We start from the raw sequence: 57,671 nt of genomic DNA, 5'->3' as shown, positions 1-57,671 counted from the left end.
GGAACTTGACCGCGGTGAAGGTATTCCGTGGGAAGGTAACTACTCCACCTGGCTGGAACAAAAAGATGCACGTCTGGCGCAGGAAGCGTCTTCTGAAGCGGCCCGTCGTAAGTCTATTGAGAAAGAGCTGGAGTGGGTTCGTCAGGGCGCGAAAGGCCGTCAGTCTAAAGGCAAGGCACGTCTGGCACGCTTTGAAGAGCTGAACAACACCGAATACCAGAAACGTAACGAAACCAACGAACTGTTCATTCCACCGGGTCCGCGCCTGGGCGACAAAGTTGTCGACGTGAAAAACCTGAGCAAGTCTTACGGTGATCGCGTTCTGATCGACGACCTGTCCTTCTCCGTGCCGAAAGGCGCAATCGTCGGCATTATCGGCCCGAATGGTGCCGGTAAATCCACGCTGTTCCGTATGATGTCAGGTCAGGAAGAAGCGAACGGCGGCACCATCGAGCTGGGTGACACCGTGAAACTGGCCTCTGTGGATCAGTTCCGTGATTCCATGGATAACAGCAAAACCGTATGGGAAGAAGTGTCCGGTGGTCAGGACATCATGCGCATCGGCACCACTGAAATGCCAAGCCGCGCCTATGTGGGCCGCTTCAACTTCAAAGGTGTTGATCAGGGCAAACGCGTTGGCGAGTTGTCCGGTGGTGAACGTGGTCGTCTGCATCTGGCAAAACTGCTGCAGGTTGGCGGTAACATGTTGCTGCTCGATGAACCGACCAATGACCTCGACATCGAAACCCTGCGCGCGCTGGAAAACGCCTTGCTGGAGTTCCCTGGCTGCGCGATGGTCATTTCCCATGACCGCTGGTTCCTCGACCGTATCGCGACGCACATCCTCGATTATCAGGATGAAGGTAAAGTCGAATTCTTCGAAGGTAACTTCACCGAATACGAAGAATACAAAAAACGTACTTTAGGTGCTGAAGCGTTAGAACCGAAGCGCATCAAGTACAAAAAGATGATCAAGTAATCATCTTTCGCCTGAATATAAGGCCCGGAAACGGGCCTTTTTTATGCCTTCAATTCACTGAAATCTAGCCTGCCAGCGCCTCGCTGTAACTCTTCGCAAAGCCGTATTCTTCCAGCATAAACTCAATAAAACAGGCCAGTGCCGGAGAATTCAGTTTTCGTCCCGGATAGACCAGATACAGATCATTCCCTTCCGCTTCCCATTCCGGTAACACGCGCACCAGTGTGCCTTTCGCCACTTCGTCATGGCATAAAAATGCCGGTAACAGCGTGATACCTGCGCCTGCCAGCGCGCATTCCCGCGCATACAACAAATTGTCGGTGGTATGCGCCGCAGGCAGCAGCCAGCGGTGCCAGGTGTCGCCGCGATGTAGCACCCATTCCGACCACGCCCGGTGCGCGATACAGTGATGCGACGCCAGTTGCTGCGGCGAATCCAGCGACGGATGCTGCGCCAGATACGCCGGCGAAGCCAGCAGGTAACGCGGGCTGTGCCCCAGTTCGCGGCCAATCAGCGAGGAATCCTGTGGTTTACCCGTACGCAGCGCGATATCAAACCCTTCCTGCACCAGATCGACCAGCGCATCGGAAACGGAGACTTCCAGCGACACATCGGGATAACGCTTCTGAAACTCAACGTTCATGCGCGCCAGCAACGTCGCGCCGAGCCCCGCCGGACTGGTGATCCGCAGCCGTCCGCTCGGGTTATCGCGTAAACGGCGGATGGCCAGTTCTGCCCGTTCGCTGGCCTGCATCATCTCCTGACAGTGGATCAGGTAGCGTTCACCGGCGAACGTCAGATTAAGCTGCCGCGTCGTGCGGTTCAGCAATCGCAGGCCGACGGACTTCTCCAGCTGGCTGATGCGATGACTGACACTCGATTTGGGCAATCCTGCGCGGCTTGCGGCCTGTGTGAAGCTGCCACACTCCGCCACCAGCGCAAACAGTGCCATATCCTGCAACTGCTTAAACATGATTGTTCACCTCAGACGAACACTTTGTTAGTTATTGTCCATCTTATCAGCTTCCCGCCGGAGGACTAGACTGTCTGTATACCTAACGGAGAGAGAGAACATGACAATCAAAGCTATTGCCGTAAACCCGAAAGATCCGGCCCACTTTATCGCCGTTGAATTGCCACAACCCGTCGCAAAGGATTACGACCTGCTGGTGGAAGTGAAAGCCGTGTCGATCAATCCGGTCGATACCAAAGTGCATAAAGGCGTGCAAAAAAGCGGTCTGGACGCGCCAAAAGTGCTGGGCTGGGATGCCAGCGGCATCGTCAAATCCGTCGGCAGCGCAGTGAAAAACTTCAAAGCCGGTGATGAAGTCTGGTACGCCGGGGATATCACCCGCTCCGGCAGCAACGCGACAGAACAACTGATCGACTCACGTATTGTGTCCGTCAAACCGCAAAGCCTGAACTGGGCTGAAGCCGCTGCCATGCCGTTAACCACGCTGACCGCCTGGGAAGCACTGTTCGAGCACCTTAAAATTCAGGACGCGTCTGCCGATAAAACCCTGCTGATCATCGGCGGGGCCGGTGGCGTGGGTTCGCTTGCGATCCCGTTCGCGTCACTGCGCAGCAAAGTGAAAGTTATTGCCACCGCTTCGCGTCCGGAATCCGCACAATGGTGTCTGGATCGCGGTGCGGATCTGACCGTGAACTATAAAGATCTGAAAGGTGAACTGGCCAAACACGACATCAGACAGGTGGATTTCATTCTGTGCCTGAATGACACCGACGGTCACTGGGAAGCGATCTCTGATCTGATCGCACCGATGGGCCACATCTGTACCATCGTTGAAAATGAACATCCGCTGGATATGAATAAACTGAAGCTGAAAAGTGCCGCACTGCACTGGGAACTGATGTACACCCGCAGCATGTTTACCACGCCGGATATTGCCGAACAGGGCGAAATTCTTAAGCAGGTCGCGGCGCTGGTTGATGAAGGCAAAGTACAAACCACACTGAGTGAAACCCTTTCTGGCCTGACAGTGGAAAGCATCGAAGCCGCCCACGCCAAAGTGCTCGACGGCCATATGCAAGGTAAAGTCGTCGTCGCCTTCTAAGCACAATGCCGCTTTAAAAGAAAAGCCCCGTCACTTTCATGGCGGGGCTTTTTCATTCACGTATGTCCCCTATTCGCCATCGTCCACTTTTTGCCATTTGGCATCGGGGTCAAACGCCGTGATCGCTTTTGCCGCAGCGTCGGTATGCTCGCCTAAATCCTGCTGATATACCTCGCCCTGCTGATTGATCATAAAACTGGTTACGCCGGTATGGCCGTAAACCGCCGGCCAGGCGATCAGCGCAAAACCTTTGGTCATCTTGCCATTTTCGATGTAACTGTACGCTCCGCCGCTGGCGTTTGCGCCCTGCGCGGTGAGGATGCGGTAAAAGTAGCCGTGATAATCCGATCCCGGCTGATCATTGCCAAAGGCCGGACCTAACGGGCTGGGCGCTTCGCCCTGTTTCACCGGCCAGTACAGGCCGTCATGCTGGCCTTCCGTGCTGATAAAGCGCTGAGCATATTGCCCGGCAATCTGCTGATATTCGTGCTGCGCATCGGCGTAAGCGGAAACCGCCTGAATGGCGGAAAGCTCATTGCGGCCAATAGCACGGGTTTCGATTTCGGCGGCACCGGCGGCCATATCAAATGACCAGCCCTGCGCCGTGTGTTTCATCGGGATCGGCAACTGCCAGTTTTCCGGCCCGACATTCAGGTGTGCGGTGTCGCCGTGTTCTGCGATTTTATGGCTGATATGCCAGTCACGCAGAAAACGCGCCACCTCATCCGGATCCACCTCTTTTGGCGGCAGATACTCCTGCCAGTTATTCCCGAGAAGCTTTTGCATAGACGCATCATCGTGCGCTTCAATGGCTTTTACCAGTGCCTGCGCGGCAAGTTCCGGGGTGGTGAACGTCTGCTGTGCGAAACCGGTTAAAGGCAGCAACATCAGACCTGTGGAAATTAAAAAATTACGCAATCTCTTCATGACTTTTCCTCGTCAGTCTAGCGACGGTGCAAATGAGCTGGCTCTGTATTGGCAGGGCGTGACTGCTGGAAGTTCCGCATATGCTCGCGGCTCTGATTACCCCGCGATTGCTGCTGTTGCCACGACGGCCCGCGGCTGGAGTTACCGCTGAATGCCGTGCTGCGTGATGCATTAAGATTCTGCCGCTGATGCTGGTTGATTTGCTGTACTGGCTGGCGCTTAGCATTGTGTTGAGACAGTGGCTGGTGCTGCGGCACCTGACGACTGGCCGGATTATGCATACCGGCAGCCGGTGCTGAATGCGGCAGGTTTCGCTGCTGGGTATGCCCCTGTGTCTGCAGCGTATTCTGATGCTGATTCATCACCGATGCCGCCTGTTGACGGCGCTGATCCAGATTTTGATTCTGCACACCGCCGTTGTTACGCCCGACCGCGTTGTTGTCGAAACCACGATAGTTATTACGCTGCGCCGCCTTGCTCAGCACCTGGTTTTGTGTCGCACCGTTCAGGTTTGCGCCGTGATTTGGCAGCCCTGCGTTGTAGGTCGGATTGTGCTGCCAGCCCGTGGTATTCGCATTTCCAGCAGGGTTGATCCCATTATTGTTGCCCGAGATACGGTTGTAATTGTTGACGTTCACATTGACATAATTGTTCTGCGAACCACCGTGATGATCATAATCATCGTGATGATGATCATCATCGTCCCAGTCAATACTACCGAAAATGGCATAAGTCGCTGCCACACCGACACCAAACCCGATGCCAGACGCCACACCGTTAACAAACTGCTGTCCCGGAGGAGGTGGCAGATACACCGGCGGATAGGCTGGTGTCGGCCATGCGCCATACACCACATTCGGGTTGTAGCTCGGTACGTAAACAACCTGAGGATCCGCTGGCTCAATCACGATGGTTTGCTGCGCAGGCGCACTTTTCACCACAGTGGTTGAGCTGCTTTGTGCCGCCGGTTTAGGTTTGACTGTCACGGTCTGCTGCGGCGTGCTTTTCAGTGCCCCGCTGCTTTGTGCCACCTGACGGAATTTCTGCACGGTATTCATCACGTCGTCCGGTTGTGCCAGAAACGCGTTACCCAGATTCTGCACCCATGCCGGATCTTCTCCCATCAGCGCCAGCAATTGCGGGAAAGCCACCAGCGATTTCACACTCGGATCCCACGGCTCATTCGCCACCTGAGCGACAGCAGCGTCGCCCTGGTTTTGCGGATGGTCGCGTGACCATTGTACTGCCTGAATCACGTTAGTGGGATAAGTCGATGCCATGAGTACCTGTGAAAGCAGGCTGTCAGGATAAAGCGCAACAGGAGCCACCCACTGGTCGAGCTGAGCTTGTGTAAATGCCGCAGGTGCAACGGGTGCAGGAACCGGGGCTGCTGGCGGAGGAACGGCGGCTGATGCAGGCGGAGGCGCAGTCTGCGCCGTGGTTTCGGCCTGACTGCTGACCGGAAGCCAGCCTTGTATAAACATCACACTGGCCAGAGCAAATGCCCCTGCGCCGCACAATACTGCGATACCCCAGGGCTTGAATGATAAATTCATTCGGATCACCTTAGAAAGCCTCAGCGGGAATGAGAGGCAGATTGAATGAGTATAATCGGATAAATAAAACTCAACGGCCGCCACTGTATTTTTATTTCATGTCAGGGATTTACGCATAAAATGCGCAATAAAAAGCCTTAAAAAAAGCACACACACAATCCAATGAATAATAAGGATATTTAATTTTACAGTGTTACAAACTGAATTAATAAAATGACCAGAAAAGATAATCAGATCAATTAATTAATAATTGTGAGAGATAAATAATATATAAAATATTCATAGTGTGAATAATAAAAAAGCGCGTATTCCGGAGAACACACGCTTTCTTATTGCTGCTTGTTGATCAGCTCACAGGCGGCTCATTCAGCCGGCTGGTATCTGCTGCCAGCATATTCTGCACCAGCTCCACACATTCGAGAAAACGCTGGTCATAATCCGATGATTCAACGTGAACATAATCGACGTTGTTCTGTTTCAGCATGTCGATCAGCAGGTTCTGGAAAGACATCCGGTCAGACGTACTTCCCAGACTACGCAGGCCATCAGCGACCCACGGTGTATTGTTTTCAAGCAAGATAACCAGATCAAACCGGTATTCATCCATCAGCGCCTGCACGAACGGATGCTCACGCCCTTCATATTTTTTGCAGAAGGCCTGCGTGGTCAGAAAATCGGTATCAATAAACGCCACTTTATTGGCATATTTCACCGCGAAATCAATGTACTGCGCCTGACCGAGCGCGATTTTATCGTAATCTGAATATTGCAGCGCCATTTCGTCGCCACCAAGATGCGAGAAAACATAATCGCGGCCATATTCCCAGGCGCTGGTAGTGTTGAAGATATTGGCTAACTTGTTGACCAGCGTGGATTTTCCGCTGGATTCGCCACCTAAAATCGCCACGGTACGCACGAAGAACGGCTTCACTTCTGTCGGAATATAATCCCAGTAACGGAACGGATCCTGACGGATCTGGCGGCCACTGATATTCATAAAGGAGCGTTTCGGGTCAATCAGCACCGTTTCAATACCCAGATGTTCACGGTACTGCGGCGCATCAGCTTCTTCGCTGGAATAAATGGTATTGGGTTCAATGCCTTTCTGGCTCATGAACTCTTTAATGCCACGGCCCCAGACGTCCCAGCCGTGCGGATACGGCTCCATCCCCTCTTCGTTAAAGGCATGAATGCGGATGTTTTTCTGGTATTTGAAGGTCTGTAATAACCAGCGCAGGCGGTCGCTGACTGTAGGCTGCTGAGACATCGAACTGTTCTCAAACAGCTCGCGATCACGCGGCTCGTCATAGCCCATGATGATATGCAGTTCATCAACCTGACTGCAGGCGCGCTGGATCAGATAGATATGGCCGGTGTGCAGCGGATAAAACTTACCGAACACCACGCCGATATTCTTCTCGCGACGGGGAAACTCAAGATCCAGGAAGCGGTGCAACGCCTCGAGCTTTTGGGCGCTGGGACTTTTTATCTTTGCATTCAACAACTGGCTGAGATAACCCTTGGTCATCCCGCTGGCTTCGGCCACCTGTTGCAGCGTGCGTCCCTGTTGTTTTATCGCGGTTTTTAGATAGTCGAACTGTGACATGCCTTGTCCTCAGGTTTTTTTTACTAAACAAAAAATAGCACAAAGGCACTGAGCTGCGACAGCGGTTAACCGTTACAAATCGTCGAGGATCGCCAGCGCATCAGCCAGTTTTTTGACGCCAAACACCTGCATACCGGCGGGCACTTTTTTTGGCACGTTGGCGTGCGGCACAATGGCGCGTTTAAAACCGTGCTTCGCCGCTTCGGTGATCCGCTCCTGACCGCTCGGTACCGGGCGAATTTCCCCCGCCAGCCCGACTTCGCCGAACACCACTAAATCCTGCGGCAGCGGACGGTCACGCAGGCTGGACACCAGCGACATCAGCAGCGCCAGGTCAGCACTGGTTTCGGTGACTTTCACGCCGCCGACCACGTTAACAAACACATCCTGATCCGCCATCTGCAAGCCGCCATGACGGTGCAGCACGGCCAGTAATATCGCCAGACGATTTTGCTCCAGACCGACCGCCACACGACGCGGATTGCCCATCATCGACTGATCGACCAGCGCCTGAACCTCAACCAGCAACGGACGCGTCCCTTCCCACAACACCATCACGGAACTGCCGGAGGTGATTTCATCGCCACGGCTGAGGAAAATCGCCGACGGGTTGCTGACTTCACGCAATCCCTGCTCGGTCATGGCAAATACGCCCAGTTCGTTCACGGCACCAAAGCGGTTTTTGTGGCTGCGCAGCGTACGGAAACGCGAATCAGCATCGCCGTCGAGCAGCACGGAACAGTCGATACAGTGCTCGAGCACTTTCGGCCCCGCCAGTGAACCGTCTTTAGTGACATGGCCGACCATGACGATCGCCACGCCGCGCGTTTTAGCGAAACGGGTGAGGTAAGCCGCCGTTTCACGCACCTGCGCAACCGTCCCCGGCGACGACTGGATATCCGCCATGTGCATCACCTGAATGGAGTCGATCACCATCAGTTTCGGCTGTTCTTTATCCGCTATTTCGCAAATTTGCTCGATGCTGGTTTCCGACAACATATTCATGTTAGCCGTCGGCAGACCCAGACGGTGTGCACGCATCGCCACCTGCTGCAAAGATTCTTCCCCGGTGACGTACAGGGTTTTCATGTTTTCGCTGAGATGACACAGAATTTGCAGCAGCAGCGTACTTTTACCTGCGCCGGGGTTACCACCAATCAGAATCGCACTGCCCGGCACTACGCCGCCGCCTAATACACGGTCAAACTCTTTAAAACCGGTGCTGAAACGCGGAAGTTCATCAAGGCTGATATCAGAAAGTTTCTGTACGCGGCTGACGCCCGCATCACCGGCGTAACCGGTGAGACGTTCATTACGCGCTACGGTCGGAGAAGCGGCCAAACGGATTTCAGTAATGCTGTTCCAGGCCTGACAGGCACTACACTGCCCTTGCCAGCGCGGATAGTCTGCGCCACATTCATTACACACAAATGCACGTTTTGCTGCTTTTGCCACAACTTACCTCTTTGTATTGATTAAGACTGACTACCACTTAAAATGCAGAGAACGCCAAGAAGATCGGCATGACGGATGCATACTGCGGCCTGTTCGTAGACTTTCGGTTTGGCGTGATAAGCAATGCCCATGCCCGCTACCGCCATCATTTTCAGGTCATTCGCGCCGTCGCCGATGGCGACGGTTTGCTCATGGGAAATACCCAGTTTTTCCGCCAGTTTCAGCAGGGTATCTGCTTTATATTGCGCATCGACGATTGGCCCGATCACACGGCCGGTCAGTTTACCTTCACGGATTTCCAGCTCGTTCGCGGCCACGTCGACCAGATTCAGCTGATCACGCAGGTATTCGGCATAATACGTAAAACCACCGGAAGCAATCGCCACATGCCAGCCCGCTTCCTGCAGACGCTGAACCATGACGGTCAGGCCCGGCATCAGCGGCAGGGTTTCACGCACCTGCTGGAGAATGCTGGCATCCGCATCTTTCAGTGTCGCGACACGCTGACGCAGACTCGCGGCGAAATCCAGTTCGCCGCGCATGGCGCGCTCAGTGACTTCAGCCACCTGCTCACCGACGCCAGCCAGTTTGGCAATTTCATCGATGCATTCAATCTCAATCGCGGTAGAATCCATGTCCATAACCAGCAGGCCCGGCGCACGCAGATACGGCACTTTCCCCAGCTGAGCAACATCAAATTCAAAGGATTCGGCGAGAAGCTGTACATCAGCGGTGAGTGAACCGGCCAGACGCACAACTTGATAACCTTCAACTGCCCAGGCGCTCACAATCACCAAAGCGCGGCCCAACCGGCGCTGGAACAGCGTAATACTCTTCTTATCGAGTTTTCTTCCATAAAGGAGCCATCCGGTATGCCCCGCCCGGTAATCCAGCGGCATGACTTCGTCACCGCTCAGTGAAAGGGGAAGTCCCGGCCATTGGTGGATCTCCGCAGGAAGATCGCAATAGGTCAGACTGTTTGGCATGATGGCTCCTGTAGGGCGTTATGGCATTAAGAAAAACAAATATCACGATTTACCCAAAATCATTCAGTTGACTCAAGGCAGCAACTGAATGCACCTCCGGGAACTGACACGGGTCAGTGACCGGTATAAATGAAAGCAGCAGCTTGAAGGATGCCGGGTAAAAACTGGCATCAAGCTACCTTATCGTAGCGGCTTCTGGCAACATAAAGTCATCGAAATACGCAAGGAAACAGAATGGCCAAGGCCAAACTTAAATTTCGCCTGCACAGAGCAGCTATCGTATTGATAAGTCTGGCATTATTAGTCATCCTGATGCAAGGCGCATCCTATTTCAGTCTGGGACACCAACTGGCCCGTTCAACGCAGGTGGAACAGCTTGCTCAGACGCTCGCCAGACAGGTGGCGTTTTCCCTCGCGCCACTGATGGACAGCGACAATGATGGCGCTGATATCGCACAAATTTCCACTATTTTGAGTCAGCTTACCGATAGCAGTCGCATTCTTGACGCCAGTGTTTATGAGTCCGACGGTTCTCTGGTGGCGCATGCCGGTGAACAGGTGCCGGTTCGCGACCGTTTGTCGCTGGATGGCAAACGTGCGGGCAGCTACTTCAATCATCAGATTGTGGTGCCGATCGAAGATAAAAACGGTCCGAGCGGATTTTTACGCATTACGCTGGATACGCACGTGCTGGCGACAGAATCCAAACAGGTGGATAACACCACCAACCTGCTGCGTCTGATGATGCTCGCCGCGCTGGGCGTCGGTATTATTCTGGCCCGCACCCTGTTGCAAGGCCGCCGTTCGCGCTGGCAGCAATCTCCGTTCCTGCTGACCGCCAGCAAACCGGTGAAAGAAGATGATGAACAGGAAGAAGAGCCGGATGAATTCGGCCCGCCGCCGGTGCTGAACATTCCCGAGCCGGAATCTGAGGTCGCGCCGGCAAAACCTGCCACCGAAGCGCAAACGAAAGAAGCCGCACAAGCCGCTTACCGCAGCCTGAAACGCAGCAGACCGAAGTGATTCAGGCCAGCCGCTGAATAATTGATGTTAACCCTTCCACCTGCGCCAGCATTCCGCTGGCCAGTTGGCGAAATTCAGGACTGATTGCCATATCGTTTTCTACCTTCCGCCAGAACTCACTCGCCCAATCCTGTGCATTCAACCACTTTTCTTTAGACACTAAAGGGTCGGGCGTTAAGGGTAAGGTTTCACGCCGCATGGTACCGGCGTTGGTCGGTGCAAAAGCCATCGGCAGCATGTCATACACAGGCGATATCGAAAGAGCCTGCTTTAAAGGGTCAATGGCAGGATCGATAAATGACAGATTTCCCTGGTGCATATCGCTGTTGGCGATCAGTTTTCCGAAGGCATAAATCTGCTCAATTTTGTCGACTGTAGCGGCTGTAATGACCTTGCTTTGGCGTAACCGCTGCGCGGTCAAAAACCAGTTGCTGTTTCCTCCGCCAAACTCAGCAGAGACGGCCTCAAGGGAAACCAGCCCGCGACGCCCGCACTCACCTGTCCGGTCAAATCTTTCGACCTCAAGGAAAACCTCGCCCTTTCTGCCGGTAAAAATTTCGGCTGTTGCCGCCGGAATGCCGGCCTCCTGCAAAACGCTTAACGCATGAGCTTCAGAGCGCAGTAAATCGCCCCAGCGGGAGGCGTTTTCATTGACAGCCGGAGGCGAAAATTTAACTAGAACCTGAGAGGCGTCCCGGCCTGCATGTTCTGCATAGCAGCTGAATTTAGGCTGCTCGCCTCCCGCAGATGATCCGACTTCCTCCCCTGCCAGACTTCTCTGTGCCAGCCGTTCATACACCTGAATTTTGTCTTCACGGGGAACGGGAATATCTTCAGGTTTATGAAACCATCGCTGATAGGCCATTTCTCCAATGACAAAATTCCCGACCGTTTCATCCCCCGCTCTTGCGAGAGCCACCAGCGTCTGGGATTCGGTCCACCTTTTAATGTCATCCGGAAAATGCAGGGCAGCGTTAATATCACGTCCCCACGCCCGACCTAAAAAGCCCTGAGGCCGCATATCGGTGATAAACCACGGCAGACCGTCGTAAATCAGCGACTGGCCGCTGACAACTTCCACTGCACAACTTTCACCCGGCCAGATGGAATATAGCGTCCCGACCTTTTCGGCATTTCCTGCCTCATTAATTTGGTAAAGCGGGAAGCTCCATTGGCCTTCCAGCGGACGCGGCAGAATATAACGGGTCGAGCGGCTTTGCCCGATTTTGACGATCTCAGGAATTTTAGTCAGCCGCCTTGAGAGCGTTGACTGGGTGATGTGCAGTTGCTCCGTGATCTCTTTTGCCGTCAGACTGCCCTGACGCAGTAAATCTACAAGTTCAGACATGAGCGGCTCAGTGATGAATAGGAAAATGCATAGCTAATAGCATAGATAAAAAATGAAAATAAATCGATATATCCTGAAGATATAAATATGAATACGCAAAAAAATACGAAAAAACGCATAGCAAAACGGGCGCCATCCGGCGCCCGTTTTAGTGACTGCAATATTTGCAGAATTTATTCTTTGTCGCCCAGCAGAACGGATTCCAGCGCGATTTCGATCATGTCGTTGAAGGTTGTCTGACGTTCAGCGGCAGTGGTTTGCTCATGCGTACGGATATGGTCGGAAACGGTACAGATGGTCAGTGCTTTCGCACCGAATTCTGCAGCCACGCCGTAGATACCAGCGGCTTCCATTTCCACACCCAGAATGCCGTATTTTTCCATCACGTCGAACATTTGCGGGTCCGGCGTGTAGAACAGGTCAGCGGAGAAGATGTTACCCACGCGGGCATTGATGCCTTTGGCTTTCGCCGCGTCAGCCGCGTTACGCACCATGTCGTAATCGGCAATAGCCGCGTAATCGTGATCTTTAAAACGCATGCGGTTCACTTTGGAATCGGTACAGGCACCCATGCCGATCACGATGTCGCGCAGTTTGATGTCGGCACGCACAGCACCACAAGAGCCCACGCGGATGATTTTTTTCACGCCGAATTCAGTGATCAACTCTTTGGCATAAATTGAGCAGGAAGGAATGCCCATGCCGTGGCCCATCACGGAGATTTTGCGGCCTTTATAGGTGCCGGTGAAACCCAACATGCCACGCACGTCGTTCACCTGCTTAACATCCTGAAGGAACGTTTCCGCGATGTGCTTGGCGCGCAGCGGATCGCCCGGCATCAGCACGACGTCAGCGAAGTCGCCCATTTCAGCATTAATGTGTGGAGTTGCCATCTTCTTATTCCTTAATCAGCGAGGTGTCATATTCATTATAAAAAACGCGGCCAGTATAAGAGACTGGCCGCGTAAGAAAAGTATCAGAGCATGGATTTGCCGTAATCCATCGGTGACAGGTCGAAGTATTTAGCGACTGTCTGGCCGATGTCCGCGAAGGTTTCACGGTGACCTAATGAACCTGGTTTTACTTTCGGGCCATAGATTAAGACCGGAATGTGCTCACGGGTATGGTCGGTGCCGCGCCAGGTCGGGTCACAACCGTGGTCAGCGGTGAAGATGATGATGTCATCTTCTTTCACCAGTTCCAGCAATTCCGGCATACGGCGGTCAAACAGTTCCAGCGCGGCAGCGTAGCCTGGTACGTCACGGCGGTGGCCGTAAGAGGAGTCGAAATCAACAAAGTTGGTGAAGACGATGGTCTTGTCACCCGCTTCTTTCATCTCTTTGATCGTCGCGTCAAACAACGCATCCAGGCCGGTAGCTTTCACTTTTTTAGTGATACCAACCTGCGCGTAGATGTCAGCGATTTTACCGACAGACACCACATGGCCGTCTTTCTCATCCACCAGCTTTTTCAGGATGGTCGGAGCCGGTGGTTCAACCGCTAAATCATGACGGTTACCGGTACGTTCGAAGTGACCGGCTTTGTCACCGATGAACGGACGGGCAATCACGCGACCAATATTGTAGCCACCTTCAGTCAGCTCTTCACGGGCGATTTCACACAGTTCATACAAGCGATCCAGCCCGAAGGTTTCTTCGTGACAGGCAATCTGGAAGACGGAGTCGGCTGAGGTGTAGAAAATCGGCTTGCCGGTTTTCATGTGCTCTTCGCCCAAATCATCCAGTACCACGGTACCGGAAGAATGGCAGTTACCGAGATAACCCGGCAGATTAGCGCGCTCAACCAGTTTATCCAGCAGTTCCTGCGGGAAGCTGTTGGTCGTGTCACTGAAGTAGCCCCAGTCAAACAGAACCGGCACACCGGCGATTTCCCAGTGGCCTGATGGGGTGTCCTTACCGGAAGACAGTTCGCTGGCATAAGCATACGCCCCGGTAATTTCAGCATTACCGTCCATGCCGTCAGGAATTTTACCGGTAGATTCTTCCGCAGCTTTCGCCAGCCCCAGACGGGTCAGGTTAGGCAGATTCAGAGGGCCTTTGCGGCCTTTGTCCGCATCGCCACGCGCACAGGCAGCTGCGATATGGCCCAGCGTGTCAGAACCGGCATCGCCAAAGCGCTCGGCATCTTCACTGGCACCGATACCGAATGAGTCTAACACCATGATAAATGTACGTTTCATTTTGCTCTCCTGCGAATGGTTACGCATTGGGTCACGCGGAACTGCCGCGCACCTGATCAATCTTAAATGGGGGCGATTTGGCCTGAAATCAAGCGTTACCACCGATCCGGCGGTAAACCACCGACGTGCTTTCCGGCGCTTTGTCGCTCAGGACAATGGCCGCACGCACTTCCTGCGCCGCCTGCTGCCAGGCCGCTTCACTGTTCGCGTGGATCATCGCCAGTGGCTGACGGGTATCCACTTGCTGGCCAAGCTGCGCCATATGGGTCAGACCGACGCTGTAGTCGATAGCATCGCTGGCGCGGCGACGTCCGCCACCCAGTGAAACGACGGCCATGCCCAGCGCACGGGTGTCCATCGCGCTGACAATCCCGTTGCCTTCGGCGTAAACCGGTTTGCTCAGCGTGGCCTGTTGCAGATAACGATCGTAATTCTCGATGAAATCGGTTGGACCTTTCTGGGCGGCAATCATACGGCCAAAGACTTCTGCGGCTTTGCCGTTATCCAGCACGGCCTGCAACTGACTGCGGGCGTCGGCGTCATCTTTTGCCAGCCCGCCGGACAGCAGCATTTCAACACAGAGCGCCATTGTCACTTCCAGCAGACGCGGATTTCGGTATTCACCCGTCAGGAAGCGCACGGCTTCGCGCACTTCCACCGCATTCCCTGCGCTGGATGCCAGCACCTGATTCATGTCGGTCAGCAGCGCCGTGGTTTTACAACCTGCGCCATTGGCCACATCGACAATCGCCTGCGCCAGATCTTCGGATAGCTGGTAAGTCGGCATGAAGGCCCCGGAGCCGACTTTGACGTCCATCACTAACGCATCAAGGCCTTCGGCCAGTTTTTTGGCGAGAATCGAAGCGGTGATCAGCGGGATAGAATCGACAGTTGCGGTGATATCACGTGTCGCATAGAAACGCTTATCCGCCGGAGCCAGCGAGCTGGTCTGGCCGATAATTGCCACGCCGACATCCTGAATGATGCGGCGAAAACGGCTGTCATCCGGGAAAATATCGAAGCCCGGGATGGCTTCAAGTTTATCCAGCGTACCGCCGGTATGACCGAGGCCGCGGCCGGAAATCATCGGCACATAACCGCCGCATGCCGCCACCATCGGCCCCAGCATCAGGGACGTCACGTCACCCACACCGCCGGTCGAATGTTTATCAACGATCGGGCCGTTGAGGTTGAGCGATTTCCAGTCCAGGACGGTACCGGAGTCACGCATTGCCATGGTCAGCGACACACGCTCATTCATGGTCATATCATTGAAATAGATAGTCATTGCCAGCGCGGCAATCTGGCCTTCTGAAACCTGACTGTCGCGAATACCATTAATAAAGAAACGAATTTCTTCATCGCTTAAAGGCTGACCGTCACGTTTTTTACGAATAATTTCTTGTGCGAGAAACAAGGTATCCCCCTGCCTGAGCTGAACGCTAAATGTAGATGCGAATACCGGACGCTGTAAAACAGCGCCACGGTATTGGCATAACAACAGTGATTAGTAGCTGCTGGTGGCTTTCTGGCCAGCGTGACCGAGAGTGGTGAGCAGGCTTGCCAGCAGACTGGATGCGCCGAAACGGAAGTGACGTGCGTCAGCCCATTCGCGGCCCAGCAGGCGATCAGCCAGTGCCAGATATTGCGCAGCGTCTTCAGCGGTTTTCACGCCACCGGCCGGTTTAAAACCGACAGCTTTGCCCACGCCCATCTCAGCAATCACGCTCATCATCAACTCAGCGCTGTGCAGCGTGGCGTTTTCTGGCACTTTACCGGTAGAGGTTTTGATGAAGTCAGCGCCTGCGTTGATGGCGATTTCAGAGGCTTTGCGGATCAGCGCATCCTGCTTCAGCTCACCGGTTTCGATGATCACTTTCAGCAGCACATTGGCAGCCGCACAGGCTTCTTTGCACTGTTTCACCATCTCAAAACCAATCTGCTCGTTACCGGCGATCAGCGCGCGGTACGGGAAGACCACGTCAACCTCATCGGCACCGTAAGCAATTGCCGCGCGGGTTTCTGCCAGCGCAATCTCAAGATCGTCATTACCGTGCGGGAAGTTGGTGACGGTGGCAATACGGATGTCCGGCGTGCCTTGTTCGCGCAGGGTTTTACGGGCAACAGGAATAAAACGAGGATAAATACAGACAGCAGCGGTGTTACCTGCCGGGCTTTTCGCCTGGTGACAAAGCGCGATCACTTTTGCATCAGTGTCGTCTTCGTTCAGGGTGGTTAAATCCATCAGGTTCAGCGCACGTTGCGCTGCGGCGGTTAAATCGGTCATATAACTCTCCAACAATTTTCAATTCCAGCGACCGGCCGGGACTGAGCATACAGTCATGAATTCGTTCCGGCGTTTAACGTCGGCAAGAGAATTCTGCACGTTGGCGAGCGGACTTGGTTCCTTGAAGATAGCGTGCGTAAGCGGCGTGGAACGGCTTACGTGGCAACTGAGATCCTTCTCACCGCGCTTGGACTGGCTGACGCCAGTTCGTTGTGACTATTTGAACACGTCACATCAGGTTCCTGTGTGCATTATTTCACACAAAATGAAAACCGATTGCAACGTTGCTTGGCTAAATGAGACCTTGGTCACAATTCTTAGCCCTTATGCTCAGTATTCGACCCTTAATAAGAGTGTATACCCGAATCATGACAAACGGAGTTCGGGTGGCCACACCGCGATCACCAACCGGCGATCTTACGAGCAATGTTATAATAATAACATTTTAAAGAGAAATGAAATCGCAATACGCCAGAAACCCTTTCTGGAAAGGTTTCTATACGTCAGGGTAAATGTTATTTAAATCACAAAATTAAAATTTCGACGGTTTACCGGGAAGGGAGATTAAAGATGCGGCGGGTATTGTCGAGCAGTGCAAGAGCAATCTGTTCCGGCGTTTCACTGCGCAGGCTGCACAGAATGTCGAACACGATTGCCGCCCGTTCCGGGCGATTAGGCTGCCCCTGAAACCCCTGCAACGGCATATCCGGCGCATCGGTTTCCAGCAACAATGACGAAAGCGGTAATTCTGCCATCACATGACGGGTTTTCTGCGCGCGTTCATAGCTGATAGTGCCACCCACACCTATCGCAAAACCCAGTTTGATAAACGCCTGCGCCTGAGAAAGACTGCCTGCAAACCCGTGCACTACCCCGGTTGCCGGCAGTTTTGCCTGACGCAGCAGCGCCGCCAGCTGATCGTGGCTGCGACGGGAGTGCAGGATCACCGGCAACATCTCACGCTTTGCCAGCGCGAACTGCGCTTTCAGCAACCGCTGTTGTTGCTCAAACTTCGGCGCTTCCATGTATAAATCCAGGCCGATTTCCCCGACTGCCACCAGGCGTGGATCCCGCTGGCTGAGCAGTGAATCCAGTAAATCCAGACAACTGTCTTTATGTTCGGCGATATAAAGCGGATGCAAGCCCAGCGCGGCGTGCAATTGCGGGAATTTTTCGGCCAGTGTGAGAATGCCGCTGAAACGGTCAGACGTGACCGCCGGAACAATAATCTGCCCTACGCCAGCTTCTGCGGCGAGGCGCAGGCTTTCAGTTTCCGCACCGGTAAACGGCGGAAAATCGAAATGACAATGCGTATCGACGAAGGTGAAACTCACAGATTTTCGCCCTCACTGGACGGATAATTTTCAGATGACGCCGGACTTTCCGGTGGCGGCATGTCTGAGGATGCGTGCTGCGGTTGCGGCGCACTGACCACGTTGTCTTTAAAGGCTGCCGGACGCACCATACCGCCGTCGGCGACCATATCCGTCAACACGGCTGGATCCAGAATGATTTGCTCAACCGTACTGACCGAAGCAGCCAGCGGGATCACATTTTCCGGTTTATCCTGCGGCACGATAACCTGTTTTGACTGGCGGAATATCCGTGGTTCGATTTGCGGATGAGGGCGCTCGTTTTCACGCGGTAACAGCCAGTGTGCCGCAGCAGAAAGGAAGTACCGTCCGCAGCGACGGCCAAGATGGTAATCCTGATTAAGCGCAGGCAGACGACTGCCAAGCGCGTGGCTGGCCAGCGGTTTTGGCGGGAAGATTTCGAAAATACGCACATCGTCCGGCGGATTCTCAATAAATTGCTGAATGCGGTGATAACTTTCTTCGTGGTGCTGCATCATGCGCACCAGTTGTTGCAGGCTGCTTTCACTCAGCCATTGTTCCATGCGCTTCATCCATTGCGGCGTATAGAACATCGCCGAAGGCACGGTACGGATGACCACAATGGTATCCGCGCCACGGCGGTACGCTTCTTCAACCGGGATCGCGTCACTGATGCCTCCGTCCTGATAGCTGACACCATCCAGATCCACACCCATGCGGTAAAAGCCCGGAATAGCACTTGAGGCTTTGATCACGGGTAGCCAGTTTTCCCGCGTCGGCGAGAAATAATTGGCCGCATAATCATCACTGCGACAGGCGCACATCAGGAATTCCCGGCCGTCGATCAAAAGCTTTTCAGCACTGTCCATCGCCAGCGGCATGTTTTTAGCCGTTTCTTCAACCAGCCAGTCGAGATCGATAAGATGTCCGCCGCGCACAAAACGCAGCGGGTTGAAAAAGTCAGGGCTGGTGGTGTAGCGGGTGATCACCCTTCTGGCATAGCCGGGCTGCCCGCAGACGAAAGCAGAGAGATTTTGCGCACCCGCAGAGGTGCCCAGATATAAATCAAAGGGATTGAAACGCGCGCGCTGAAACTCATCCAGCACGCCTGCCGTAAAAATGCCTCTCTGCCCGCCGCCTTCGCACACCAGGGCAATCTTCCCCGGCATATAGGGTTTGTACGCCAGCGGTTCTATATTCCCCAGCGTGACAGGTATTCTGTATCCCAACGCATCGTCCTCACGCAAATGGCCCCACTCAGTTGGCCTTCATTTCAGAGCATACCTCGTCTTCCTGCTTTGCGTAGATTTCTTGCCAAAATCGGGCGACAAAATCGTTACGTCCTGTTAACGGCCAGATTGTACACATAAAAGAATCGCCCCCTTCAGTGAAGGGGGCGATGTCATTAATTAACACATTTTGGCATCACTGGAATGATGCGGTCAGAGTCGTTTACGACCGGTAAACAGGCTGACAAGAAACAGAATGATACCGACTACGAAGACGATTTTTGCAGCCCAGGCCGCTGTACCCGCCAAACCACCAAAACCGAGAGCCGCCGCGATCAACGCGATGATTAGAAAAATAATGCCCCAACGAAACATAAGCTTCTCCTTTACCCTATTTTCACTTTGCCATTTTAAAAGGTTGTGCCCCGCTTCGGGCCGGACTCATTGTGAAACATTTGCCTTATGACGCTTTATCAACCGGCAGCATGCCGGTAACAAAAAATGCTTACCTAATAAAGGTAGTCGAAAAATGAAAGTCTTAGCGTTTCCGACACAATATTTTTCCGACCGCAGGCAAATCTCGTCCAACACAAATCTTCAGCGGGCAACGTAAATGTAATTATGTGTTATTCAAAAAATGAAGCGCCCTGCCCGTGGGAAGGCGCTTCGTACAACAGACAGAGCACGTGATCGTTACGGTGCGACTTTCAGGTCATTTTTGACGCTTTTCACGCCATCAACGGTTTTCGCAACGCTTTCAGCACGGTCAGACTGTGCCTGATCTTTCACTGCGCCTGAGAGCTGTACCACGCCGTCGGTCGTTTCGACTTTCACGTTACGTGACGGGACAATGTCATCCGCCAGCAATTTGGCTTTTACAGAAGCCGTGGTCGCGCTGTCACCGGCATAGGCTTTAACGCTTTGATCTTTGCTGTCTTTGGTATGCAGTTTGTCGCTGACGGATTTAACACCTTCAACTTTGGTTGCCGCAGCAACAGCCTGCTCGGCTTCAGCCTGCGAACCGACAAAACCACTCAGCGTAACAACACCGGAATTCGTCGTGACGGAAATATCGCTACTTTTAATGGCTTTATCATCTACCAGAGCACTTTTCACTTTCGCGGTGATAGCGCTGTCGCCCATGTAGTTATCAACTTTCTTCATGGAACTATCGATTTTTGCACCTGCGCTATCTGTAGTCGTCGTTGCTGCCAGAGCGCTACCGCTCATCAGTGCGGTACCCAGAACTACGGCCATCATTGAATAGGCAAATTTAGAATTTTTCATCGATTTCTTCCTTTTGGTTTATGAGCCTTGTTGCGACTCTGCACGCCACATTCTTGGTGACGCCTTATAACAAATTGTATTGCTGCTGTTTTTACTTCCGTTGTAGCAGAGTACATCGTTTTATTCTGGCTTTTAATCACCATCCGACATAACTCTCTATTGAGTGACTTTAAAGTAGTGCTTTAAGCCACCCTGTCCTGAACACACATTTAATATAGTCAAGAATGTTCAGATTAGTAGGGAGATCGTCGAATATGGCCTCTAATGCAGACAAGTCCGAAGGTTTACGCCAAAATTTGCGCAAAATATCGGCATATTGATAACAAAGCGTAAGATCCGGAAGGGTATCAGATAAAAAAATGGCTCCCTTTACAGGAGCCATTGGAAAATTATTGCGTTAGAAATCAGTCTTCGGTGGTGAAATTACTGTTTATCCCACGCATCCTGCCAGTTAGTGCCGGTCGCAGGAGCATACGCCCAGGCCGCCTGACTACACCAACCGGAGTATGGGAAAGGCTTACATTGATAGATGCCACCGTCACTGCCTAATACCCGGGTTCCCGCGACGTATTTCTCACTACTTTGCGGATAAACATACTCATAATCCCCTGCCGCTGTTTTGGCTTTCACCAGAATCGTGGTCGTTGCGGTATCGGTTAAACCGGTGTTATCAGTGACGGTCACGTCGACAGTAAAGCGCGTATCAACTGTTACTTGTGGTGCATTGATCACTTCAGTGTTGGATGCTGCCCCCTGAGCCGGTGCGACTGGCAATCCAGCCGGATTAGTCCACTGATAATGTAAATCAGCAGCCTGCGTATCCGGATCTGTCACTTTTGCTGTCAGCGTCAGCGATTCACCTGAAGTCACGGTATACGTGGATTCAAGGGTAACGGACGGTGCAACAGGCTTAGATGCATCAATCACATTCACGCTGGTTTGCGCTGTGGTGCTGCCTTCGCCGTCACTCACGGTCAGCGAGAAGGTATACACCGCATTGGTCACCGGTTGCGCCACGCTGAATGTCGCTTTTGCCGCGTCGCTGTTTTGCAGCGTCACTGCTGGCCCGGAAACTTGCTTCCACTGATACGTCAGGGTGTCGCCTTCTTTATCGGTGCTGGCTGAACCGTCAAGCGTGATAACAGCGGTTCCATTAACCTGCTGAGCAATACCGGCATTAGCGACCGGCGGCGTATTGGTTTCTACCGGTGCCGGTGAACCGCTGGTGATTGGCGCAAAGATTTCGCTGTAAGCGTACATCGGAGCCTGTTCCGGCGTCATACCACTGTGTTCCGCAGAAACTTGCCCTGAAACACCCGGCTGATCACGCGCCACAGACCACGCACCGATCATACCCAGGCCATAATCTTTTGCCTGCTGATAAACCAGACGCGCATCGGAAAGATAGAACACTTCTCCCTGCACATCGTTATAGCCAATCATCGGCGTTGTCCCCAGCATGGCGTAAACCTGTGCGGCGCTCTTCTCAGGGTATAAACCTTTCACCTGAGTGAACAGATTATCGATGGCAGAAGTGGCACATTTACCGTGAATATTCTGACCTTCAGTGTTGGCTGACTGGCATTGTACGTTGCCGTAATCCATCGCCATCACGTTAATCCCGGTCAGCACGACGCCCTGATCTTTGGCATCCTGCAACACTTCCATCCCTTCATGGGTTAAACCGGTTGGCAGAACAGGCAGGGTATACCAGACACCGATGTGACGGCCTTCGGCAGCCCAGCGATCCTGTACTAATTTGACGGCGGCATTGCGGCGCTGAATAGATTCTTTATCAGCCAGCCAGTTTCCTTCGATATCGAAGTCAAGCACCTGCAGGTTCAGGTTTTCGACAATGTCATAATAATGCTGTTGCAGATCATTCACGTTATTACAGGCTGCGGCCAGAGGCGCATTGTTCGCGCCGCCGATCGACACCATGATATCGCCGCCTGCTTCACGTAATGCTTTGATTTTGCTGTATTGCGCGTAGTTGGTAACACTGTAAGCGGTGCCCCACGTCGGTACACAGGTGTTAGCATCTTTAGCGACCATAAAGGCCATGGTGAAGTGGTTAACGTTCTGGTTTTTCGCCAGACCGACAAGGTCAGGCTGCATATTTAAGGTGAAATCGACATAAGGCGCATAGAACTGAGCAGGCCACGGATTTTTCGGCGTACCCACGCGCTCTTTCGTGCCGCTCCAGTCCATATACACAGCCCACGGTGAAACATCGTCAGGTTTAACTTTCTGAACTATTACAGAAGACTGATAATTTTTGCCGTTATATTTCACTAATGAATTAGCAGGATATAAGGTATCGATATTCAACGTTGGCGCGTTATCAATTTGATCCTGAGAGTAGGTTTGAACCGGACCTAAAGGTTTCCACGGATGGCCATTATTTCCGTCCGGGTTCTGATTAGCCGTCAGCGACGGATCATTATTAATGGTGTAAAACAGAGCTTCATACATAACTCCGTCTTTCTGAACTTTATCGCCCTGATTATAGGTTGCACTGCTGCTCCAGACCGGCGTCGGTGCATACACTACCCACGGGTTATTTTCTGCTGGTGCGAAACTGTGAGCCGGCGTTGGTTTAGACGTTTTGTATGTCATGCCATTTGCCAGAACAATATCACCGGCTAAATAATCACGACTGCTGTCATAATCGACATAATTATTCTGCGTGCCGTCGCCGGCAATCTCACAAACGGTCGGGTTGCCATATTGGCTCATTTCAGTCGCAGATGCGTCGCGCACCTTACGCCAAGGGTTGGCACCTTGATCTTGTTCCGCTGTGCCCGGGCAGTTTGTCGCACCGACCCACCAGGCATTTGAGTAAACACTGCCGTCAAAGATGACTTCAAATGTGTCACCCCCTTCCTGTCCGTTCCAGGCTTCAAGGGCAAAAGCGCTGGCTGAAGCCATCGTCAAACCGGCAACACAGAGCATCTGTGTGATTTTATTCATTCTCATAACTACATTCCTTATATATATATCATTGCCATGGCGGGATATTCATAGAATACATATATGTTTCGCGAGAAAACCTATTGTAATTCCTGTGAAATTAAGACTTTTGTTACTATTTCATAAACAAAAAATATTAATTACCCCCAAAACATATTAAATAAATATGAGGTAATTTATTCACCACACATAATGGCATATCTATTAAGGAATGGACTCATCTAAACATAACTAATCGCACTAATAATTAAAATTAAGATTATTTAATAAGTCAGGTATATTTTTCATTAAAAGGCATACAAATATATAATAAATGCTCTGTCTTAACAAAATAAATTAATATATGTTTTATTAATACAAAATTAAGAAACAATAAAAAAGGCGACATCAAAGTCGCCTTTTCAGAAACAAGAATGAATTAATGTTCGCGTGTTTTACGGAATTTCACTTCAGGATAACGTTCTGAAGCCAGATTCAGGTTCACCATAGTGGGTGCGATATATGCTAAGTTATCGCCGCCATCCAGTGCGAGGTTGGTTTCGTTCTTGCGTTTAAATTCTTCGAATTTCTTCACGTCGCTACACTCCACCCAGCGGGCGGTCGAGACATTCACCGATTCGTAAATCGCTTCCACGTTGTATTCGCTTTTCAGACGCGCCACGACCACTTCAAACTGCAGCACGCCGACCGCTCCGACAATCAAATCGTTGTTGGCGATTGGGCGGAAGACCTGTACCGCGCCTTCTTCTGAAAGCTGTACCAGCCCTTTCAGCAACTGTTTCTGTTTCAGCGGGTCACGCAGGCGGATACGGCGGAACAGTTCAGGGGCAAAGTTAGGAATGCCAGTGAACTTCATGTTCTCACCCTGAGTAAAGGTGTCGCCAATCTGAATTGTGCCGTGGTTGTGCAGACCGATGATGTCGCCCGGATAGGCTTCTTCAACGTGTGAACGGTCACCGGCCATAAAGGTCAGGGCATCGGAAATCACGACGTCTTTACCCGTACGCACCTGACGCAGCTTCATGCCTTTTTCATATTTGCCGGATACCACACGCATAAACGCCACGCGGTCACGGTGTTTCGGGTCCATGTTGGCCTGAATTTTAAACACGAAACCTGTGAATTTCTCATCATCAGCTTTCACTTCGCGCAGGTCAGTTTTACGTGGCATCGGCGCAGGAGCCCAGTCCACCAGACCATCAAGCATATGGTCGACACCAAAGTTACCGAGCGCGGTACCGAAGAATACCGGCGTCAGCTCACCTTGCAGGAAAGCTTCGTGATCGAATTCATGTGATGCACCCTGCACCAGTTCCAGTTCGTCACGAAGTTGCGCAGCCAGATCTTCGCCGACGGCAACATCCAGCTCTGGATTGTTCAGGCCTTTGACCACGCGAACTTCCTGGATGGTGTGACCTTTACCGGTCTGATACAGATACACTTCGTCTTTATAAAGGTGGTAAACCCCTTTGAACAATTTACCGCAGCCGATCGGCCAGGTAATCGGAGAACAGGCGATCTTCAGCTCGCGCTCCACTTCGTCCATCACTTCCATCGGATCGCGGATATCGCGGTCGAGTTTGTTCATAAAAGTCAGGATCGGCGTATCGCGCAGACGGGTCACTTCCATCAGCTTACGGGTACGATCCTCGACACCTTTTGCGGCGTCGATAACCATCAGACAGCAGTCAACGGCAGTCAGGGTACGGTAGGTATCTTCGGAGAAGTCTTCGTGCCCCGGGGTGTCGAGCAGATTAACCAGACACTGTTTGTACGGGAACTGCATCACGGACGTGGTGATGGAAATACCACGTTGTTTTTCCATTTCCATCCAGTCGGATTTGGCGTGATGGCTGGAGCCACGGCCTTTTACAGTGCCGGCTGTTTGAATGGCCTGTCCGAATAACAGAACCTTTTCGGTAATGGTCGTTTTACCGGCATCGGGGTGAGAGATGATGGCAAATGTGCGGCGCTTAGCCACTTCAAGGGCGTATTCACTTGGAGACATGTTTTTCACGTTTCTGCGGTTGGTCCGCCCTGCATAGGATTCACATCACGTCAGAAGGTGACGTCAGGCAAAGCGGTAATAAAAGTTATAGCCGGCTATTTTCACTGATTTAGACGGGATGGGCAATCAATGGTTTTTTTGTGTGGTGTGACTAAGAGAGCGCTTTAGAAACGGAAGTCGGTTGAAAGTGCGGCCCAGTGTTCTTGCAGAACTATTTTATGTTCTTCAAGCATCGGTAACTCCGTAAGCAAATCTGGCCAGCATTTACGCGCAATTTCAATGGCTTCATCAAGATGCACTTCAACGGCAGACCATGGTACACCAATTCTTTCAGCCCAGCGCTTGAAGGTCTGCATATTAATCACACTCCATCGTTTTTCTTTTGCCATATTCAAAGCCACACCATCTTCCCTCTTAACGTAGGGTTTGGTAGAAACAATGTCATAGGCAGGTGAAAGGACAGCGTCCACTCGATTGGGGTAGATCACCGTCCAGTTTTTTAGATGGGCATCCCCATTCGCCACTAAAATGTTCGCCAACATCCGGCGCGCCATCTGCTGAATATCGATGATTCCTCCTGCACCGACTCTATAAAGAGCACGACCAATATCGTCGTAGCTATAGCCCTTATATTTATTCCGCGCATAAACCTGAAAAATCTGTGCAAAATCCTCAGTATGCACGCGCCCTTCGTCCGTGCGGTCAAAGCGACGAATCGCGTAAGCATAAGGCTCATCAGGTAAAGGGATATCAGGTAAATTGATCAAATTTCGGAGCTCGACAAGCTTAATCTCAGGGATATTGACACCGATTACCTGCGCTAATTTCATCGCACTAAATTCATTCTCAGGCACTGCACGATGTGCCGTTGACGGTGTTTTGATAATCCAACTGTCTCCCCCGACAGCCGTACTCACGTTGAAACGGCCATCTTGTCGTAATGCAGAGAACTTCATCTGAACACCTGCCAGAGAAAATTTGTCGGTGCTATGCAAAACATCAATTTGAACGGCTTCCAGTTTGTCGCCACGAGATGTCAGCGCCCAGCCAGGTATTTCGCCCCCCTTAAGTGGCACGGCGGTTATCCCACCGGGCAAGTTATTACCGGCATAGGCCAGTAATGGGAACTCATCGTCATGATGGACTTTCAACGTCAACGCCATCCATTCTCGCAATGCGCCTTCTGACAACAAATTTGAAAGAACCGGGGGAAGCTTGTGAAAACTGATAAGCGGCTTATTGAGATATTCTGCCCGCACTTTTTGCGTCAATGTAAAAACGGGACGCTGACTGATGGGTAGTTCAAGATACTCCGGGGCAAAAGATAGGATATTTCGGCTGCCCGCATAATGTGCTAAAACCCCTACACACTGCTCATCAAGATACAGTGCTAAAGCCTCGACTGACTCCACCAGCTTCTCCATGTTTACTCCTTTAAATCACTTAAGATGTCATCCCAATCATTGTTAAGACTCTCTGGCTCCGGCTCAGATGGGCGGTTACCGTTACTAATTGTCGAATCAAGCAGCTCTTTAATCTCTTGTACACGCTGACGCGGCACCAACATGAGTTCCAGCTCCATGCCTTCCAGGATCCTCAGTAACGTTGAAAGACGGGGATCCGCACCCGCTTCAATTTTCTGATACTGCTGCTGAGTCATACCCGTTCTCATACGCATATCTTGTTGGCTCAGCCCTAACTGCCGGCGCCTTTGTTTTAATAAGGTCGGCAATTCATTGAGAGTTCTCATTAGCTATCTCCTGACAGACTACTTACAACAAAATAGCTGTTTTCCGGGTTATTTAACAACACATTAATTGTAATAATTAAAATTTACACTTAATTTGCTGTAAATAATCCTAATTACAACTCTTTAACTGTAAATATAATGAATTACACCTTTTTAATTGTAATTTTGGCGGAATACAACTAATTGGATGTAAATAGTATAAATTACAGTAAATGAGATGTTGTTACGGTATCACCCCAGCGGCAGCGCCATCATGATGGCATCTTCGCGGCCTTGTGCGGCGGGATAGTAATTACGGCGAATGGAAAGTTCATTAAAACCGAGGCTTTCATAGAGCGCGATCGCTTTGGCGTTGGAGGCACGAACTTCAAGCCATAATGTAAAAACATCTTTCTGTTCAAGTTGTTGTATCACTTCTTCCAGCAACGTACGGCCTAAGCCCTGACGCTGAAAAGCCGGATCGATAGCGATATTAAACAGTGTGGCTTCGTCGAGAACAATTTGAGTGATCGCAAAACCAGCCATCACTTCGCCCTGCATGATTTTGAGATTCAGATAGCGTTCGCCCTGATTGCTGGCAAGCGTATTTTCAGTCCACGGAAAGGCATGGCTGGCTTGTTCGATGGCGAATGCGCGGGGAAGATCAGCGGGCGTCAGGATAGAAATGTTGTTCATTTTCACAGATCTGCTGCCAGAGCGCGCGTTTGGCGCCGGCGTCTTGATAGAGTGCGGCCAGGGCCGGACTGGAGAGCTGCGGGCCAGTGAGAGTCAGCGGTTCGCTTACCCCCAGTCGCCAGATATTGCAGCGGGTATCTTCAGGTAACATAGTGACCTGTTCAGGCGTCAGGCGGTAAACTTCTGATTCTTTTAGCGTCAGGCTGCGCAAAACATCGCTGACCAGCGGATCATCTTCTGCTGGCGGAACGGCGGCGACGATCAGCAATTTAGTTCCCGCGGGCAGACTGACTGCCACTTCGCCTTGTAATACAGCAGGCCGGCGCAGCGTCCACTGGGTAATGCCCAGCTGTTGTAATAATGTATCTCGTCTGGATGCCATGCCTGATCCCTGCCGGTTGAAGTGCGAAAAGCCCGGCTATGCTAGCAAACACATCGAACATGCGCCAATAAAGCTCGATTACTCAATCAGAGACGAAGAGTATATAATCCCGCGTTCATTCCTGAGGAGCCTCACCCTGATGTCTGCATTAACTCCGGCCAGTGAAGTCATACTGCGCCATAGCGAAGAATTTGAAGGCCGCCGCGTCCTGTTCGCCGGTGACTTACAAGACAGCCTGCCAGCTGAAATTGACGCCGAAGAAGTTCGCGTCCACACCAATATGTATCACCACTGGCAGATGCTCAGCAAAGCGCTGGGAGATAACGTTCAGTTTGGCTTAGTTGCTGATGCTGAATTCATCACGCCGTGTGATGTGCTCGTCTATTACTGGCCAAAGAGCAAACTGGAAGCGAAATTCCAGCTGTTCAACTTACTGTCACACTTACCGGTCGGCATTGATGTGTTTGTCATCGGTGAAAACCGCAGTGGCGTTCGCAGCGCGGAAACCACGCTGGAAGGCCTGTGCGAACTGAGTAAAGTCGACAGTGCACGTCGTTGCGGTTTGTACCATGGCCGTCTGGAAAAGCAGCCTGAGTTTGATGCTGACGGCTGGTGGGATCAGTACATGGTCGAAGAAGTGACCATAAAAACCCTGCCGGGTGTATTCAGCCGTGAAGGTCTGGACAGCGGAAGTCTGTTGCTGATCAACAGTTTCGAAGAGCCGGTTAAAGGTAAAGTGCTGGATGTTGCCTGTGGTGCCGGGGTACTGGCCTCGGTACTGGCCATGTACTCGCCGAAGATGAAAATCACGCTAAGTGATGTGAGTGCGGCCGCTATCGAAGCCAGCCGCGCCACACTGGCGGCAAACGATCTGCCGGGCGAAGTCATTGCCAGCAACGTCTATTCCGACATTGCCGGGCGTTTCGATATGATCATCTCCAACCCGCCATTCCATGAAGGTCTGCAAACCAGTCTGACAGCGGCGGAGCAATTGATCCGTGGTGCGGTAAGCCATCTGAACATCGGCGGCGAACTGCGCATTGTGGCGAACGCCTTCCTGCCTTATGCCGCCCTGCTTGATGACGCCTTTGGCAGCCACGAAGTGCTGGCACAAAACGGCCGCTTCAAAGTGTACCGGGCCGTACGTGGACGTCCGCCGCGCGATCTGAAAAAGAAAAAACGTTAATCAGTCAGACGTTGAGGAAACGCATCAGTTCCGCGTTGTAGCGATCACCCGCTGCCACGCGGAAAGGAAACACTGCTTCGATCGCCGCGATTTCGGCTTCACTCAGGGAGACATCAAGCGCGGCGATGTTTTCCTCAAGATAATGACGATGTTTGGTGCCAGGGATCGGCACTATGTTATCGCTTTGCGATAATACCCACGCCAGCGCCAGTTGCGAGGATTTCACCCCTTTCTCCTGCGCCAGTTCACTGATTTTCTCCGCCAGTTGCAGATTTTTCGCGAAGTTGTCCCCCTGAAAACGCGGGCTGTCGCGGCGGTAATCATCCAAATCCAGATCGTCCACTGAACGGATTTGTCCGGTCAGAAAACCCCGACCCAGCGGGCTGTAAGGCACAAAACCAATCCCCAGACGCTCACACGCCGGTAAAATATCGGCTTCCACATCACGTGACCAGAGCGAATATTCGGTTTGCAGCGCGGTGACCGGATGCACTTTATGCGCCCGTTCCAGAATGCTCACAGGCACTTCGCTCAGCCCGATATAACGGATCTTGCCTTCCCGCACCAGATCGGAGAGCGCGCCGATGGTTTCTTCGACCGGCACCGTCGGATCCGGACGGTGCTGATAATAGAGGTCGATAACGTCGGTCCCCAGACGCTTCAGGCTGCCTTCTACCGATTTGCGGACATAGTCCGGATGGCCGTTTGTACCCCGCACCTGCGGATGGGACGGATCACGCACAATACCGAATTTGGTGGCTAAAAAAACCTGATTGCGACGCCCTTTCAGGAAACGCCCCAGCAGTTCTTCATTGGTATGCGGGCCATACATGTCGGCGGTATCCAGCATCGTGACGCCCAGTTCCAGCGCACGCTCCAGCGTTGCCATCGATTCTTTATCATCCAGACCGGTGGTATAGAAGTCGCTCATGCCCATGCAACCCAGCCCCAGCGCTGACACCATCGGACCCTTTTTACCCAGCTGACGTTGTTTCATCGGATTTTCCTTATGACACAGAGAGGAGAAGTAACGGGATAAAGTTTGGTTGTTCTTTCAGGAAAGATAAATCAGCGAAAACGTGCAACACTGTTCATAAATCGCAAACAATCATTGAGAACAGTATGGATCAAATTCAGGCGATGAAAATCTTCATCCGCATTGCCGAACTGGAAAGTTTCAGCCGGGCTGCGGAAGACCTTAATGTGCCACGCGCCACGGTCAGTACGACCCTGAAACGTCTGGAACAGCGACTGGGTGTCCGCTTGTTTCTGCGCACGACACGGCAGGTCAAAATCACCGATGAAGGCAAAATCTATTATCAACGCTGCCTGCAATTGATCTCAGCGCTGGAAGAATCTGACGCCCTGTTTGCGCATCACAAAAACCAGCCAGCTGGCATTGTCCGCATCGACATGCCGCATTCTCTGGCGCGCGTGATGGTGATCCCCGCGCTGCCGACGTTTTACCAGCGCTATCCGCAGATAACCCTGAGTGTCAGTGCCAATGACAACGCCATCAATCTGCTCGATCAGGGGGTGGATTGCGTGGTGCGTGCATGGCCTTCGGAAGATGACAATCTGCAGTCGCGCCATCTGACAGACCTGAAACAAATCACCTGCGCATCGCCGGAATATTTAGCCAAATTTGGTACGCCGCTGACACCGGAAGATCTCACCGCACATCACGCCGTGGGCTATTTTTTTGCCCATCAGCGGGCAGATTCACATCTGGAATTCGTGACTGACGGAAAGATCGAAAAGCGACAACTCGCCAGCACGCTGACCGTCAGCGGCGCCGATGCATACGTCGCCGCCGCAAAAGCGGGTTTTGGGCTGATTCAGGCCTCGGAACTGGCCATGACGCAGGAACTGGCACAGGGCGAACTGGTGGAAGTACTGCATCAGCATCTTCCGCCGCCAATGCCGCTGTACATTATGTATCCGCCCGGCCGCTTCCTGGCCCCGAGGATCCGCGTGCTGCTGGACTGGCTTATCGCGCTGTTTTCCAGCCCTGCTGACCCGGTGTGTAAGAACCTCATTATGGGAAAAATCGTTGATTAAACCATCGATTAACCTGACGACGTTCTGAGACATTGAACCATTCACCACGAATATGCTGTTTTTTACATCAAACGTCCGAAATGGGGGAAATAACTATTGACGCCTGTGGGAAAATCTCTAGAATTCGCCCCCGTGGTTGTGTTACTTGCTGATGACATTCTGATGAATGCATCAACACAGTAATCAATTGGAACGCGATGGTGGCGGAATTGGTAGACGCGCTAGCTTCAGGTGTTAGTGTCCTTTGGATGTGAGGGTTCGAGTCCCTCCCTTCGCACCAATACAATCACAAGATTTATATTGCACGGCACGGTACGCGATGGTGGCGGAATTGGTAGACGCGCTAGCTTCAGGTGTTAGTGTCCTTTGGATGTGAGGGTTCGAGTCCCTCCCTTCGCACCACTCCGGTGATATAAATCGAATCCAGCAGTAAGCAGAAATCATCTGTGCGAAGGTGGCGGAATTGGTAGACGCGCTAGCTTCAGGTGTTAGTGTCCTTACGGACGTGAGGGTTCAAGTCCCTCTCTTCGCACCACGTGATTCTGTTCCTCAGTTTTTCCTTCCTGCAATACTTCTTTCAGTTTCAAAAAATAGAAAAGACCCGCAGCTTTACTGTGTTTCCTGTTTTTCATCTTAAAAAAATCCTTTTATTACAATAAACTAAAATTCAACGTTACCGCAGCCAGACTTCCTGCCAGCGCCATAAATGATGGCAGCAACATATAGTGTCGCAACGTACGGTGGAACAGCATGCCCAGCGTGATCAGCATTGCAACGACTATCAGCACACGTAACTGATCGAGCGACATATGCGTCAGGGCAAGCAGCGGCATCAGTGCGCAAGGCAACAATACGCCCCAACCGCTGGTAAGACGTTTGCCAAACATCCACACAACCGCCCAGATGCCACATGCAATGGCCATTGCTGGTATCATAACCTTGCTCCAAATGATGGTAATGAGAACTAATATCATATAGGATTTTTTCTCATTTACCACCTATTTACAGTCCCACCCTTCGTTTGGGTGACACCTGACCGCAAAAGTGTTAGTTTTGTGGCAGTTAAACCACATTAGTACAGCCTCAATTAAGACAGTCACTATAAAAACAACATTTATTGCGTTCTAATAATTACATATTAGAACTATTAGCCTTCCTGCATGGAATAATTACGCGGTATAGGGCGATAAGACACTTTATCTATTCAGAACAACACACGCTAAATAGAGTAAATTTGATGATATCTCATTCCTATGATGAGCTGCTTAAAAGCAAACATCGGCTGGCGATGTTGCTATTCTTTTTTTTAAATAGTGCAACTGCATTATTTTCTATGGCTTACCCGCCAGAGAATGCAGTCTCTACGCCATTTCCGTTGGTGCTGATTTTTGTGCTTTGTTTTTCAGGGCTGATATTTTCTTTTTTCAGTAAGAAAAATTACTCTGCCCATCTTAATATGTGTTCAGTCGCCGTCGGGCTGTTATGGGCCTGGCAAATAACCTTACGCTTTGAAGAAATCGGCCATCTGGATAAAAATTATCTTTTAGTCAGCTTGCTCAGTATATTCTTTATCAGTGCCATCGCTTTATCAGATAATTTTCTGGCTTTTTGCCTGCATGCAGTACCTTCTACTCTTTGCGTCATCTTCTTAGACGATTTCCAACATGTCGAGCGCATCTTATTTACCGTGTCATTGCCGCTGATTGGCCTGTGGCTGCATCATCTGATGCTCAAACGCAGCGATGAATTTACGCGCAGAATGGTGTCCAATCTCTACAGCGAACGGGAAAAATTCAGCGACCTGAGTATGCTCGATCCGCTGACCGGCCTTTACAACCGCCGGGGTTTGCAGAATAAGCTGGAAACGCTGTTCAATCAGGATTCAGGGCACTACGTTATGCTGCTCGATATCGACCATTTCAAAGCCTATAACGACAACTATGGCCACACGATGGGCGATCAGGCATTGGTGCGTGTCTCTGCCGCTATCCGCGATGCAGTGCGCTCGCGGGATGTGGTTGTCCGTTATGGCGGAGAAGAGTTCCTGGTACTGATGTCCAACGTTAAACAGGAACACGCGGTTCGCATGGCAGAGCGTATCCAGAATAAAGTCCTCGGGCTGAATATCCCGCATTTGTTTAATGTTGAGGTCTCCACCCACGTCACGGTAAGTGCCGGGCTGGCTGCGCTGGAGGACGGTGACTTTATTAAGGCTTTAGGTAAAGCCGATGCCTCACTCTATAACGCAAAAAACAGCGGCCGTAATAAAATATTTTATGCCTGGGAAGAGACCCAGGAGATACAGCAAGCCGTGGAAGAAAAAATAGCCTGACGATGATTTATATATAGTATTAATAACAACACACTTATTGTTATTAATTTTTGCGAACAATGTTCAGCGTTTTACCGGTTCGTCATAAAGAAAGCCGTCATTCATTTTCACTGCATAATCATTCAACTTTCAGCCAGATTAATGGTTCTGGCTGAAAGTAAAGAAACTTGTTTACTATAATGAATGTTACTACTCCCTGTTACTTTTCAACTTTTTAAATCTACTTAAATATGCCTGCACACGTCCGCTTTACCACGAAATAAGCACAGATAAAAATAATCCTAAAAGACATCTTGAGTCCATTTCCCACCCGTTATCGACCTCTTCTGCAACCACAATCCCTTTGTCTCTAAAAAGTCTCTAAAAATGTCCTAGTTTGTTGATTTAATGTAATTATTAATTCTCTTACTGGATTTGTGAACTGACTCATGTTCATCTTCCGGCGAGTGCCAGCGCTGATTTCTCTGTGGCACTGACCGGAAGGCTCCACTACCGGACACTTCTTACACTACCGCCACCCGCTGCTCATGTTTCTGAAGGATCAGTTAACAGCAGCGCTTTTGTTTATCTCATCACTCTACATAATAAAAGGTCCAGTGTATGAACAGTTCGATAGTGTTAGGGATTATCTGGCATCTGATAGGAGCAGCCAGCGCAGCTTGCTTCTATGCGCCATTCAAACAAGTTAAACATTGGTCATGGGAAACCATGTGGTCGCTTGGCGGCTTCTTTTCCTGGATCATTTTACCGTGGGCGGTCAGCTACGTGCTGTTGCCTGATTTCTGGGCCTATTATGGTTCATTCAGTTTTGCGACCCTGCTGCCCATTTTCCTGTTTGGCGCCATGTGGGGCATCGGTAACATCAACTACGGCCTGACCATGCGCTACCTCGGTATGTCGATGGGGATTGGCATCGCCATCGGCATTACCCTGATTATCGGGACGCTGATGACGCCTGTTTTACAGGGCAAAATTGGCATGCTGTTTGGCACAACAGGTGGCCAGCTTACCCTGCTCGGCGTATTTGTTGCGGTCATCGGTGTGGCAATTGTCAGCTATGCGGGTTTCCTGAAAGAAAAAGCATTGGGCATTAAAGCTGAAGAGTTCAATCTGCGAAAAGGGCTGATTCTGGCTATAATGTGCGGGATTTTCTCCGCAGGGATGTCTTTCGCCATGAGCGCTGCGGTGCCAATGCACGAAGCAGCACGCGAACTCGGGATTGATCCGTTGTACGTCGCCCTGCCAAGTTATGTGGTGATTATGGGCGGCGGTGCAGTCGTTAACCTCGGTTTCTGCTTTATCCGCCTGGCAACACGTAAAACAATCTCTTTGCGCGCCGATATGTCGGTAGCGAAATCCCTGCTGCTCACCAATGCGGTCTTTTCCATTATTGGCGGCGTGATGTGGTATCTGCAGTTCTTCTTCTACGCCTGGGGCCATGCCAGCATCCCTGCAGAATATGATTACATGAGCTGGATGCTGCATATGAGTTTCTACGTATTGTGCGGAGGCATCGTCGGTCTGGTGCTGAAAGAATGGCTCGGGGTAGGCAAAAAACCAGTACGCGTTCTTTGTATCGGTGCGCTGGTGATTATTCTGGCGGCGAATATTGTCGGTCTGGGTATGGCACTGTAAGCGTTACGTTTCTCAACGACAGCAGAACTTATTCTGCTGTCGTTGAGGATAAAAGGATTTTGCCGGTCTGCTGTGTAAAACGCTGCCGGTAGTCCCGCGGCGAAACACCACTTGCACGACTGAACACCACAGAAAAATAGTTACTGTCATCAAAGCCGCATTCAGCGGCCACGTCACTGATCGTCATGTTGCCGTAGCGCAGCAAACTCATCGCCCGGCAAAGCCTCAACTGACGTAAATAATGGGTCACGCTCATGCCGGTGTACTGCTTGAACAGCGAACGTAAAGCACGCGGATTGAGCTGATGTTGCAGACAAAACGTTTCAAGATGGAAGGGAGCGGAGATATTTGCCCGCAGAGCCATCAGCAATAGATCCAGCTGATGCGCATCCGGTAACGCGCCACTGTCCGGCCGCTGACGAAAACGCAGTAACAACAGTGCCAGTTGCATCAACAGGGCTTCACTCAGCTGGATCGAAAGCGGCTCCGATTTCATACACTCTTTAGCAAGCTCATCCACTTTATCGCGCAAAACCGCCATGCCAAGCGTACTTAAACGCCAGTAACGTTGTTCCTGGCTGACATTTTCACCCGGTAATAATTGCGACCAGTCGGCTGCCAGCCCGAAACGCTCACGGCAAAACAGCACATTATCCAGTGCCAGTTCATTGACTGACTCATAGCTATGCCGGTCCCGCGAATTAATATAAAACAAGTCACCACAGGTGATGGGATAAGGGATGTCGTTCCAGACATGCAGACCATTACCACGCCAGACAATGACCAGTTCATCAAAATCATGGTCATGACTCGGAAAGTCGGCCTGCGGGTGACGTTCAGCCACCACGACCGAATTCATTTTGGTCAGGAAGAAGTCATTTTTATTCAATTTCAATGACATAGATGCAATCTCAAACCCGTTTGACGACAAAATAAACGAGGCAGTTCTCAGGTAAGAATACCGGAAACCGCGAGAGGTGCCGTTTAACGCAACTGATCACGCATGAGTTTTGGCGACACCGAAAACTCCCGACGAAACTGTGTCGAGAAGTGGTTACTGTCACTGAAGCCGCAGGCATAGGCGATGTCGGTAATACTTTGATCGCTATGATGTAAACGACGGCGCGCCTCCAGCAACCTCAGTCGGTTGAGATACCGCTGTGGCGTCATGCCGGTGTAATGCTTCATCTGACGATGTAATGTTCTCAGCGCCAGCGAAAAACGTTCTGCAGCCTCGGTCCAGTTGACGTCCTCACTGTAATGCGACTGGAGCCATTGCAAAAGTTGATTGACCCTGTTTTCCGAGGTATCTCGCAATTGTGACTGGAAACAGTCCTGATAAAGCAGGATCAGCAGTTGTAAAAACAGACTTTCACGGGTCGCGATGTGTTCCATTTCAACACTGTCAGGCAACGCTGCAAGCTGGGTGATGCAGTTCAGTACCTGCTGAAGCACGCACGGACTGAGCTGCCAGTGGACCTGTGACTGATAGTGATGTTCCTGAGGAAGGAAGTGGCCGACGTCCTGAATGAACCGGAACGCCTTCGGCGAGCGGAACAGCACATTGGTCAGCCGCAGGTTATCCACATTTTCAAACAGATGATGATCGCTGGCGCGCACGAAACAGACCGTACCGGCCGTCAGTGTATAAGGGTTGTCATTGAAGATATGCACACCCGATCCGCTTTCCACCAGCATAATTTCGTGGAAATCATGGTAGTGCTCCGGGAATACATCTTGCGGAAGCCGCCGCTCAACCGTCACAGTCAGCTCAGGTGCCGCAAAATAATCATCACCTCTCAGTAACGTCATGTATCACCTCCGGTTCAAAATCCTTGTGCTTCGGGAACCAACCCTACCCTGCGCCCTGCGGTTTTGCCTTCAAACCACGGCAGTAAAAGCGCCATAAACGGTCATATTTCAAAGATTCAGCCTGTCGTGATGCAGATCTGCGGCAAAGATCACAATCGCGTATTCCGGTTTACTCCGGCGCGGCAAAACCCTGTTTCAGTCAGCTTTGAACCGTTATGTGATCTGCCTCGCATCTACCTTTTTAATGCTGCCATCCCGCCAAAACCGGTGGCAATCACCGGAAGGTGTCCCTCAGGCACCTCCCCTACACTGGCCACATATTCAATAAGGAATGGCCGCTATGAGAACACACCATCTTGCCGCTATTGACCTCGGCGCTTCCAGCGGCCGGGTGATGCTGGCGACGTTTACCCGTCAGGATCCCGATCCGGCAGCGACGCTGACACTGAAAGAAATCCACCGTTTTCCTAATAACCTGATCCGCGTTGATGGCCACGATACCTGGGACCTTGATGCGCTGGAGAAACACATACTTGAAGGGCTGAATCGCCTCGACGCGTCCGGCGTTCAGCTTGACGGTATCGGGATTGATACCTGGGGAGTGGATTATGTCCTGCTTGATGCACAGGGGCAGCGGGTCGGCTTGCCGGTTGCTTATCGTGACAACCGCACGGAAGGCGTGATGGCGCGGATGGAACAGCAGTTTGGCCGCGAGAATTTGTACCAGAAAACCGGCATTCAGTTCATGCCGTTTAACACACTTTACCAGTTGCGCGCGCTGAGCGAACAACAGCCTGAAATCGTCAGTAAAGCAGCCCACATGCTGATGATCCCGGATTATTTCCTTTACCGCCTCACCGGAAAACTGAACTGGGAATACACCAACGCCAGCACCACACAGATGCTCAATCTCGCCACCGGTGACTGGGATGAAGATTTGCTGAAACTTGCAGGTGTGCCGCGCCGCTGGTTGCAAAAACCTACACAGCCGGGTAACTCCCCGGGACTGTGGAAAAGCCCTCGCGGACGCAGCGTACCGGTATTCAGCGTCGCAACGCACGATACCGCCAGCGCGGTGGTTGCCGCCCCGCTGACCAGTTCACACAGCGCCTATCTCAGTTCCGGCACCTGGTCGCTGATGGGCATTGAAAGCCCGCACGCTTTTAACCATGCCCAGGCACTCCACGACAATATCACCAACGAAGGCGGTATCGACGGCAGCTATCGGGTGTTGCGCAATATCATGGGCTTATGGCTGTTCCAGCGGGTTTGCCGCGAACTGAACATCCAGGATTTACCGTCATTAATCACGCTGGCTAAAAACGTCACGCCGTTCACTTATCTGATTAACCCGAACGAAGATCGTTTTATCAATCCCCCCTCTATGGTGGATGCCATTCGCGATGCCTGTCGTCAGGCGGGTGATCCGGTGCCAGAGTCGCCAGCTGAACTGGCGCGTTGTATTTTCGACAGCCTTGCCATGTTGTATCGCAAAATCGCCTTGCAACTTGCTGATTTACAAGGGACACCGCTGGAAGATATCCACATCGTTGGCGGCGGCAGTCAGAACCAGTTCCTGAATCAGCTTTGTGCTGATGTCTGTCAGGTCAGCGTCAGCGCAGGCCCGGTGGAAGCTTCAACGCTTGGCAATATCGGCTGCCAGCTGATGGCGTTAAACGCCGTCAAAGATACCGCTGAATTTCGTCGCATTGTTGCCACGAATTTTGAGCAACACCACTACATTCCACGTATTCACGCGGATTTCGCTATTCACTGGCGCCGTTTTCAGGCGCTCTGTCACGTCAATGAGGAACTCGCAGTATGACTTCATCTATCGATCAAGCATGGACACTTGCCAAAGAACGCTTTGCACAGTTGGGTATTGATGCCGAAGCTGCAATCAAACAACTTGATACCCTGCCCGTTTCTATCCATTGCTGGCAGGGGGATGATGTCGCTGGCTTCGAAAACCCTGAGGGCAACCTGACCGGCGGTATTCAGGCGACCGGTAATTATCCCGGCAAAGCGCGCAACGCTCAGCAGCTTCGTGCTGACTTAGAACTGGCGATCTCCATGATCCCTGGCCCTAACCGGCTGAATCTGCATGCGATTTATCTGGAGTCCGATAAGCCCGTTGCCCGTAATGAGATTGAACCTAAGCACTTCACCGGCTGGGTTGACTGGGCGAAGAAAAACAAGCTGGGTCTGGACTTCAACCCGTCTTGTTTCTCACACCCGCTGAGCGCCGACGGCTTCACGCTGTCACACGCAAACCCGGAAATTCGCCAGTTCTGGATTGAACATTGTCAGGCCAGTCGCCGTGTCTCCGCCTCATTTGGCCGCGCACTGGGCACGCCGTCAGTGATGAATATCTGGGTGCCGGATGGCATGAAAGACATCACCGTCGATCGTCTGGCACCGCGCCAGCGCCTGATGAGCGCACTTGATGAAGTGATTTCTGAGAAGTTTGATATCACCGAACACATCGATGCCGTTGAAAGCAAACTGTTCGGCATCGGTTCTGAAAGCTACACCGTCGGCTCAAACGAATTCTATCTCGGTTACGCTGCCAGCCGCGGCACTGCGCTGTGCCTCGATGCCGGCCACTTCCACCCGACTGAAGTGATCTCCGACAAAATTTCTGCTGCGATGCTGTATGTGCCGCGCCTGCTGCTGCACGTCAGCCGTCCGGTACGCTGGGACAGTGACCACGTAGTTCTGCTGGACGACGAAACGCAGGCCATCGCCAGCGAAATCGTGCGCCATGACCTGTTCAACCGCGTTCATATCGGTCTGGATTTCTTCGATGCCTCGATCAACCGCATCGCTGCCTGGGTTATCGGCACCCGCAACATGAAAAAAGCCCTGCTGAAAGCCCTGCTCGAACCGACCGATTTACTGAAAAAACTGGAAGCCGAAGGCGATTACACCGCACGTCTGGCTTTGCTGGAAGAACAAAAATCCCTGCCATGGCAGGCCGTGTGGGACATGTATTGTCAGCGTCACGATGTACCGGTTGGCGGTCAGTGGCTGGATACCGTCCGTCATTACGAAACCAGCGTGCTGGCAAAACGTTAATTGCCGCCGAACGCAACAGAAACGCATTCACCTTATTCGCAGGAAAGAACCGATGAAAACATTATTTAGCTCGTGGTTTGTGCAAGGCATGGTCAAAGCGACCACCGATATGTGGCTGAAAGGCTGGGATGAACGTAACGGCGGCAACGTCAGCATGCGCCTGTTACCGGAAGACGTCGCACCTTATAAAAATGATTTTTACGACCAGCCGCGCCAGGTTGAACTGACTCAGCATGCGCCTGATCTGGCCAACGAATACTTCATCGTGACCGGTTCCGGTAAGTTTTTCCGTAACGTGCAATTAGCCCCGTCAGAAGCGCTGACCGTTATTCAGCTTGATGACAAAGGCGCCAGCTACAAAATCCTGTGGGGTCTGACCGCCGGCGGTCTGCCAACCTCTGAACTGGCCTCACATCTGCAATCTCACGCTGTGCGTAAACGTGTCACCAACGGTCAGGATCGCGTGATCATGCATTGCCATGCGACCAACCTGATCGCACTGACGTACGTGCTTGAGCTCGACAGCGCCAAGATCACCCGCAAGTTGTGGGAATGCAGCACCGAATGTCTGGTGGTCTTCCCCGACGGCGTGGGGATTGTGCCGTGGATGGTGCCGGGTACCGATGGTATCGGCGCAGCCACTTCCGACCGGATGCAACATCACAGCCTGGTGTTGTGGGCATTCCACGGTATCTTCGGTTGCGGCCCGACGCTGGATGACGCTTTTGGCCTGATCGACACCGCTGAAAAATCGGCGGAGATCCTGGTGAAAGTGATTTCTATGGGTGGAATGAAACAAACCATCCAGACCGATGAACTGATTGCGCTTGGCAAACGTTTTGACGTCACGCCTTTTGAGGCCGCACTGAAAGCCTGATCAGGCACTTTATGCTCCAGACTTCATAAATCCTGCACGGGGAACAGTGGATGTTTCCCGTAGCAGGAAATGGCAAAGACCGCGGAGCAGCGCACAACAGAACACCTATTTTACTTACTCTATAGAGGGAATTTTTATGAGTTTCATGTTGGCACTTCCTAAAATCAGCCTCCACGGTCAGGGCGCAATCGAAGATATGGTTGCGATGCTGGCGACTAAGCAACACGGCAAAGCGCTTATCGTTACCGATGGCCAGTTAATCGAACTGGGTCTGCTCGACAGTTTATTCTCCGCCCTTAAACAGGCCGGACTGCCTTACGCTATTTACGGCGGCGTGGTACCCAATCCAACCTCTGCTCACGTTGATGAAGGTTTCCGTTTGTATCAGGAAAACCAGTGCGATTACCTGATCGCTTTCGGCGGCGGCAGCCCGATTGATACCGCAAAAGGCATCAAAATTCTGACCGCCAATCCGGGGCCCGCCACAATGTATTCCGGTGTCGGCAAAGTTACCAAACCGGGTGTCTTCCTGGTGGCGATTAATACCACAGCGGGCACAGCCGCAGAACTCACCAGCAATGCGGTGATCATCGACAGCCAGCGTCAGGTGAAAGAAGTGATCATCGACGCCAATCTGATCCCGGATATTGCAGTGGATGACCCGGCGGTTATGCTCAAAATCCCGGCCAGTGTCACCGCTGCGACCGGCATGGATGCGCTAACCCACGCTATCGAAGCCTATGTTTCTGTCGGCGCACATCCTCTGACCGATCCGACCGCGCTCGCCGCGATTTCAACTATCACGCAATGGCTGCCAAAAGCAGTCGATCACGGCGATGATATTGAAGCCCGCGAGAAAATGGCGCAGGGACAATATCTGGCCGGTATGGCATTTAACAGCGCAGGCTTGGGGCTGGTTCACGCACTGGCGCATCAGCCGGGCGCGACACATAATCTGCCGCACGGCGTCTGTAATGCCATCTTGCTGCCGGTTGTCGAAGAGTTTAACCGCGCCAGTGCACCTCACCGCTTTGCCGATATCGCCCGCGCGATGGGCGTACATACGCAAGGTATCAGCGAAACACAGGCCAGTATTGCGGCCATTGACGCTATCCGAAAATTGTCCAACCGCGTGGGTATTCCTTCCGGTTTCAAAGAGCTGGGGATTAAGGAAACCGATATCGAAGGCTGGCTCGACAAAGCCCTCGCTGATCCGTGCGCACCGTGCAATCCGCGCACCGCAACTCGTGAAGAAGTGCGCGAGTTGTATCTGAAAGCAATGTAGTTTCTTTGCTCCCCCTGAAAGGGGAGAACACGGAAACAGCTCGGTCTGCTCCCTCCCCTGCGAAGGGGAGGGTTGGGGTGGGGTATTAAATAAAAGCGAATGTGTTGAAGTGTACTTTGACGAGGCGTTTATCTTTAAAACCCCCTCCCAGCCTCCCCCTTCGCAGGGGGAGGAGCTTTCCCTCTACCCCCCGATAATCTAACCGGAGAAAAACATGATCCGTAAATCCTTCGTGATGCAGGTTAATGCGAATGCACACGATGAATATCAGCGCCGTCATTCGCCAATCTGGCCGGAACTGGCGGAAACCCTAAAAGCCCACGGCGCGCATCACTACAGCATTTTTCTTGATGAAAAACGTAATCTGCTGTTTGGCTATGTGGAAATAGAATCAGAAGAAAGATGGAACGCGGTAGCAAAAACGGAAATCTGCCAGAAATGGTGGAAGCATATGGCAGACGTAATGCCTGCCAATGCCGATAACAGCCCGGTCAGTAACGATCTTAAACCGGTCTTTTACCTCGATTAACCCGCTGACCAGCGGGTTTTCCTTTTCCGGCAGACGGATTTTGCGCTTTTGAGGCGGTAAAACGCGTGGTGGCCGGTTTCGCTTTGCCTGAAACTGACGCCGCAAACTTCGGATCAAAACCGTCCGGCGGCACCAGACAATCAGGCCGGATGCCAATCAGACGGCGCATGCCCATCGCGGTCAGCGCCTCGCGGATCACCGGCCAGTTCACCGGATCGTGATAGCGCAGCAAGGCTTTATGCAACCGCCGCTGACGATCGCCTTTCGGCACCACGACGTCTTCACTTTTATAATCCACTTTACCGAGCGGATTCTTGCCGCTGTAATACATGGTGGTGGCGCTGGCGAGCGGCGACGGATAAAAGTTCTGCACCTGATCCAGCCGGAAGCGATTTTTCTTCAGCCACAGCGCCAGGTTGATCATGTCTTCGGTACGTGTCCCCGGATGTGCGGAGATAAAGTACGGGATCAGATATTGCTCTTTTCCGGCCTGTTTGGAATAGCTGTCGAAAAGCTCCTTGAAGCGGTAATAGCTACCCATTCCAGGCTTCATCATTTTGGACAGCGGTCCGGCTTCCGTATGTTCCGGCGCGATCTTCAGATATCCCCCCACGTGATGTTCGGCCAGCTCTTTGATATAACGCGGATCTTCTACCGCCAGATCGTAACGTACGCCCGAGGCGATCAGTATTTTCTTGATGCCCTTCAGGCTGCGCGTACGGCGGTAAAGGTTGATCGTCGGTTCATGGTTAGTGTCCATGTGCGTACAGATTTCCGGATACACACAGGACGCACGGCGGCAACTTTGTTCCGCTTTCGGCGACTGACAGCGCAGCATATACATGTTGGCGGTCGGGCCACCCAGATCGGAAATCACACCGGTGAATCCCGGTACATTGTCGCGGATCTCTTCTATTTCGCGGACGATCGACGCTTCCGAGCGGCTCTGAATGATCCGCCCTTCATGCTCGGTGATCGAACAAAACGCACAACCGCCGTAACAGCCACGCATAATATTGATCGAGAAACGGATCATGTCATATGCCGGAATTGTCGCTTTGCCGTAAGACGGGTGCGGTACGCGCTGGAACGGCAGGCCAAACACTTCGTCCATTTCTTCGGTCGACAGCGGGATCGCCGGTGGGTTGATCCACACATAGCGGTCACCGTGTTTTTGCATCAGGGCACGCGCACAGCCAGGATTGGTTTCGTGATGCAAAATGCGCGAGGTATGCGCGTAAAGCACTTTATCGGCCTTCACTTTTTCAAATGATGGCAACAGAACGTAGGTTTTCTCCCACGGTTTCGGCTTTGGCGCGCGCACCGTTACCGGTTGCGGGGCATCCGGCGCAGGCAACTCTCCTTCCGAGCACGGCAAATCCTCACCGTACGGATTCATGATCGGCTCAATCCGCCCCGGCTTATCGAGCCGCGTGGAATCCACACCGCTCCAGCCGATAAGCGCCGTTTTGCGCATGATAGCCGTGTTGCGCACATCGTGAATATCAGTGATAGATTCGCCCGCCGCCAGACGGTGCGCCACTTCCACCAGCGGCCTTTCGCCGTTGCCATAAATCAGCATGTCAGCTTTGGAATCCACCAGTACCGAGCGCCGCACGGTATCGGACCAGTAATCGTAATGTGCAATACGTCGCAGGCTGGCTTCGATACCGCCGAGCAAAACCGGTACATCGCTGTAGGCTTCTTTACAGCGCTGCGTGTAGACCAGCGTCGCGCGATCTGGACGTTTTCCACCCACGTTACCCGGCGTATAGGCATCGTCATGACGCAGCTTCCGGTCGGCGGTATAACGGTTGATCATCGAATCCATATTGCCGGCAGTCACGCCGTAAAACAGATTCGGCTTCCCGAGCCTCATGAAATCTTCTTTGCTGGTCCAGTCCGGCTGCGCGATGATCCCGACGCGGAATCCCTGCGCTTCCAGCATGCGGCCAATGATCGCCATGCCAAAACTCGGATGATCGACATAGGCATCGCCGGTCACCACGATCACATCACAACTGTCCCAGCCAAGCTGTTCCATTTCCTCCCGGGTCATCGGGAAAAACGGCGCAGTGCCGTAGCATTCGGCCCAGTAACGTGGGTAAGAAAACAGGGTGCGATCGGGTTGGATCAGACTGACTGGCATAGTAAGGTCTTCGTTCGGCGGCAAATAATTGGCCGCAAATTATACGGGGACGGAAACTGCGGCGGGTGAGCAAATCGCTTAAAATTGTTTTAGATCAAATTATGTTTTCTGACTGAGCGCCGTATTATATCCAGGTTGCTCCGGCGCGGAGGGTCTCAGCAGATCCAGTATTTCTTAAGAAGTCATTTCCTTTATACCGGCAATAAAGAGTGCTCAAATAGTCCATTGCTGAATCAGGTTTTAAAGGAAAAATAGCGTTATGGATAATAAACGTTTCCAGAAATTACTCTTACCCAAGCTTACCGAAGCCATGCTGTTTACGCGTTCACGACTGTCGCTGAAATCTGCCAATAAGTTTTATCCGGATAAAAGAATGATTGATGGTCTGATGATATCGGATCCTAAAAAATACCGGCTGCATTCACTGGGCGGCGACAGGGATCGGGGTGCCATGGTGCGGGGTCTGCGAAAGCTCAATCTTTCCTCCCAGCAGCTTTACCGGAAAGTTGAAGAAGATTATCGCAACGGGAAAGAAAATGCGGGCAACTGCGGCGAAAATGCCCGCGTCGCATTTTGTTATATCAGTGAAAACATTCAAAAATGGGAAAGGCTCGCCGGTACGCCATTAAAAGTGATCAGCATCTTCATTACGCGTCCGGTCGACCATTGCCTGGTATTAGTCGGCACCCAGCCTGTACATAACAACGGCAAAATCCTTGAGAACGCACTGATTTGCGATCCGTGGGCAAAGATCGTCTGCCCTCTGGCGCATTATTCTCTTGAGTGGAAAATGAAAATGAATAAATGGTCTAACCGTGGCCTGAAGGGGAAATATCCCGGCGGTGTTTACGACCATTTTGCTAACAGGGATTCCCGTGAAGCGATCCGTATCGGCAAGTTCGTTATTTATGAACAAAATCAGTACAAAATTTCACAGCGGATCCATGATAAAAAGCTTTATTCGCTGATTGATCCCAATGCGATTACCTGACGTTTTCATTGCCATAAAAAAGGCCTGCCGGTTTCCCGCAGGCCTTTCTTTTTTGCTGAGCTCAATCTTATTTTTTCGCCAGCGCCTCAAACACTTTTTCAACGGCCACTGCGCCGGGATCTTTCACCCCTTTCAGGCTGTTGCTGCTGAGATAAGAAGAGCGCCCCGCATTGGCTTTCTTCATGCTGGCCGTGTCTTTGGCCCCTTTGGCTGCCGCTTTAGCCGCCCCTTTCAGCGCATCTTTTTTGCCAAGGGCTTCCAGCGCCGGTTGCAGTGCGTCGATCATCGTGCGATCCCCGAGATCTGCCCCGCCGTAATGCTTCATGCGTTCGAGACCGGACAGCAACGCTTTCGGCAACTTCTCACCCTCACCGACTTTCTTACCGGCGGCGGTAAAGAAGATCGACATCAGCACGCCGCTGGATCCGCCCATGACGGTCGCCAGACGATCGCCGACAACGCCCAGAAGATCGGCCACATTATTCAGCGGTAATCTTTTGCCTTTGTTTTCTTTCTGGATATCGCGCGCGCCGGTGGCAAACGTCGAACCGGTATCGCCGTCACCGACTTTGGCATCGAGTTTATTCAGCTCATCTTCCAGATCAGAAAGTGTCTGAGTAATGGTTTCAACGATTTTGCCAACCTGCGCATTGGACGAGGCTTTTACCGTTTTCTTATTGCTGATTTTTTTGCCTTTTTTGGTCGCCAGTTTCTCAAGCTTCACCAGAGGCTGCCAGCCGGAGGCTTCCACTTCTGCCAGCAAGGCTTCCTCAATGCCGCCTTTAAGGGCAATCACCGAGAGCGAGAACCCTTTCATATCCAGCGCACTGACCAGCGATGCCGGGCCAATCAGATAACGGATCGAACTGCCGAGCGCAGAATGCACCAGTTCTTTGGTGATCTGATTCATTTCGAGCGGAGAGACGCCGCCGAGGTTATTGATCAGCACCGCCAGCTTGTCGCTTTTCTTCACATGTTCCGCAAGCTTGCCGACCAGCGTATCCACCACTTTTTTGCTGTTCTGGGTTTTCATGGTCGACACACCCGGTTCGCCGTGAATACCTAATCCCAGCTCAACGTGGCCCGATTCGATACGTTGCTCTTCTTCATCTTCACCGCCTCCCGGCAGGCTGCACCCCGCCGCCGCGACACCAATACTGGCGGTCGCATTAATCGCCTGCTGGGCGATTTTGGTGACATCTTTCAGGGATTTGCCCTGCTCAGCCGCGTAACCGGCAATTTTATGCACCAGCGCCGTACCGGCGATGCCGCGCGGCTGCTTATTTTCCGGCAGGGAAATGTCGTCGGAGACCATCACCAGCTCGACGTTATAGCCTAAGCCTTTTGCTTTCTCAGCGGCCAGACCAAAGTTCAGACGGTCGCCGGTGTAGTTTTTGACGATCAGCAGACAGCCCGCTTTGCCGGTAACCGCCACAATCGCGTTCAGCACGGCGTCCACGCTCGGAGAAGCAAACACTTCGCCACACACCGCCGCCGTGAGCATGCCTTTGCCGACAAACCCCACGTGCGCCGGTTCATGACCCGAGCCACCGCCTGAAATCAGCGCAACTTTTTTCTTATCCCAGTCACGCCGCACGACAACGCGGATTGCCGGATCGATGTCCAGTTTTGCCAGGTTTTTGTAGGGAGAGGTCAGGATCACCCCTTCAATAACATCGTTAATCAGAGTCTTGCGGTCATTCATAAAGAATTTAGACATACCGGACCTTTCCTTTTAACTGTTTTCCAGGTGAAAAAAAGAGCTTCTACGCAGTATAGATAACCCAAAACATAACACAGGGAAAAGTAACGAAGGGGGCGGGAAAGGCGGTTTCCCGCCTTTTAGGAAATGATGAGAAAAGAAATCAATTGCAGGCGAGAACCTTGATAGCCAAACCGCCTGTCGAGGTTTCACGGTATTTCGAGTTCATGTCCTTGCCGGTTTCGTACATGGTTTCGATGACTTTATCGAGGCACACACGCGGTTCGCTGGTGCGGCGTAATGCCATACGCGACGCATTGACGGCTTTCACGGCCGAAATGGCGTTACGCTCGATGCATGGCACCTGAACCTGTCCGGCCAGCGGATCACAAGTCAGCCCGAGGTGATGTTCCATCGCGATTTCTGCCGCCATAAACACCTGCGCGGTGCTGCCGCCCAGCAGTTCGGTCAGACCTGCCGCCGCCATAGAACAGGCCACGCCCACTTCGCCCTGACACCCCACTTCCGCACCGGAAATCGAAGCGTTCATTTTGAACAGAATACCGACCGCGCCGGAAGCCAGGAAGAAGCGGCTGTACGAATCAGGGCTGATCGGGCGGATAAACTGATCGTAATACGTCAGCACGGCAGGAATGATGCCACACGCGCCGTTGGTCGGCGCAGTGACCACACGTCCGCCTGCCGCATTTTCTTCGTTAACCGCCATCGCGTACATGTTGATCCAGTCAACAACACCCATCGGATCGACATTGTTCTTATCCTGCGTCACCAGAATGCGGCGCAGTGCGGCGGCACGGCGGTTGATTTTCATCGGTCCCGGCAGCAAGCCTTCGGTATGAATGCCACGCGTAATGCCTTCGCTCATCACATTCCAGATGGCCGCAAAGTGATCGCTGATTTCTGTGCGTGTGTGTCCCGCCAGTTCGTTTTGCAGCATCAGTGCCGACAACGACAGGCCGGTGTCCGTACAGTGTTTTTGCAAATCGCTGGCCGAACGGAACGGATACGGACGCACCACCGGATTTTCATCCTGCATCCCAAATTTGCTGGCTTCGACAATAAAGCCACCGCCGATAGAGTAATAAGTTTGGGTATAGAGCAGTTCATCGCCGCTGAACGCACTGATTGTCATGCCGTTTTCATGCAACGGCAGATTACCGGAATGGAAATTCATGCCTGAGCTGGCCGGGAAATCCACTTCTTTTGCGCCCTTGCCCAGCATCAGACGTCCGGTATTTTCTACCTCACGGATAAACGCCGGGATCGCATCGATATCCACATCATCCGGCATATTCCCCGCCAGCCCCATGATAATAGCCAGATCAGTGTGGTGACCTTTACCGGTTAATGATAATGATCCGTAAACATCAACCGCCACGCGGGTGGTTTGGGTTATATGGCCTGAAGAGATAAGTTCATCAGTGAATATTTTCCCGGCTTTCATCGGGCCAACAGTATGCGAACTGGAAGGACCAATACCAATTTTGAAAATATCGAAGACGCTGATCACGGTGGGTACTCCAAGTGAAATTATTTACGGGCGGAATAAACAGAAAAACGGGAGAGAAAGGAGCGGGATATTCCCGCTCACTTTATTTCAGAAGCTTTAATCATTAACCCATCAGGCTGAATACAATGGCTGACATCGCAATCAGACCCATTACAGCAACGAAGACATTACTGATATGGCCGCTGTATTTTTTCATCGCCGGAACTTTACGGATGGCATACATTGGCATCAGGAATAACAGCATCGCAATAATCGGACCGCCCAGCGTTTCGATCATACCCAGAATACTTGGATTCAGGGTTGCCACTAACCAGGTGGTTAATAACATGAAGATACCGGTATAACGGTTCAGCGTTGGCAGGGCAATTTTCTTGCCTTTACTGCGCAAAGATTTAATCACCATGCCGTTAAAACCTTCGCGTGCGCCCAGATAATGGCCGAGGAAAGATTTAGTAATGGCAATAAAGGCAATAAATGGCGCGATATATTCAATGACCGGGTTAGAGAAGTGGTTCGCTAAATAAGACAGAATAGACACGTTTTGCGATTTGGCTTCCATCAGGTCGGCCGGAGACAGGCTCAGGACGCAGCTGAAGACAAAGAACATCACCGTGATCACCATCATGATGTGGCTAAATGCCAGAATGCGCGAACATTTTTTCTCAGCGCCATCACCGTATTCTTTGCGTTTTGCCACTGCAAACGAGGAGATAATAGGCGAGTGGTTGAACGAGAACACCATCACCGGGATCACCAGCCACAGCGTCATCAGCATACCGTGACCTACGCCGTTACCGGAAAGCGAGGCGTTTGTAAACACTGACATATTCCAGTTAGGAATAAGGTAAAGCGCCAGCGCCATCAGCACCGTCACAAACGGGAATACCAGAATACTCATCGCTTTCACGATCATATCCTGACCAAAATGCACCAGTGTCATTAATCCGAGGATCAGGATCAGTGACAGCAACGCACGCGGTGGCGCATTCATATGCATCTGGTGAGTAATAAAACTCTCAACCGTATTAGTGATCGCCACGCTGTAAACCAGCAAAATAGGATAAATGGCGAAGAAATACAGCAGTGTAATTAATTTACCGGCCGTAATACCAAAATGTTCTTCCACGACTTCCGTAATATCTTCACCGGCATTTTTACCCGATAAAACAAAACGGGTTAATCCGCGGTGAGCGAAGAAAGTCATTGGGAAGGCGAGAATTGCCATAATAATTAACGGAATTAATCCGCCAATACCGGCATTAATAGGAAGAAAAAGAACACCCGCACCAATTGCCGTTCCATATAAACCTAACATCCACATGGTGTCAGTTTTACGCCAGGAACTTATTGATTTTTCAGACAGCGTCCCGATTGTTGTATTATCCATGATTCCTCAGCACCTAATTATAAAAATAATTCCGTTTTCCCCAGGAATGGTTGATGTTTTTTTACTGCACCCGTCATCGAAAAAACCACCCTGACGGTTAAAACATACCATTAATGCGGGCATGATACCTATCAGCAGCATAAAAATCTGACTAACGGTGTGGCTTTGAGATCATGGTCACGAATATAGCTAAAATGCCGTCTATTATTCCTTTAAATTCCAATCTATTAACATTTCCTGCAATTTAAATTCATCAAACGGTGATTACGGTAACATTTATTTTTTGTCATATTTTGTTATGACCGTGACTATTATTTTAATAACGGTTGAAATAACACCAATGTGTATTATTTATCGACGCCGCCCCTCTTATCGCTGCTCAAAAATCAACCACGCTCATTAACCTAAACATTCATTAGATTCTCTTCAGTATTCGCTGTTTTCCTGGTTTCTGTAAAAAAATCTACACAAGATGCATGTTGTTTCAGGGTGAAAAACTTTTTATTGACGCTTTCAGAAATCATGCCGATAAAGTTATTCTTATTCCGGTGAAACAATTTCAACCGGAAGAAACACAGAGTGACGCTATGGAAAAAGCCCGATCACCTTTTTACCTGTTAGTGAAGATACGTGTCGGCCATTTTTTTAAGGCTGCGTATGGCTTCGCCCTGCTGATGGTGCTTCTGATCGCTCCGTTAAAACCGGTTATCGCAGAAACCAGCGAGACGTCACCCGACGCCGCCGTCGCCCAGACCGTTAACGGTATCCTCAGTTATTCGCGCTGGCCCGACAAAACGACCTCGTCTTCTTTAACACTTTGCATCATTCAGCCAGTTAAATACGCGGCGCTACTCACGCCCGATGGCAGCGCTTTTGCTGGCAGACCGCTCAAAGTGATGACGTTGCCTTTTGACAGCCCGCTGCTGACCGCGCAGTGCGATGCCATTTATTCCGGCAGAACAACGGCTGAGCAGCAAAACGATTTGCATCAGCGCCTGGAAGGCCATGCCATTTTAACGATCAGCGAAGAAGACGAGACCTGCGGATTACTGAACGCTTTTTGTCTGGTAATCACGCCCCTTCACACCGGATTCAAACTGAATCTGGACACGCTGTCCCGCAGCGGTGTGCGGGTTAATCCCGCCGTATTACAACTTGCCAGGGAAAAGGAGTAACCATGGAAAATAAAATTCCTGTTCCTGACACAGAACAGCCGCGCCAGCGCCCGACGCTAAGCGCCGCACTGAACAGAATCCATGTGATTGTGATTTTGACCGCGATTGGCCTTGCCGGTTTTTTACTGATCTTGCTGGCCCTGATCGCCCTGCGTTCGCATGCCGAAAATAATCTGCAACTGACCGCACGCGCTATCAGCTACACCACCGAAGCGGCGCTGGTGTTTAATGATCCTGCCGCCGCGCACGAGTCGCTGGAGTTCATCGCTAAACGCGGCGATTTCACGCAGGCTAAAATTCTGACCCCCGCCGGTGCAACGTTCACGGAATGGCAGCGGCCGGTGAACAGCAACTGGGACAAGCTCGGGCAGTTCGTCGGCCACCTGGCTTTCCCGGAGCCTGTCACGATGCCGGTGAACCATTCCGGTTCGCTCATCGGTACGGTCTGGCTCGCCGGTAATGGCGGAACCCTGGCGGGTTTCCTGCTGGAAACGGTGCTTAGCCTGATCGGCTGTCTGGTACTGACGGCCCTGGTGGCGCTGTATTTTTCCCGCCGGATGCAAAAAGGTATTGTCGATGCTCTCGGCCACATTACGCGCGTCACTCATGACGTCAGCGCTAACCGTTCGTTCAGCCTGCGTGTCCCTTCTGCGCCGATTGCCGAGCTGCACACGCTGAGCCAGGACTTCAACAGCCTGCTGACGGAGCTGGAAGCCTGGGAAAACCATATGCGCAACGAGAACGTCTCACTGACCCAAAAAGCATTGCATGACGGATTGACCGGCCTGCATAATCGCGCGTTTTTCATTGATACGCTTAATCAATGCTTTAACCCGATGCGCCCGGCGCTGTCACTGGCGTTGCTGTTTATTGATGTCGATAACTTTAAAGAGATCAATGACTCACTCGGTCATGCTGCCGGAGACCGCGTGCTGATGGTGATTGGTGAACGGCTGGCGAAAACACTGCGAAAAGGCGATGTGCTGGCGCGTCTGGGCGGTGATGAATTTGCCATCTTGCTTGAACCGATGGTTTCCACCGCAGAGGCCGTGGCATTTGCCGAACGCATTGTTGAAATCATGAAAACCCCTGTCATCCTGCTCAATAACAAGACGCTGGATGTTTCTCTCAGTATCGGTATCGCGCTGTCGCCTTCTCAGGCCACTAACGCGAAAGAGTTACTGGATAAGGCCGATGAGGCCATGTACCGCTCGAAAAAAATTTCCGGCAGTTGCTGGCATGTTTCTTCAGGCATGCCGCTTCCTGTCGTGATGAAAGACTAAAAGGAATTAATGACAATGAATACCTGCAACACTTTCAAGACCTGGTTTCAGTTCGCCGCAATGGGGATGTGCATTCTGCTGCTGGCCGCCTGTCAGACCAAACCGGCGGGATTAACGCCGGAACAGATCGCCGTACTGCAAAAAAACGGCTTCTCACAGACAGCCGAAGGCTGGGAACTCGGGCTGGATGCCAAAGTGCTGTTTGGCAATAATCAGGCGACGCTTTCGGCAGAAAGTAAGCAGTCGGTGGAAAAACTGGCCAGTGAACTGCTGCATGTCGGGCTGAATAAAGTCAATCTCGACGGCCATACCGACAACTACGGCGACGCCGGTTACAACAACGATCTGTCTCTGCGCCGCGCCAACACCGTTGCCGCCGCCTTTGCCGATGCCGGCATGCCACGCGCCAATATCCATACCCGCGGATTAGGGCAGAGCCAGCCGGTCGCCAGCAATAAAACCCAGGCCGGACGCGCCCAGAACCGTCGCGTGTCTGTGATTATTGTGGTGTAACTTACAACAACCCCACCATATGCAGCGCCGCCTTGCAGTTATCCGTTCTGCGCCAGGCGAGCGCGATCTGCGTCGTTAATGTCTGCCCTGCCAGGGGCAGACAGCGCACATTGGTTTCATCAATCTTACTTAGCGACGCCGGCACCAGCGCGTAACCAAATCCTGTCGCCACCATACTCAGCGCCGAGGTAATTTGCGGACACTGCTGCCCGTAGCGCGGCGAAAATCCCGCCTCTTTACACGCCTGTGTCACGGCATCATAAAGCCCCGGCGATAAATCGCGGGGAAAGGTGATCAGCGTGTCGTGGCGCAGCGCTGCCAGCCGGACTTCTTTCCCCTGACTGAGCGGATGCTTCTTCGGCAACGCCACCATCATTTCCTCAATATCCAGCACCTTATAACTGAACTCCTTGCTGCGCTCGCAAGGCAGACGGATAAACGCCGCATCCAGCGCGCCCTCGCTCATCGCGGTCATCAGCCCTGCCATATCTTTTTCCTGCGGCTCCAGCACCATGCCCGGATACTTGTCACGGAAGCGATGCAGCAGCTCAAACACCTGCGGATTGAAGGCCGTTGAGGTGGCAAAACCGATGCGCAGCGTACCGTTCAGGCCGCGTGCCACCGCACGGGTACGTTCAAAGGCGGCATCGGTCAGTTTGATGATGGTTTGTGCGTCGTCGTACAGCACTTTTCCGGCTTCGGTCAGCTCGACGCCACGGGTCAGACGCTTGAGTAAAGGGGTTCCGATTTCATGTTCGAGCCGCTGGATTTGCTGACTCAGGGGAGGCTGGGATATTCCCAGGAGTTCGGCAGCACGGGTGAAGTGGCCCGCCTCGGCTACCGCGACAAAATAACGCAGATGACGAAGTTCCATATCAAAAACGTCTCAAAGTAAACACCTCCTTATATTGGAACTCAGGACGGAATGGGGTCAACCTTTTAGTTAGCAAAGTTAATTATTCGACGGAGACCCCCTGCATGAAAAGCCATTCTGAGTCCTGTTCCTGCGTCGCCGATATTGCCCGCACGGCGACAGCGTTTAAACATCAGCATCCTGACCGCGTGCTTTATCAGTCGTCACTGATGAGCGCCTTGCTGAGCGGCGTCTATGAAGGCGACACCACGATGGCAGACCTGCTGAAACACGGCGATTTTGGCCTCGGCACCTTTAACCATCTCGACGGCGAACTGATCGCATTCAACAGTAATATCTTCCAGTTGCGTGGCGACGGCAGCGCCCGGCGCGCCCTTCCTGAACAAAAAACGCCCTTCGCCGTCATGACATTCTTTAACCCGACTAATGAATACGTGATTGACCGCCCGCACAGCCGTGAACAAATCCACGCCGTAATTGATAACGCCGTCGCCAGCCAGAACACCTTCTGCGCATTGCGCATTGATGGTGAGTTCAGCCGCGTCGAGACTCGCACCGTACCGGAACAGCACCGCCCTTATAAACCGATGCTCGAAGCCATCGAAGCGCAGCCAACATTTCATATTGAAAACAGCCAGGGCGTGCTGATTGGCTTTCTGACACCTGCGTATATGCAGGGCATCAACGTGGCGGGCTATCACGAACATTTCATCAATCAGACACGCAGCAGCGGCGGCCATGTGCTGGATTACCAGGTTGAGCGCGGCGTGCTGACTTTCGGCACGGTCGAAAAGCTGTTGATCGACTTTCCGCAGGACAGTGATTTCCTGCACGCCAACTTATGCCCTGACGATTTAAATGATGCGATTCAGTCCGTTGAAAGTTAACAGTCCGCAGACAAAAGGAATAAAGCCATGAAAAATTCAGACAGCCAAAGCGAATGGAAATGCGGTGCGGATCTGGTCGTCGCGCAGCTTGAAGCACAGGGTGTCAAACACGTGTTCGGCATTCCCGGCGCAAAAATCGATCGTGTTTTCGATTCGCTGGTCGATTCCCGCATCAAAACCATTCCGGTGCGTCACGAAGCCAACGCCGCCTTTATGGCCGGTGCCGTCGGCCGCCTGACCGGGAAAGCGGGCGTCGCGCTGGTCACCTCCGGCCCCGGTTGTTCGAACCTGATCACCGGCGTTGCCACCGCGACCTCCGAAGGCGATCCGCTGGTGGCTTTAGGGGGCGCGGTGAAACGCGCCGACCACGTTAAACAGGTGCACCAGACCATGGACACCGTCGCGATGTTCCGCCCGGTCACCAAGTATTCCGCCGAAGTCACCTCGTCTTCCGCACTGGCCGAAGTGCTGGCGAATGGTTTTCGCGCCGCCGAGTTCGGGCGTCCGGGTGCAGCATTTATCAGCCTGCCGATGGATATCGTCAATGAACCGGCCAGCGGCAAACTCCTGACCTCGCAACCGCCCGTACTGGGCAGCGCGCCGCACGACGCGATATTGCAGGTCGCACAATTACTGAAACAGGCCAAAAATCCGGTCCTGCTGCTCGGCCTGATGGCCAGCCAGCCGCGCAATGCCGAGGCGATCCGTCGTCTGCTGCATAAAAGCGATCTGCCGGTCACCAGCACCTATCAGGCGGCAGGCGTTATCGATCAGGCTTCGTTCCATCGCTTCGCCGGTCGCGTCGGTCTGTTCAACAATCAGGCCGGTGACCGCCTGCTGCGTAACGCAGATCTGGTCATCACCATCGGTTACAGCCCGGTCGAGTATGAACCGGTGCAATGGAGCAACGGCAGCGCCGAACTGGTACATATCGACGTGATGCCCGCCGAAACCGACAGCGATTATCTGCCGGACGTCGAACTCGTGGGCGATATCGCCGACACACTGGATCTGCTGACAGAACAGATCCCGCAGCGCATCGATCTCAGTGCTTCTGCTATTGCTATCCTCGACGATCGCCGACAGCAGCGCGAACTGCTGGCCCAGAAAGGCCGCAGCCTGAATCAGTTTGCCATCCACCCGCTGCGTCTGGTGCGCGCGATGCAGGACATCGTTAACAGCGACGTCACCCTGTGCGTTGATATGGGCAGTTTTCACATCTGGATCGCCCGTTACCTTTACAGCTTCCGTGCGCGTCAGGTGCTGATTTCCAACGGCCAACAAACCATGGGTGTCGCGCTGCCGTGGGCGATTGGCGCTGCGCTGGTCGATCCCAGCCGCAAAGTGGTTTCCGTATCCGGCGACGGCGGCTTTATGCAATCAAGCATGGAACTGGAAACCGCCGTACGCCTCGGCGTCAACCTGCTGCACATCATCTGGGTCGATGAGGCCTACAACATGGTGGCAATCCAGGAAGAGAAAAAATACCAGCGCACCTCCGGCATCCAGTTCGGCCCGATTGATTTCAAAGCCTACGCCGACGCCTTCGGCGCCAAAGGTTTTGCCGTCACCTCCGCCGAAACGCTGGAAAGCACCCTGCGCGCCGCCATGGACGTACAAGGCCCCGCCGTCGTCGCCGTCCCGGTGGATTACAGCGATAACGCGCTGCTGATGGGGCAACTGGAGATGGGGAGGATTTTTTAGAGGGTGGGGTTTTTACTAGATAAGGCGCAGAAATGCGCCTCTATTTTTGCAGCATTTTTAACGCTTTTTCCCGCGCCTCGACAGTTTGCAAGCGGACAATATGTGTTGAACCGCAAACCAAACACTCTGTGCAATATTGAGGCTTAAGAAATTTGAAAATCTGCAAAAACTTTCTAAATGCACTGATGCGAGTCTTCGGTTGCCAACTAACTTTGACGAGTTTATTGCACTCCTCACAGATAGAAAGGTGTACAAAATCATGCGGCACTTTACTGTTAAGCAAAACAATAAAATGGCGAAGCTGCTTTTCAATATAAACGGATTTATTGGCTTTCGTCAGCTCTGGGTGGCTGTAGTACTCACCTTCATTCTCAAGCAAGTAAAGCTTATCTAAGAGATCTGTCCAAATACTGAATATTCCGTAATCGTAGTTAGTACAAGAATAGATTTCGGCAAGCAAATTAATCGCTTCATTCTGAGTTAAATGCCCTTCAAGAGCCATATGGCAAAGCTCAAGTGCATATGACCTGCTCCCCGTTGATTAATACACCACGATGTTAGTAATGTCTTCATAAGCCACATGAGGACATCCCCATGAAG

Annotated in this window: 49 protein-coding genes and 3 tRNA genes (1 of these 52 running past the window's edge); 21 read left to right on the top strand and 31 right to left on the bottom strand. The window is 52.1% G+C overall.

Features of this window, described 5'->3' with window-relative positions; translation table 11 throughout:
- A protein-coding gene (ettA, locus tag DXU84_RS19230; RefSeq protein WP_015690481.1) for an energy-dependent translational throttle protein EttA crosses the window boundary here: on the top strand, positions 1 to 979 show its 3' portion. It extends 689 nt beyond the left edge of the window; the window shows 979 of its 1,668 coding nt (coding positions 690-1,668); the start codon falls outside the window, past its left edge; it ends in the stop codon at positions 977 to 979.
- A 64-nt stretch (positions 980 to 1,043) separates the two neighbouring features.
- Here ettA and DXU84_RS19225 read toward each other — a convergent pair whose 3' ends face one another.
- Positions 1,044 to 1,952, bottom strand: coding sequence for a LysR family transcriptional regulator (locus DXU84_RS19225; RefSeq protein ID WP_013577089.1), 909 nt, complete (start codon positions 1,950 to 1,952; stop codon positions 1,044 to 1,046).
- 100 nt (positions 1,953 to 2,052) lie between these two features.
- Here DXU84_RS19225 and DXU84_RS19220 point away from each other — a divergent pair, with 100 nt between their 5' ends.
- Complete coding sequence (locus DXU84_RS19220; RefSeq protein ID WP_037033476.1) at positions 2,053 to 3,054, top strand: zinc-binding alcohol dehydrogenase family protein; 1,002 nt, start codon at positions 2,053 to 2,055, stop codon at positions 3,052 to 3,054.
- Between the two features lie 69 nt (positions 3,055 to 3,123).
- On the opposite strand, the gene DXU84_RS19215 is transcribed toward DXU84_RS19220, so the two are convergent.
- From DXU84_RS19215 to serB, 5 genes are all read right to left on the bottom strand, one after another.
- Positions 3,124 to 3,981, bottom strand: coding sequence for a DUF2950 domain-containing protein (locus tag DXU84_RS19215; RefSeq protein ID WP_112151008.1), 858 nt, complete (start codon positions 3,979 to 3,981; stop codon positions 3,124 to 3,126).
- A 17-nt stretch (positions 3,982 to 3,998) separates the two neighbouring features.
- Positions 3,999 to 5,537, bottom strand: a complete 1,539-nt coding sequence (locus DXU84_RS19210; protein WP_112197256.1) for a DUF3300 domain-containing protein — start codon at positions 5,535 to 5,537, stop codon at positions 3,999 to 4,001.
- A 346-nt stretch (positions 5,538 to 5,883) separates the two neighbouring features.
- Positions 5,884 to 7,143, bottom strand: a complete 1,260-nt coding sequence (gene nadR, locus DXU84_RS19205) for a multifunctional transcriptional regulator/nicotinamide-nucleotide adenylyltransferase/ribosylnicotinamide kinase NadR (RefSeq protein ID WP_013577093.1) — start codon at positions 7,141 to 7,143, stop codon at positions 5,884 to 5,886.
- A 72-nt stretch (positions 7,144 to 7,215) separates the two neighbouring features.
- Positions 7,216 to 8,598 (bottom strand): DNA repair protein RadA, encoded by a 1,383-nt coding sequence (gene radA, locus DXU84_RS19200; protein ID WP_013577094.1) that lies wholly within the window; start codon positions 8,596 to 8,598, stop codon positions 7,216 to 7,218.
- Positions 8,599 to 8,618: 20 nt separating this feature from the next.
- Positions 8,619 to 9,584, bottom strand: coding sequence for a phosphoserine phosphatase (serB, locus tag DXU84_RS19195; RefSeq protein ID WP_013577095.1), 966 nt, complete (start codon positions 9,582 to 9,584; stop codon positions 8,619 to 8,621).
- 234 nt (positions 9,585 to 9,818) lie between these two features.
- On the opposite strand from serB, the gene DXU84_RS19190 reads away from it, so the two are divergent.
- Positions 9,819 to 10,607 (top strand): YtjB family periplasmic protein, encoded by a 789-nt coding sequence (locus DXU84_RS19190; protein ID WP_013577096.1) that lies wholly within the window; start codon positions 9,819 to 9,821, stop codon positions 10,605 to 10,607.
- Between the two features lies 1 nt (position 10,608).
- Here DXU84_RS19190 and yjjJ read toward each other — a convergent pair whose 3' ends face one another.
- The 15 genes from yjjJ to DXU84_RS19115 form a co-directional block, all read right to left on the bottom strand.
- On the bottom strand, positions 10,609 to 11,955 hold the full coding sequence (yjjJ, locus tag DXU84_RS19185; protein WP_153376525.1) for a type II toxin-antitoxin system HipA family toxin YjjJ: 1,347 nt from the start codon (positions 11,953 to 11,955) through the stop codon (positions 10,609 to 10,611).
- Between the two features lie 173 nt (positions 11,956 to 12,128).
- Complete coding sequence (gene deoD / locus DXU84_RS19180; RefSeq protein WP_013577098.1) at positions 12,129 to 12,848, bottom strand: purine-nucleoside phosphorylase; 720 nt, start codon at positions 12,846 to 12,848, stop codon at positions 12,129 to 12,131.
- Between the two features lie 83 nt (positions 12,849 to 12,931).
- Complete coding sequence (gene deoB, locus DXU84_RS19175) at positions 12,932 to 14,155, bottom strand: phosphopentomutase (protein ID WP_013577099.1); 1,224 nt, start codon at positions 14,153 to 14,155, stop codon at positions 12,932 to 12,934.
- An 88-nt stretch (positions 14,156 to 14,243) separates the two neighbouring features.
- Positions 14,244 to 15,572: a thymidine phosphorylase gene (gene deoA, locus DXU84_RS19170; RefSeq protein ID WP_037033487.1), complete on the bottom strand. Its 1,329-nt coding sequence runs from the start codon at positions 15,570 to 15,572 to the stop codon at positions 14,244 to 14,246.
- Between the two features lie 90 nt (positions 15,573 to 15,662).
- Positions 15,663 to 16,442: a deoxyribose-phosphate aldolase gene (gene deoC / locus DXU84_RS19165; protein WP_013577101.1), complete on the bottom strand. Its 780-nt coding sequence runs from the start codon at positions 16,440 to 16,442 to the stop codon at positions 15,663 to 15,665.
- Between the two features lie 548 nt (positions 16,443 to 16,990).
- Positions 16,991 to 17,776, bottom strand: coding sequence for a metal-dependent hydrolase (locus tag DXU84_RS19160; protein ID WP_013577103.1), 786 nt, complete (start codon positions 17,774 to 17,776; stop codon positions 16,991 to 16,993).
- Entirely contained in the window at positions 17,773 to 18,945 is a 1,173-nt protein-coding gene (locus DXU84_RS19155; protein ID WP_228389032.1) for a patatin family protein, read from the bottom strand. The genes DXU84_RS19160 and DXU84_RS19155 overlap by 4 nt, the downstream gene beginning before the upstream one ends.
- Before the next feature lie 273 nt (positions 18,946 to 19,218).
- Positions 19,219 to 19,380: a DUF1328 domain-containing protein gene (locus tag DXU84_RS19150; RefSeq protein WP_013577105.1), complete on the bottom strand. Its 162-nt coding sequence runs from the start codon at positions 19,378 to 19,380 to the stop codon at positions 19,219 to 19,221.
- A gap of 318 nt (positions 19,381 to 19,698) precedes the next feature.
- Complete coding sequence (gene osmY / locus DXU84_RS19145; RefSeq protein ID WP_013577106.1) at positions 19,699 to 20,292, bottom strand: molecular chaperone OsmY; 594 nt, start codon at positions 20,290 to 20,292, stop codon at positions 19,699 to 19,701.
- Between the two features lie 423 nt (positions 20,293 to 20,715).
- Positions 20,716 to 23,271: a glycosyl hydrolase family 18 protein gene (locus tag DXU84_RS19140; RefSeq protein ID WP_153376523.1), complete on the bottom strand. Its 2,556-nt coding sequence runs from the start codon at positions 23,269 to 23,271 to the stop codon at positions 20,716 to 20,718.
- Positions 23,272 to 23,683: 412 nt separating this feature from the next.
- Positions 23,684 to 25,273 carry a peptide chain release factor 3 gene (gene prfC / locus DXU84_RS19135; RefSeq protein ID WP_013577108.1) on the bottom strand — a complete coding sequence of 530 codons (1,590 nt, stop codon included), beginning with the start codon at positions 25,271 to 25,273 and terminating at the stop codon, positions 23,684 to 23,686.
- Between the two features lie 164 nt (positions 25,274 to 25,437).
- Positions 25,438 to 26,697, bottom strand: a complete 1,260-nt coding sequence (locus tag DXU84_RS19130) for a type II toxin-antitoxin system HipA family toxin (RefSeq protein ID WP_015690488.1) — start codon at positions 26,695 to 26,697, stop codon at positions 25,438 to 25,440.
- 2 nt (positions 26,698 to 26,699) lie between these two features.
- Entirely contained in the window at positions 26,700 to 27,023 is a 324-nt protein-coding gene (locus DXU84_RS19125) for a helix-turn-helix domain-containing protein (RefSeq protein ID WP_013577110.1), read from the bottom strand.
- Positions 27,024 to 27,254: 231 nt separating this feature from the next.
- Positions 27,255 to 27,698 (bottom strand): ribosomal protein S18-alanine N-acetyltransferase, encoded by a 444-nt coding sequence (rimI, locus tag DXU84_RS19120; protein WP_013577111.1) that lies wholly within the window; start codon positions 27,696 to 27,698, stop codon positions 27,255 to 27,257.
- Positions 27,667 to 28,080 (bottom strand): DNA polymerase III subunit psi, encoded by a 414-nt coding sequence (locus tag DXU84_RS19115; RefSeq protein ID WP_112197260.1) that lies wholly within the window; start codon positions 28,078 to 28,080, stop codon positions 27,667 to 27,669. Before DXU84_RS19115 ends, rimI begins: the two co-directional genes overlap by 32 nt.
- Before the next feature lie 139 nt (positions 28,081 to 28,219).
- Between DXU84_RS19115 and rsmC the strand changes: the two genes are divergently transcribed.
- On the top strand, positions 28,220 to 29,266 hold the full coding sequence (gene rsmC / locus DXU84_RS19110) for a 16S rRNA (guanine(1207)-N(2))-methyltransferase RsmC (protein ID WP_037033500.1): 1,047 nt from the start codon (positions 28,220 to 28,222) through the stop codon (positions 29,264 to 29,266).
- Positions 29,267 to 29,270: 4 nt separating this feature from the next.
- On the opposite strand, the gene DXU84_RS19105 is transcribed toward rsmC, so the two are convergent.
- The gene (locus DXU84_RS19105; protein ID WP_153376522.1) at positions 29,271 to 30,263 is read right to left on the bottom strand and encodes an aldo/keto reductase; all 993 of its coding nucleotides are present in this window, start codon (positions 30,261 to 30,263) and stop codon (positions 29,271 to 29,273) included.
- Between the two features lie 125 nt (positions 30,264 to 30,388).
- Between DXU84_RS19105 and DXU84_RS19100 the strand changes: the two genes are divergently transcribed.
- From DXU84_RS19100 to DXU84_RS19085, 4 genes are all read left to right on the top strand, one after another.
- Positions 30,389 to 31,327, top strand: a complete 939-nt coding sequence (locus tag DXU84_RS19100) for a LysR family transcriptional regulator (RefSeq protein ID WP_112151017.1) — start codon at positions 30,389 to 30,391, stop codon at positions 31,325 to 31,327.
- 194 nt (positions 31,328 to 31,521) lie between these two features.
- Positions 31,522 to 31,607 (top strand) — tRNA-Leu (locus DXU84_RS19095).
- Positions 31,608 to 31,643: 36 nt separating this feature from the next.
- A tRNA-Leu gene (locus DXU84_RS19090) sits at positions 31,644 to 31,729 on the top strand.
- A gap of 46 nt (positions 31,730 to 31,775) precedes the next feature.
- A tRNA-Leu gene (locus DXU84_RS19085) sits at positions 31,776 to 31,862 on the top strand.
- A 115-nt stretch (positions 31,863 to 31,977) separates the two neighbouring features.
- Here DXU84_RS19085 and DXU84_RS19080 read toward each other — a convergent pair.
- On the bottom strand, positions 31,978 to 32,262 hold the full coding sequence (locus tag DXU84_RS19080) for a DUF1435 domain-containing protein (protein ID WP_013577116.1): 285 nt from the start codon (positions 32,260 to 32,262) through the stop codon (positions 31,978 to 31,980).
- 302 nt (positions 32,263 to 32,564) lie between these two features.
- Here DXU84_RS19080 and DXU84_RS19075 point away from each other — a divergent pair, with 302 nt between their 5' ends.
- Both DXU84_RS19075 and rhaT read left to right on the top strand, forming a co-directional pair.
- Positions 32,565 to 33,659: a GGDEF domain-containing protein gene (locus tag DXU84_RS19075; RefSeq protein WP_013577117.1), complete on the top strand. Its 1,095-nt coding sequence runs from the start codon at positions 32,565 to 32,567 to the stop codon at positions 33,657 to 33,659.
- 600 nt (positions 33,660 to 34,259) lie between these two features.
- Complete coding sequence (gene rhaT / locus DXU84_RS19070) at positions 34,260 to 35,294, top strand: L-rhamnose/proton symporter RhaT (RefSeq protein WP_153376521.1); 1,035 nt, start codon at positions 34,260 to 34,262, stop codon at positions 35,292 to 35,294.
- A 28-nt stretch (positions 35,295 to 35,322) separates the two neighbouring features.
- Here rhaT and rhaR read toward each other — a convergent pair whose 3' ends face one another.
- Both rhaR and rhaS read right to left on the bottom strand, forming a co-directional pair.
- The gene (gene rhaR / locus DXU84_RS19065; RefSeq protein ID WP_013577119.1) at positions 35,323 to 36,195 is read right to left on the bottom strand and encodes an HTH-type transcriptional activator RhaR; all 873 of its coding nucleotides are present in this window, start codon (positions 36,193 to 36,195) and stop codon (positions 35,323 to 35,325) included.
- Positions 36,196 to 36,278: 83 nt separating this feature from the next.
- On the bottom strand, positions 36,279 to 37,106 hold the full coding sequence (gene rhaS, locus DXU84_RS19060) for an HTH-type transcriptional activator RhaS (RefSeq protein ID WP_013577120.1): 828 nt from the start codon (positions 37,104 to 37,106) through the stop codon (positions 36,279 to 36,281).
- Between the two features lie 340 nt (positions 37,107 to 37,446).
- Between rhaS and rhaB the strand changes: the two genes are divergently transcribed.
- From rhaB to rhaM, 5 genes are all read left to right on the top strand, one after another.
- Entirely contained in the window at positions 37,447 to 38,931 is a 1,485-nt protein-coding gene (rhaB, locus tag DXU84_RS19055) for a rhamnulokinase (RefSeq protein WP_013577121.1), read from the top strand.
- On the top strand, positions 38,928 to 40,184 hold the full coding sequence (locus DXU84_RS19050) for an L-rhamnose isomerase (protein WP_013577122.1): 1,257 nt from the start codon (positions 38,928 to 38,930) through the stop codon (positions 40,182 to 40,184). The genes rhaB and DXU84_RS19050 overlap by 4 nt, the downstream gene beginning before the upstream one ends.
- 52 nt (positions 40,185 to 40,236) lie before the next feature.
- Positions 40,237 to 41,061, top strand: coding sequence for a rhamnulose-1-phosphate aldolase (gene rhaD / locus DXU84_RS19045; protein ID WP_013577123.1), 825 nt, complete (start codon positions 40,237 to 40,239; stop codon positions 41,059 to 41,061).
- A gap of 136 nt (positions 41,062 to 41,197) precedes the next feature.
- The gene (fucO, locus tag DXU84_RS19040; protein WP_013577124.1) at positions 41,198 to 42,346 is read left to right on the top strand and encodes a lactaldehyde reductase; all 1,149 of its coding nucleotides are present in this window, start codon (positions 41,198 to 41,200) and stop codon (positions 42,344 to 42,346) included.
- 214 nt (positions 42,347 to 42,560) lie between these two features.
- Complete coding sequence (rhaM, locus tag DXU84_RS19035; RefSeq protein WP_013577125.1) at positions 42,561 to 42,875, top strand: L-rhamnose mutarotase; 315 nt, start codon at positions 42,561 to 42,563, stop codon at positions 42,873 to 42,875.
- Here the strand turns inward: rhaM and DXU84_RS19030 are convergent.
- Positions 42,850 to 45,024: a YgiQ family radical SAM protein gene (locus tag DXU84_RS19030; protein ID WP_153376520.1), complete on the bottom strand. Its 2,175-nt coding sequence runs from the start codon at positions 45,022 to 45,024 to the stop codon at positions 42,850 to 42,852. The genes rhaM and DXU84_RS19030 overlap by 26 nt on opposite strands.
- A 259-nt stretch (positions 45,025 to 45,283) precedes the next feature.
- Here DXU84_RS19030 and DXU84_RS19025 point away from each other — a divergent pair, with 259 nt between their 5' ends.
- Positions 45,284 to 46,015: a hypothetical protein gene (locus DXU84_RS19025; RefSeq protein WP_121019686.1), complete on the top strand. Its 732-nt coding sequence runs from the start codon at positions 45,284 to 45,286 to the stop codon at positions 46,013 to 46,015.
- 67 nt (positions 46,016 to 46,082) lie between these two features.
- On the opposite strand, the gene DXU84_RS19020 is transcribed toward DXU84_RS19025, so the two are convergent.
- The 3 genes from DXU84_RS19020 to DXU84_RS19010 form a co-directional block, all read right to left on the bottom strand.
- Positions 46,083 to 47,735: a dihydroxyacetone kinase subunit DhaK gene (locus DXU84_RS19020; RefSeq protein ID WP_153376519.1), complete on the bottom strand. Its 1,653-nt coding sequence runs from the start codon at positions 47,733 to 47,735 to the stop codon at positions 46,083 to 46,085.
- A gap of 145 nt (positions 47,736 to 47,880) precedes the next feature.
- Positions 47,881 to 49,248, bottom strand: a complete 1,368-nt coding sequence (locus DXU84_RS19015) for an L-serine ammonia-lyase (protein ID WP_037033510.1) — start codon at positions 49,246 to 49,248, stop codon at positions 47,881 to 47,883.
- A gap of 103 nt (positions 49,249 to 49,351) precedes the next feature.
- Positions 49,352 to 50,635, bottom strand: a complete 1,284-nt coding sequence (locus tag DXU84_RS19010) for an HAAAP family serine/threonine permease (RefSeq protein ID WP_013577130.1) — start codon at positions 50,633 to 50,635, stop codon at positions 49,352 to 49,354.
- 587 nt (positions 50,636 to 51,222) lie between these two features.
- Here DXU84_RS19010 and DXU84_RS19005 point away from each other — a divergent pair.
- Genes DXU84_RS19005 through DXU84_RS18995 form a run of 3 tightly spaced genes read left to right on the top strand, consistent with a single transcriptional unit; the run spans position 51,223 to position 53,606 of the window.
- On the top strand, positions 51,223 to 51,810 hold the full coding sequence (locus DXU84_RS19005; protein ID WP_228389031.1) for a YfiR family protein: 588 nt from the start codon (positions 51,223 to 51,225) through the stop codon (positions 51,808 to 51,810).
- A gap of 2 nt (positions 51,811 to 51,812) precedes the next feature.
- The gene (locus tag DXU84_RS19000) at positions 51,813 to 53,093 is read left to right on the top strand and encodes a diguanylate cyclase domain-containing protein (protein ID WP_013577132.1); all 1,281 of its coding nucleotides are present in this window, start codon (positions 51,813 to 51,815) and stop codon (positions 53,091 to 53,093) included.
- 15 nt (positions 53,094 to 53,108) lie between these two features.
- Positions 53,109 to 53,606: an OmpA family protein gene (locus DXU84_RS18995; protein WP_153376518.1), complete on the top strand. Its 498-nt coding sequence runs from the start codon at positions 53,109 to 53,111 to the stop codon at positions 53,604 to 53,606.
- A gap of 1 nt (position 53,607) precedes the next feature.
- Here the strand turns inward: DXU84_RS18995 and DXU84_RS18990 are convergent, their stop codons facing one another.
- On the bottom strand, positions 53,608 to 54,480 hold the full coding sequence (locus tag DXU84_RS18990; RefSeq protein ID WP_013577134.1) for a LysR family transcriptional regulator: 873 nt from the start codon (positions 54,478 to 54,480) through the stop codon (positions 53,608 to 53,610).
- 104 nt (positions 54,481 to 54,584) lie between these two features.
- On the opposite strand from DXU84_RS18990, the gene budA reads away from it, so the two are divergent.
- Positions 54,585 to 55,367 carry an acetolactate decarboxylase gene (gene budA, locus DXU84_RS18985; RefSeq protein WP_013577135.1) on the top strand — a complete coding sequence of 261 codons (783 nt, stop codon included), beginning with the start codon at positions 54,585 to 54,587 and terminating at the stop codon, positions 55,365 to 55,367.
- 27 nt (positions 55,368 to 55,394) lie between these two features.
- The gene (gene alsS, locus DXU84_RS18980; RefSeq protein ID WP_153376517.1) at positions 55,395 to 57,071 is read left to right on the top strand and encodes an acetolactate synthase AlsS; all 1,677 of its coding nucleotides are present in this window, start codon (positions 55,395 to 55,397) and stop codon (positions 57,069 to 57,071) included.
- A gap of 40 nt (positions 57,072 to 57,111) precedes the next feature.
- Here alsS and DXU84_RS18975 read toward each other — a convergent pair whose 3' ends face one another.
- Positions 57,112 to 57,573, bottom strand: coding sequence for a hypothetical protein (locus DXU84_RS18975; protein ID WP_153376516.1), 462 nt, complete (start codon positions 57,571 to 57,573; stop codon positions 57,112 to 57,114).
- Positions 57,574 to 57,671: the final 98 nt, after the last annotated feature.

The organism is Rahnella sp. RcJ3, assembly GCF_009498575.1.
Classification (GTDB): domain Bacteria; phylum Pseudomonadota; class Gammaproteobacteria; order Enterobacterales; family Enterobacteriaceae; genus Rahnella; species Rahnella aceris.
Note: the sequence above shows the minus strand (reverse complement) of the source record. Positions and strands in the feature narration are given on the sequence as shown.

Bases quoted from the DNA above. Each gene is read 5' to 3' on its own strand.
- DXU84_RS19225 (WP_013577089.1), bottom strand. From the start codon at position 1,952: ATGTTTAAGCAGTTGCAGGATATGGCACTGTTTGCGCTGGTGGCGGAG.
- DXU84_RS19220 (WP_037033476.1), top strand. From the start codon at position 2,053: ATGACAATCAAAGCTATTGCCGTAAACCCGAAAGATCCGGCCCACTTT.
- DXU84_RS19215 (WP_112151008.1), bottom strand. From the start codon at position 3,981: ATGAAGAGATTGCGTAATTTTTTAATTTCCACAGGTCTGATGTTGCTG.
- DXU84_RS19210 (WP_112197256.1), bottom strand. From the start codon at position 5,537: ATGAATTTATCATTCAAGCCCTGGGGTATCGCAGTATTGTGCGGCGCA.
- nadR (WP_013577093.1), bottom strand. From the start codon at position 7,143: ATGTCACAGTTCGACTATCTAAAAACCGCGATAAAACAACAGGGACGC.
- serB (WP_013577095.1), bottom strand. From the start codon at position 9,584: ATGCCAAACAGTCTGACCTATTGCGATCTTCCTGCGGAGATCCACCAA.
- DXU84_RS19190 (WP_013577096.1), top strand. From the start codon at position 9,819: ATGGCCAAGGCCAAACTTAAATTTCGCCTGCACAGAGCAGCTATCGTA.
- yjjJ (WP_153376525.1), bottom strand. From the start codon at position 11,955: ATGTCTGAACTTGTAGATTTACTGCGTCAGGGCAGTCTGACGGCAAAA.
- deoD (WP_013577098.1), bottom strand. From the start codon at position 12,848: ATGGCAACTCCACACATTAATGCTGAAATGGGCGACTTCGCTGACGTC.
- deoB (WP_013577099.1), bottom strand. From the start codon at position 14,155: ATGAAACGTACATTTATCATGGTGTTAGACTCATTCGGTATCGGTGCC.
- deoC (WP_013577101.1), bottom strand. From the start codon at position 16,442: ATGACCGATTTAACCGCCGCAGCGCAACGTGCGCTGAACCTGATGGAT.
- DXU84_RS19155 (WP_228389032.1), bottom strand. From the start codon at position 18,945: ATGCCGGGGAAGATTGCCCTGGTGTGCGAAGGCGGCGGGCAGAGAGGC.
- DXU84_RS19150 (WP_013577105.1), bottom strand. From the start codon at position 19,380: ATGTTTCGTTGGGGCATTATTTTTCTAATCATCGCGTTGATCGCGGCG.
- osmY (WP_013577106.1), bottom strand. From the start codon at position 20,292: ATGAAAAATTCTAAATTTGCCTATTCAATGATGGCCGTAGTTCTGGGT.
- DXU84_RS19140 (WP_153376523.1), bottom strand. From the start codon at position 23,271: ATGAGAATGAATAAAATCACACAGATGCTCTGTGTTGCCGGTTTGACG.
- prfC (WP_013577108.1), bottom strand. From the start codon at position 25,273: ATGTCTCCAAGTGAATACGCCCTTGAAGTGGCTAAGCGCCGCACATTT.
- DXU84_RS19130 (WP_015690488.1), bottom strand. From the start codon at position 26,697: ATGGAGAAGCTGGTGGAGTCAGTCGAGGCTTTAGCACTGTATCTTGAT.
- DXU84_RS19125 (WP_013577110.1), bottom strand. From the start codon at position 27,023: ATGAGAACTCTCAATGAATTGCCGACCTTATTAAAACAAAGGCGCCGG.
- rimI (WP_013577111.1), bottom strand. From the start codon at position 27,698: ATGAACAACATTTCTATCCTGACGCCCGCTGATCTTCCCCGCGCATTC.
- DXU84_RS19115 (WP_112197260.1), bottom strand. From the start codon at position 28,080: ATGGCATCCAGACGAGATACATTATTACAACAGCTGGGCATTACCCAG.
- rsmC (WP_037033500.1), top strand. From the start codon at position 28,220: ATGTCTGCATTAACTCCGGCCAGTGAAGTCATACTGCGCCATAGCGAA.
- DXU84_RS19105 (WP_153376522.1), bottom strand. From the start codon at position 30,263: ATGAAACAACGTCAGCTGGGTAAAAAGGGTCCGATGGTGTCAGCGCTG.
- DXU84_RS19100 (WP_112151017.1), top strand. From the start codon at position 30,389: ATGGATCAAATTCAGGCGATGAAAATCTTCATCCGCATTGCCGAACTG.
- DXU84_RS19080 (WP_013577116.1), bottom strand. From the start codon at position 32,262: ATGATACCAGCAATGGCCATTGCATGTGGCATCTGGGCGGTTGTGTGG.
- DXU84_RS19075 (WP_013577117.1), top strand. From the start codon at position 32,565: ATGATATCTCATTCCTATGATGAGCTGCTTAAAAGCAAACATCGGCTG.
- rhaT (WP_153376521.1), top strand. From the start codon at position 34,260: ATGAACAGTTCGATAGTGTTAGGGATTATCTGGCATCTGATAGGAGCA.
- rhaR (WP_013577119.1), bottom strand. From the start codon at position 36,195: ATGTCATTGAAATTGAATAAAAATGACTTCTTCCTGACCAAAATGAAT.
- rhaS (WP_013577120.1), bottom strand. From the start codon at position 37,106: ATGACGTTACTGAGAGGTGATGATTATTTTGCGGCACCTGAGCTGACT.
- rhaB (WP_013577121.1), top strand. From the start codon at position 37,447: ATGAGAACACACCATCTTGCCGCTATTGACCTCGGCGCTTCCAGCGGC.
- DXU84_RS19050 (WP_013577122.1), top strand. From the start codon at position 38,928: ATGACTTCATCTATCGATCAAGCATGGACACTTGCCAAAGAACGCTTT.
- rhaD (WP_013577123.1), top strand. From the start codon at position 40,237: ATGAAAACATTATTTAGCTCGTGGTTTGTGCAAGGCATGGTCAAAGCG.
- fucO (WP_013577124.1), top strand. From the start codon at position 41,198: ATGAGTTTCATGTTGGCACTTCCTAAAATCAGCCTCCACGGTCAGGGC.
- rhaM (WP_013577125.1), top strand. From the start codon at position 42,561: ATGATCCGTAAATCCTTCGTGATGCAGGTTAATGCGAATGCACACGAT.
- DXU84_RS19030 (WP_153376520.1), bottom strand. From the start codon at position 45,024: ATGCCAGTCAGTCTGATCCAACCCGATCGCACCCTGTTTTCTTACCCA.
- DXU84_RS19025 (WP_121019686.1), top strand. From the start codon at position 45,284: ATGGATAATAAACGTTTCCAGAAATTACTCTTACCCAAGCTTACCGAA.
- DXU84_RS19020 (WP_153376519.1), bottom strand. From the start codon at position 47,735: ATGTCTAAATTCTTTATGAATGACCGCAAGACTCTGATTAACGATGTT.
- DXU84_RS19010 (WP_013577130.1), bottom strand. From the start codon at position 50,635: ATGGATAATACAACAATCGGGACGCTGTCTGAAAAATCAATAAGTTCC.
- DXU84_RS19005 (WP_228389031.1), top strand. From the start codon at position 51,223: ATGGAAAAAGCCCGATCACCTTTTTACCTGTTAGTGAAGATACGTGTC.
- DXU84_RS19000 (WP_013577132.1), top strand. From the start codon at position 51,813: ATGGAAAATAAAATTCCTGTTCCTGACACAGAACAGCCGCGCCAGCGC.
- DXU84_RS18995 (WP_153376518.1), top strand. From the start codon at position 53,109: ATGAATACCTGCAACACTTTCAAGACCTGGTTTCAGTTCGCCGCAATG.
- DXU84_RS18990 (WP_013577134.1), bottom strand. From the start codon at position 54,480: ATGGAACTTCGTCATCTGCGTTATTTTGTCGCGGTAGCCGAGGCGGGC.
- budA (WP_013577135.1), top strand. From the start codon at position 54,585: ATGAAAAGCCATTCTGAGTCCTGTTCCTGCGTCGCCGATATTGCCCGC.
- alsS (WP_153376517.1), top strand. From the start codon at position 55,395: ATGAAAAATTCAGACAGCCAAAGCGAATGGAAATGCGGTGCGGATCTG.
- DXU84_RS18975 (WP_153376516.1), bottom strand. From the start codon at position 57,573: ATGGCTCTTGAAGGGCATTTAACTCAGAATGAAGCGATTAATTTGCTT.